Below are 55312 nucleotides of genomic sequence, written 5' to 3'. Positions count from 1 at the left end.
CGGGGTGCACGGCCTTCGCGCCGAGTGCCCGGACCTTGCCCGGGGTGTCGGCGCCCTCCAGCGTCGTCAGGTCGATCATCGAGATGGCGAGATCGATGGCGTACGCCTTCGCCGTGCTCTTGATCGAACGCGTGCCGAGCGCTGAGGCGCGTGCCTCCAGGCCGACCGTGTCGACGCCGGGCAGCCCGTGGAGGAAGCGGCGCAGGGTGCGGTCCGACGCTGTGGCGTCGCTCAGCGCGTGCGCGTGTGCGGATGCAGTTGCGGGTGCAGTGGGCATGGTCACGAGGGGAGCATATCTACGCGCGTAGCGGCTGTACAGGGGGCGGGTGGTATCGGGGGCTATGGCGGTGGTGGCGGGTCCTGCGAACCCGGCGGGCGCGGTCGGCGGACGTGCGGCCCCATGAGCAGGGCGGGGCGCGACGGCGGATGTCTTCCGCCCACCCCGCCCGATCGCCCGGCGACTGGGGTGTCCGTCGCCAAGTGGTGGTGCGTCCGCCTGCCGGGCAAGGCCCCCACAGGGGGCCCGGCGCGGAACTCAGGCAGAATCGACGCATGACCGACCCCCAGCACCCCGTGGCGGAGCCCGAGTACCCCGAGTACAAGGACCGGACCTTCCGGTCGTCCGGCGGTATCGCCGGAGGCGTCCTGCTGCTCGCCCTCGGCGGCTGGCTCGGCATCGACGCGATGATCCGGGGGGAGGGCCGCACTCCGTGGCTCGCGCTCGCCGGGCTGCTCCTGGCGGTGCCGCTCGTCGTCGCCTTCACCGTGCGCCCCGCCGTGTACGCCAACGACGACCGGCTCCGCATCCGGAACCCCTTCCGGACCATCACGCTGCCGTGGGCGTCCGTCTCGGGGCTGCGCTCCGGGTACTCGAACGAGGTCTTCACCCAGTCCGGCGCCAAGTACCAGCTCTGGGCCATCCCGGTCTCCCTGCGCGGCCGCAAGAAGGCCGCCAGGAGGAAGTCGCAGGGGACGGCCGCCGGTGATCCGAGCGTCGCGAACGCGCGGCGCCCCGGTGAGGCGGAGTCCCTCCGCGCGCCCGGCGACCAGATCATGGACGACCTGCGCGAACTCTCCGAACTGCGGGCAGGCGCGAAGTCCGCGCAGGGCGAGCCCGTGGTGCGCTGGGGCTACGAGATCCTCGCACCGGCCGTGGCCGGGGCGGTGCTGCTCGCGGTGGTCCTCGCCGTCGCCTAGAAGCGTTCGCGGGCCGGCGGGCTCACGGGCTCACGCGTTTCCGGGCTGACGCGATCACGCGTTCCCGCGCTTACGGCGGGCCCATCCAAGCCAGCAGCATGTGGCCCCCGAACGCCGCCGATGTCACGGCCGCGGCCACCATCACCGTCACGGCGGCATGGGTCCGCGCGCGGGCCAGCGCCGCCGCGAGCGGCAGCAGCAGGGGAAAGCCGGGGAGCAGGAAGCGGGCCCGCGGGAAGTAGACCCCCTTGCTGCCGAGCACGATCAGCAGCAGAAGCCCCGTGAAGATCAGCAGCGGCAGCGGCTGGCGGTCGCAGACCGACAGGACGAACAGCGCCACCGAACCCAGCAGCGTCGCCGTCACCATGATCAGGAACAGCTGCGGACGCTGGACCGACAGCAGGTCCGTCATGGTCCGCACCGTCGCGACCCCGCCGTCCCACTCGTTGCGCCACAGCTTCTGTACGGCGAAGTAGCCGTCCCAGCGGCCGAGTCGCAGCCCCACCCAGCCGACGTACGAAAGCCAGCCGAGCGGGGCAAGCAGGGCGCCCGTCAGGATGCGTACAGAGAGTACGGAGAGACCGCCCCGGCGGAACAGCGTGAGCAGCGCCGTGAGGGAGACCGCCGCCGCGAGTGCGACCCCCGTGGGGCGGGTCAGGCCGGCGAGCGAGGCCAGCGCGCCCGCCCAGATCCAGCGGCCGGTGAGCACGGCGTACAGCGCCCACGCGGTGAGCGCCGTGAAGAGCGACTCCGTGTAGCCCATCCACTGCACGAGCGCGACGGGCAGCGAGCCCCAGAGGGCGGCGAGCAGTACGCCCGCCCTGCGCCCGTACAGGTGGTCGCCCACCGCGAAGATCCCCCACGCCGCGAGGAACGAGCAGGCGACGGCGACCGCGAGACCCACGGCCCCGCGCGGCTCCGGGACGATCACGCTGCCCGCCCTGATGAGCAGGGGATGCAGGGGGAAGAAGGCGAGGTTGTTCGCGTCGATCTGGGTGCCCAGGGTGTGCGCGTAGCCCTTGTCGGCGATCTTCAGGTACCAGTCGCAGTCCCATGACTCCGCCAGGAGGTGCCAGACGTCCCGGCGCTCCCTGCGCGCCCAGAGGGCGAGGACCAGGGCGCCGAAGAGGCGTACGGCGCCGTACGCGAGGAGCGCGGGCGACGCGTGCCGCAGGGCGCGGGCGGCGCGTGCGGGGCGGCCCCGGGAGCGGCCCGGGGTGATGCGGGGGCGGAGGGTCGGGGGGACGATCCGGGGTGGGGCGGCGGACGTCGAGGCGGTCGAGGTCTCTGGGGTCGGTCCGTACGGCACTGCGGCAGCTCCCGGAACGTGATCGTGCGCTGCCGGTCACCCTTCCTGGGGGACCGGCAGCGCACCGGATCGCTGCGGCAGCTGCGCCGACCGAACCACTCGGACGGGTGGCGACCCTGCGGCCACCCGCCTCGGATACCCGCTAGATGCCCGCGGCCGCGGACAGGTCGCGCTTGATCGCCGCGAGGAGATCCGTGGCCTCCGCGCGGGCGGTGGGCAGGCCGGACTTCGCCGACACCGGGACCACCACCTCCAGGTAGCACTTCAGCTTCGGCTCCGTGCCGCTCGGGCGCACGATGACGCGGGCCCCGTCGAGCGTGTAGCGCAGGCCGTCCGTGGGCGGCAGCTTGTCCGTGCCCCGCGTCAGGTCCTCGGCCTTCGTCACGGGCAGGCCCGCGAGCGCCGTCGGCGGCTGCTCGCGCAGGCGGCGCATCGCGTCCGCGATCAGGGAGAGGTCCTCCACGCGGACCGACAGCTGGTCGGTGGCGTGCAGGCCGTGCTCGACGGCCAGGTCGTCCAGGAGGTCGAGCAGCGTGCGGCCCTGCTCCTTGAGCTCGGAGGCCAGCTCCGTGAGCAGGAGCGCCGCCGTGATGCCGTCCTTGTCGCGTACGCCGTCGGGGTCCACGCAGTAGCCGAGGGCCTCTTCGTAGCCGTAGCGCAGGCCCTCCACGCGGGCGATCCACTTGAAGCCGGTGAGGGTCTCCTCGTACGCGAGGCCCGCCTTCTCCGCGATCCGGCCCAGGAGGGAGGAGGACACGATCGACTCGGCGAACGTGCCGCGTGCGCCTCGGCGTACGAGGTGGGCTGCGAGGAGGGCGCCCACTTCGTCACCCCGGAGCATGCGCCAGTCGGTGCCGTCCTTGACCGCCGCCGCGCAGCGGTCCGCGTCCGGGTCGTTGGCGATGATCAGGTCCGGGTCCACCTCGCGGGCCTTCGCGAAGGAGAGGTCCATCGCGCCCGGCTCCTCCGGGTTGGGGAACGCGACGGTCGGGAAGTCCGGGTCCGGCTCCGCCTGTTCCGCTACGAGTACGGGGGCGGGGAATCCCGCCCGCTCGAACGCCGCGAGGAGGGTGTCCTTGCCGACGCCGTGCATGGCCGTGTAGACGGTGCGGGCCGTGCGGGGCGAGCCGGGGGCCAGGACGGCGTCCGTACGCGCCAGATAGGCGTTCAGGACGTCGTCCGTGAGGGTTTCCCAGCCGGTCTCGGGGCGGGGGACGTCGTGGAGGGTGGCGACCGCGTCGATCTGCGCCGCGATCTCCGCGTCCGCGGGCGGGACGATCTGGGAGCCGTCGCCGAGGTAGACCTTGTAGCCGTTGTCGCGCGGAGGGTTGTGGCTCGCGGTCACCTCCACGCCCGCGACGGCGCCGAGGTGCCTTATGGCGAAGGCGAGTACGGGGGTGGGGAGCGGGCGGGGCAGCACCGCCGCCTTGAGCCCCGCGCCCGTCATGACCGCCGCGGTGTCGCGCGCGAAGTCCTCCGACTTGTAGCGGGCGTCGTAGCCGATCACTACGGGGCCGTCGGTTTGGTTCTTGGACTTGAGGTACGCGGCGAGGCCCGCGGCCGCGCGGATGACTACGGAGCGGTTCATGCGCATGGGGCCCGCGCCGAGCTCGCCGCGGAGACCGGCGGTGCCGAACTGGAGGGTGCCGCTGAACCGGGCGGCCAGCTCTTCGGTGTCCCCGCTCTCGATGAGCTTGGCGAGCTCCTCGCGGGTGTCGGGGTCCGGGTCCTCGGCCAGCCAGGCCTGGGCCCGCGCGATGAGTTCAGAGTCGTCCAGCACGTGACGTCAGCCTCTCGTATGCGGAGTTCTAATGCGGGGGTTCTCCGGGTACTCCTACCCGGGGTGCGGCCCTGCGGGCGCATTCGCCCGGTGCGGCCCGTCGGGGTGTTCCTGTCCCGCCGCTTCGCGACGGATCTTTCCCGCCCACCCACCCGATCACCCCGCAGCGGGTACACCTACCCGGTCCGGCCTGGTGGGGGCTTCCTGCTCTACCCACCCGATCACCCCGCAGTGGGTACACCTACCCGGTCCGGCCTGGTGGGGGCTTCCTGCCCCACCCGCCCACCCACCCGATTACGCCCGAAGCTCCGGGGCAATCGGGTGGGCGGGCGGGAAAGCTTGTGCGGCAACCGACTCCGACGCTCAGACGCAATCGGACGGGCGGGTGGTCACCAACGCTGCGGGGCAATCGGGCGGGTGGGCGGGAAAGCCTGTGCGGCAGCGATCGCCGCAGGCTGCCAAGCCGCCGTGCAGCGGCACCCCGCCCGGCAACTGGCCGCCGCCTGGCAGAGGCACCCCGCCCAGCAAAGGCGCCCCCGCCCGGACAAGGCGCCCCCGCCAGGAAAAATCAGATGCGGCCCAGGACCTGACCCAGCAGCTCACCCATGCGGGTAGCACTGTCGCGGCCCGCCTGGAGGACCTCCTCGTGGTTCAGCGGCTCGCCCGTCATGCCCGCGGCGAGGTTCGTGACCAGGGAGATGCCGAGCACCTCCGCGCCGGCCTCGCGCGCGGCGATCGCCTCAAGGACCGTCGACATGCCCACCAGGTCCGCACCGATCGTGCGGGCCATGCGGATCTCCGCCGGAGTCTCGTAGTGCGGGCCGGGGAACTGCGCGTAGACGCCCTCTTCGAGGGAGGGGTCGATCTCCTTGCAGAGGGTGCGCAGACGCGGGGAGTAGAGATCCGTGAGGTCCACGAAGTTCGCGCCGACGATCGGCGAGGTGGCCGTCAGGTTGAGGTGATCGCTGATCAGGACCGGCTGACCGGGGCGCATGCCCTCGCGCAGGCCGCCGCAGCCGTTCGTCAGCACGATCGTCTTGCAGCCCGCGGCCACCGCGGTACGCACGCCGTGCGCGACGGCGGCGACGCCACGGCCCTCGTAGTAGTGGGTGCGGCCCAGGAAGACGAGGGCGCGCTTGTCACCGACCTGGAAGGAGCGGATACGGCCGCCGTGCCCCTCCACAGCCGGCGGCGGGAAGCCGGGCAGCTCGGTGACGGGGAACTCGGCGTCGGGCACGCCGAGCGCGTCGACGGCCGGCGCCCAGCCGGAGCCCATCACAAGGGCTACGTCGTGGGTCTCGGCGCCCGTCAGCTCACGCAGGCGCGCGGCGGCGGCGTCGGCGGCGGCGTAGGGGTCGCCCTGGATGTCGTCCGGAATAACTGAAGCGTTCACGCGGACGAGAGTAGCCGCTCACGCCCTACGCGCGTAGATGACGATGCTCACGGGATTCGGATCGTTGTCTTGTCGTTTCCGACGAGAGCCCGACGAGAGCCCGACGAGAGGTCCGACGAGAGCCCGACGAGAGGTCCGAAGTCGGACAGGAGTCGGGCGGAAGTCCCCCGGGGAGTCCCGCCGCCCGCCTAGCAAGGCCGCTTCCGCAGCTCCATCACGTAATCGTGGGGCGCTCCCGCGGTCTCCGCCGCGTCGGCAAGCTCCCCCAGATAGCGGGCGGACGGCAGGCCGCCCTCGTAACCATTGAGTACGTACACCCAGGCGGGTTCCTCGCCGTCGAGGGTGTGCACGCGCACGCGCATGCGCCGGTAGACGTCGAGCCCCACGCCCTCCCACCGGTCCATGGAGTCCTCGTCCATGGGGGCGACGTCGTAAAGCGTGACGAAGACCTGCGAGCGCGGCGCCTCGACGATCGTGGCGAGCGCGCCCTCCCACCCCATGTGCTCTCCGCCGAAGGTCAGCCGCCAGCCGTTCAGCCAGCCGGTCTGGCGCAGCGGCGAGTGCGGGGCGCGGCGTGACATGAGCCGCGGATCCAGATTGCCGGCGTACGCGGCGTAGAGCGACATGTGGTCGAGGGTACGGCAGGCGACGCGTGCGTCCCTCCGGTAACGGAAGTGCCCTTCTTGTAGGGAGAACGGCCCGGATGGAGCCCCCGGGGCGAAGCACCTTGAAGCGTGCGGGACAATGGAGTACGTGACTCGGATCGTGATCATTGGCGGCGGACCCGGCGGATACGAGGCGGCACTCGTTGCCGCCCAGCTCGGCGCGGAGGTGACCGTCGTCGACTGCGACGGTCTGGGCGGGGCGTCGGTGCTCACCGACTGCGTCCCGTCGAAGACTCTGATCGCCACGGCCGAGGTGATGACCAGCTTCGACTCTTCGTATGAAGAGCTCGGCATCATCGTCGCGGACGACACCCCGCACATCGACACGCCGGCGCGCGTCGTCGGCGTCGACCTCGGCAAGGTCAACCGGCGAGTGAAGCGCCTCGCGCTCGCGCAGTCCCACGACATCACCGCCTCCGTCACGCGTGCCGGCGCGCGCGTGCTGCGCGGCCGTGGCCGCCTGGAGGGCCAGCAGGACACCGACGGCTCGCGCAAGGTCGTCGTGCGCGCGGCCGACGGGAGCGAGGAGACCCTCGTCGCCGACGCCGTCCTCATCGCCACCGGCGGGCACCCGCGCGAGGTCCCGGACGCGCTGCCCGACGGCGAGCGGATCCTCAACTGGACCCAGGTGTACGACCTGGACGAGCTCCCCGAAGAGCTCATCGTGGTCGGCTCCGGTGTCACCGGTGCCGAGTTCGCCGGCGCCTATCAGGCGCTCGGGTCGAACGTCACGCTCGTGTCGAGCCGCGACCGCGTGCTGCCCGGCGAGGACCCGGACGCCGCCGCCGTCCTCGAGGACGTCTTCCGGCGCCGAGGCATGAACGTCATGTCGCGCTCCCGCGCCGCCTCCGCCAAGCGCGTGGGCGACCGCGTGGAGGTGACGCTCAACGACGGCCGCGTCATCTCCGGTACGCACTGTCTGATGGCCGTGGGTGCCATCCCGAACAGCAGCGGCATGGGCCTGGAGGAGGCCGGGGTCAAGCTCAAGGACTCCGGGCACATCTGGACCGACAAGGTGTCGCGCACGTCCGCGCCGGGCGTGTACGCCGCCGGTGACGTGACCGGGATCTTCGCGCTGGCCTCCGTCGCCGCCATGCAGGGGCGCATCGCGATGTACCACTTCCTGGGCGACGCGGTGACGCCGCTCAACCTGAAGACCGTCTCGTCGAACGTCTTCACCGACCCCGAGATCGCGACCGTCGGCTACAGCCAGTCCGACGTCGACAGCGGCAAGATCGACGCCCGCGTCGTCAAGCTGCCGCTCCTGCGCAATCCGCGCGCCAAGATGCAGGGCATCCGCGACGGCTTCGTCAAGATCTTCTGCCGTCCCGGTACGGGCATCGTGGTGGGCGGTGTGGTCGTCGCACCGCGTGCTTCGGAACTGATCCACCCCATCTCGATCGCGGTCGACAACAATCTGACGGTCGAGCAGATCGCGAATGCGTTCACCGTGTATCCATCCCTTTCGGGCTCGATCGCCGAGGTCGCGCGTCAACTTCACACGCGGAAGTCGGCGGGCGAAGCCTGATCGCGGACCGATCGTCGGTTGAACGCCGACTGATCGGGTTCGTGCTGGGTATCAACTCCGTGCAGGTCACGGGCTGTTGTCGCCCATTCGCCCGGCATAGGCGGGGTGAGTAGGCGCGTATACCACTTCCCGCCCAGCCGTGCGAACAACTTCTGTAATTCGGCGCAAACTGCTGAAAGCAGACGGTCGTTGGGGTTACTGTCAGTTTCGTGTTCGCTGCAGAACGTCGCCAATTGATCCTCGAAATGGTGCGGGCCAACGGAGCTGTATCGCTCCGGGAGCTCGCCCGCGTCGTCCAGACCTCCGAAGTGACCGTACGGCGGGACGTGCGCGCGCTGGAGGCAGAAGGACTCCTCGACCGCCGACATGGCGGTGCGGTATTGCCGGGCGGATTCACGCGGGAGTCCGGCTTTCCGCAGAAATCACATCTCGCGACCGCCGAGAAGACGGCCATCGCCGATCTCGCGGCGGGACTCGTCGAAGAAGGCGAAGCCATCGTCGTCGGGGCGGGTACGACCACGCAGGAGCTGGCCCGACGGCTCGCGCGGGTACCCGGTCTGACCGTCGTCACCAACTCCCTCTTGGTGGCACAGGCCTTGGCCCATGCCAACCGCGTCGAGGTCGTCATGACCGGCGGCACCCTGCGCGGGTCCAACTACGCCCTCGTGGGCAGCGGGGCCGAACAGTCCCTGCAGGGCCTGCGGGTCTCACGCGCCTTCCTGTCGGGCAGTGGTCTGACCGCCGAACGCGGGCTCTCCACGTCCAACATGCTCTCGGCGAGCGTGGACCGTGCGCTCGTCCAGGCGGCTGCCGAGGTCGTGGTCCTCGCCGACCACACCAAGCTCGGCACCGACACGATGTTCCAGACGGTGCCGACGGACGTCATCACCCGCCTGGTCACGGACGAACCGCCCACGCACGACGACCGCGCGGCCACCGAGTTGCAGGCCCTGGCCGATCAGGGCGTGCAGATCGCGGTCGCGGGCGGGAGCGCGGGCTCCAACTCCGGATCATCAGGGGTGGATTCCGTCCCGGCGCGGCAGCCGCGCCGGGACGTGCCCCTGCCGGGGCAGCGCCGTAACCACGGCGGTCATGGGGCGGGTCCCGGGCAGTTGCGCAGTGCGGTGCTCGGGGAGCAGCAGCCCGGGGAGCGTGCCGCGAGGGTGGCGGATCTACGCCGCCGCTGAACCGGCCGCCGGTGTCGGCCTGTCGGGTGCCGATCCTTCGGGCTTCAGGCCGCGCAGGGTCAGCATCAGGAGGCGGTCGGCCAACTCGGGCTCTTCGGGGGTCTCTTCGGCGGCCAGCGCGATCGCGTTGGTCAGCTGCATCAGATCGCCGATCGAGACACCGGGGCGTACGGCACCGGCCTCCTGCGCCCGCACGAGCAGGGCCGTGCCCGCCTCGCGCATGGGCCTGCTGCATCGGGAGAGTGCCGAACTGTCGTCGTGCGACGCCGACATGAGGGCGCGGGAGAGCCCGCGGTACTCACCCGCATGAGTGATGATGGCGCGGAGCCAGGTCACCAGGGCCGAGCAGGGCTGCGGATCCTCGAGCAGCGCGCGGGAGCGGTCCAGGAGATCGCTCACCGCCTCCTCGAAGACGGCGCTCATCAGGGCGTGGCGGTTGGGGAAGTGGCGGTAGAGGGTGCCGATGCCTACGTTCGCGTGGCGGGCGATGTCCTCCAGCGAGGCATCCGTGCCGTGCTCTGCGAAGGCCGCGCGGGCCTCTGCGAGGAGCCGGTCGTAGTTGCGGCGCGCGTCCGCTCTTTTCAAGCGGGGGCGCTCTTGTGGGCTCTCTGCCATGGCGTGCCTCCCTGACCTGAACGTACGCGTGCCTCAAGTCTGCCCGAAGCGTGCGCACCGTCGATCACCGGCTTCGCCGAGTTCGCCCTCAAACGCCGGACGGGCTGGGTTCCCAGCCCGTCCGGCGTTCGGCTAATCCTTGATCTCGCAGATGACCGCACCGGAGGTCAGGCTCGCGCCCACCTCCGCCGTGAGGCCCTTGATGGTGCCCGAGCGGTGTGCGTTCAGGGGCTGTTCCATCTTCATGGCCTCCAGGACGACGACCAGGTCGCCCTCCTTGACCTCCTGGCCCTCCTCGACAGCGATCTTGACGATCGTGCCCTGCATGGGGGACGCCAGGGTGTCACCGGAAGCCGCCGGGCCCGACTTCTTCGCCGCGCGCCGCTTGGGGCGGGCGCCGCCGGCGGCGGCGGTGCGGGCGATGGTCATGCCCAGCGAAGAGGGGAGCGAGACCTCAAGGCGCTTGCCGCCCACCTCGACGACCACCGTCTCGCGGCCCGGCTCCTCGTCGGTCTCGGCGTCGACCGCCGCGGCGAAGGCAGGGATCTCGTTGACGAACTCGGTCTCGATCCACCGCGTGTGGACCGTGAACGGGTCGGCGGAGCCGGTCAGTTCGGGGGCGAACGCCGGGTCCTTGACGACCGCGCGGTGGAACGGGATGGCCGTGGCCATGCCCTCCACGTTGAACTCCTCAAGGGCGCGCGAGGCCCGCTGCAGGGCCTGCTGGCGCGTCGCGCCGGTCACGATCAGCTTGGCGAGGAGCGAGTCCCACGCCGGGCCGATCACCGAGCCGGACTCCACGCCCGCGTCCAGGCGCACGCCCGGACCCGACGGCGGGGCGAAGGTGGTCACGGTGCCCGGCGCGGGCAGGAAGCCGCGGCCCGGGTCCTCGCCGTTGATGCGGAACTCGAAGGAGTGGCCCCGCATCTCGGGGTCGCCGTAACCCAGTTCCTCGCCGTCGGCGATGCGGAACATCTCACGGACCAGGTCGATGCCGGTGATCTCTTCGGTGACCGGGTGCTCCACCTGCAGACGGGTGTTGACCTCCAGGAAGGAGATCGTGCCGTCGACGCCGACGAGGAACTCGACGGTGCCCGCGCCCTCGTAACCCGCTTCCTTCAGGATCGCCTTCGACGCCGCGTACAGCTCGGCGTTCTGGGCCTCGCTCAGGAACGGCGCGGGCGCCTCCTCCACCAGCTTCTGGTGGCGGCGCTGCAGCGAGCAGTCACGGGTCGACACGACGACCACGTTGCCGTGCTTGTCGGCCAGGCACTGCGTCTCCACGTGCCGCGGCTTGTCGAGGTAGCGCTCCACGAAGCACTCGCCACGGCCGAAGGCCGCGACGGCCTCGCGCACCGCGGAGTCGTACAGCTCGGGCACCTCTTCGAGGTTCCGGGCCACCTTCAGACCGCGCCCGCCGCCACCGAAGGCGGCCTTGATCGCGATCGGCAGGCCGTGCTCCTCCGCGAAGGCCACGACCTCGTCGGAACCGCTCACGGGGTCCGGCGTACCGGCCACCAGCGGGGCACCCGCGCGCTGCGCGATGTGCCGGGCGGCGACCTTGTCGCCGAGGTCACGGATTGCTTGCGGCGGCGGGCCGATCCAGATCAGGCCCGCGTCCAGTACGGCCTGCGCGAAGTCGGCGTTCTCCGAAAGGAAGCCGTAGCCGGGGTGGACCGCGTCCGCCCCCGCGTCCTTGGCCGCAGCCAGCACCTTGGAAATGTCCAGGTAGCTGGTGGCCGGAGTGTCACCGCCCAGCGCGAACGCCTCATCTGCCGCGCGGACATGCAGAGCGTCCCGGTCAGGATCTGCGTAGACGGCTACGCTCGCGATCCCTGCATCCCGGCATGCCCGAGCAACGCGGACAGCGATTTCGCCACGGTTGGCGATGAGCACCTTGCGCACGATGGCTCCCTCCTTGAAACAAGCCGAGTTTAGGGACTGCCGACACGACCTTTCGACCCGTCCCCAATGGTGAGCTTGCCCACACGGAGCGTGATCCGGGGCCTGCCCGTCCGCGAAATCCCTTGTCGCACCACGGTACGCAGGGTCCCTTGCGGGCAGACTAACGCGCCCATGTGGTCAAGGTCTCTGTGAGAGCGTGCTGCGGCAGAGGGGCATTCTTTGTGGAGTCCCTACGAATGGCCCAATGATTCTTTGCCTTCGCCTGAGCCCTTGTCCCTCGGTTTACCCGTTAGTAGCGTTCGCGATGTCTGGGACGTACTAGCGGTAACAGCGGAAGAGGGTGGGCGCCGTGGCGCGTAGACCGGTGGCCTGGGTGGGCGCGATCGTGCTCTTGGTCGAAGCGGTGGGCATCGCGTTGCTCAACTGGTTCCTCGGGCTCGTCGTGAACAAGCAGGACATGTCGCTCGCCGGGCTCGACCCGCGCGCGATGTCCGTGTCGACGTGGATCGCGGGCGGCCTCTTCGGCTTCTACCTCGCGCTGTGCGGCGTCGTCATGGCGCGCTCGGCGATACGCGACCGCGCGCCGGGCGGCTTCGGCCGGCTGCTCCTGATCAGCGCCGCCGTGGTGCACGGGCTGCTCGGCGCGTTCTCGGTCGGCCTGGTGGGCTGGCCCGCCTTCGTCTTCATGATGGTCGTGCTCGGCCTGATCGTGCTGACGCTGGTGGCGTACGACAAGAAGCCCGAGGAGGCCTCCGACGGGCCGCGCGTCAGCAACGGGGCAGCGGGCGGCGGCACGCCGGAGAACGGCGCCCCACAGCCCGCCTGAGCCCTCCTGGGGCGTGTTGTGCGTATGCGGCCTGTGGTGCTGATGCGGCCTGTTGTGTGGGTCTACTCCGCCCACAACTCCGTGATGCCGACGCCCAATTCGGCCAGCAGGCGGCGGAGCAGCGGCAACGAGAGGCCGATGACGTTGCCGTGGTCGCCCTCGATCGAGTCGACGAAGGGCGCCGAGAGGCCGTCGAGCGTGAACGCGCCCGCCACGTGGAGCGGTTCGCCGCTCGCCACGTACGCGGCGATCTCCTCGTCCGAGGGATCACCGAAACGGACGACGGTCGAGGCGAGCGCCGACACATGGCGGCCCGCCACGGTGTCGTACACACAGTGGCCGGTCTGCAGGACACCCGCGCGCCCGCGCATGGACTTCCAGCGGGCGGTGGCCTCCTCGGCGTCGGCGGGCTTGCCGAGCGCCTCTCCGTCCAGTTCGAGGACCGAGTCGCAGCCGACGACCAGGGCGCCCTTCGCGTCCGGGCGCGCGGAGACGACCGACGCCTTGGCCTCGGCCAGGGCGAGGGCGAGCTCGGCGGGGGTCGGTGCGGAGACCGCGTCCTCGTCGACCCCGCTGACGATCACCTCGGGGGCGAGACCGGCCTGGCGCAGGAGGCCGAGCCTGGCGGGGGACTTGGAGGCGAGGACGAGACGGCGGGGCTGTCGGGGCTGATCACTCATGCGGTCAGGTTAGCGAGCCGCGGTGGTGTCTCAGCGGATGCCCCAGTGGGTGCCTGAGCGGTTGCCTCAGTGAGTGCCTCAGTGGATGCCGAGGACGAACATCGCCACGACCATCGCCAGGGCAAGCACGAGTCCCGCACGGCGCATCTTCGCCTGCATGTCCCGCATGTCCTTGGGCGGGTTGTCCTCCGGATCCGACCACAGCATGAGACCGATACTGCGCGCGGTGACGACGGGGCGCCTGAGTACGCGTACTCAGGCGCCCCGGCCCGTCTCACTCATTTCCCGGGTCGCCCCACCCGGCTCATCCGGGCCAGTAGGTGCGGCCCCACGACGTCGGCCCCGGTGCGGGCAGCCGGTCGCGGGCCACGCGCGCGGGATCGGCCCAGGCGTCGAGCACCGCGGGCGCGCCGGACGGCTGGTTCGCGACCGCCGCGGCGCGCGCCTGGACCACCGCGAGCGCGGCGGCCAGCTCCTCCGGGGTGGGATTGCCCCGTACGACCTTGATCATGAACGGTCTCCTCGCTCTCCTCGCTGGGGCACGGTCTAGAGGGGGATGTTGCCGTGCTTCTTCGGGGGAAGGGATTCCCGCTTCGTACGCAGCTGACGCAGGCCCCGCACCAGATGGGAGCGGGTCTCCGACGGCATGATCACGGCGTCGATATAGCCGCGCTCGGCGGCGGAGTACGGGTTGAGCAGCCGGTCCTCGTACTCCTGGATCAGGCGGGCGCGGGTCGCCTCCACGTCGCCCGATGCCTCGGCCGCGGCGATGGTCTTGCGGTGCAGGATGTTCACCGCACCCTGCGCGCCCATCACCGCGATCTGCGCGGTCGGCCAGGCCAGGTTGAGGTCGGCGCCCAGGTGCTTGGAGCCCATGACGTCGTACGCGCCGCCGAACGCCTTGCGGGTGATGACGGTGATCAGCGGGACCGTCGCCTCCGCGTAGGCGTAGATCAGCTTCGCGCCGCGGCGGATGATGCCCGTGTGCTCCTGCTCGACGCCCGGCAGGAAGCCCGGCACGTCGACGAAGGTGATGACAGGGACGTTGAACGCGTCGCAGGTGCGGACGAAGCGGGCGCCCTTCTCGGAGGCGTCGATGTTCAGGCAACCGGCGAACTGCGTCGGCTGGTTGGCGACGATGCCCACCGGGCGGCCCTCGATCCGGCCGAAGCCGGTGAGGATGTTCGGCGCGAACAGCGGCTGCGTCTCGAAGAACTCGGCGTCGTCCAGGACGTGTTCGATCACGCCGTGCATGTCGTACGGCTGGTTGGCGCTGTCCGGGACCAGCGTGTCCAGCTCGCGGTCCTCGTCCGTCAGCTCGAGGTCCGCCTCCTCGGGGAAGGCGGGCGGCTCGCTGAGGTTGTTCGAAGGCAGGTAGGAGAGAAGGGACTTGACGTACTCGATCGCGTCCTTCTCGTCGCCCGCCATGTGGTGCGCGACGCCCGATGTGCTGTTGTGGGTGCGGGCACCGCCGAGCTCCTCGAAGCCGACGTCCTCGCCGGTGACCGTCTTGATGACGTCGGGTCCGGTGATGAACATGTGCGAGGTCTGGTCGACCATGACCGTGAAGTCGGTGATCGCCGGGGAGTAGACGGCGCCGCCCGCGCAGGGGCCGACGACGAGGCTGATCTGCGGGATCACGCCGGACGCGTGGGTGTTCCTGCGGAAGATCTCCCCGTACATCCCGAGGGCCATGACGCCCTCCTGGATGCGGGCGCCGCCGGAGTCGTTGATGCCGATGACCGGACAGCCGGTCTTCAGGGCGAAGTCCATGACCTTGACGATCTTCTGGCCGTAGACCTCGCCCAGGGCGCCGCCGAAGACGGTGAAGTCCTGGGAGAAGACGGCCACGGGGCGGCCGTCGACGGTGCCGTAACCGGTCACGACGCCGTCGCCGTAAGGGCGGTTGGCCTCCAGGCCGAAGTCCGTCGAGCGGTGCTGGGCGAACTCGTCGAACTCGACGAAGGAGTGCTCGTCCAGGAGCAGTTCGATGCGCTCACGCGCCGTCAACTTGCCCTTGGCGTGCTGCTTCTCGACCGCGCGGGCCGAACCGGCGTGCTTGGCCTCCTCGATGCGGCGCTGCAGATCAGCGAGTTTTCCCGCAGTCGTATGGATGTCGATACCTGCCTCGGGGGTGGCGGTGGTATCGCTTGCGGCGCTTGGCACGGGCACGTTGGGCTCTTCCGGCTCGGACATAGGGATGCGGCTCCCTGCCTGCTCAAAGGGGCGACTGGCGGCTTGCGGATGCGGCTTGCGGCTGTGGCTTGAGGCTGTGGCTCGGCTGCTGGTGATCGCTTGCTACTGACTCGTAGGGTATCGGCGCGCATACGGTTCGGCAGTGCGGCGTTTACCACACCTAAGGTGGCTTGCATGACGCCGCGAGATGCTTCAGACGACCCGTCGGACACTCCTTCCGACACTCCTCCCGGTACGCCTGGTGGGGGGCGGTGGTCCGACCTCGACCGGCCGCCGCTGAACGCCGCGTCGCTGCGGCGCGCGCTGGTGCGGGGGGATGGGCTGTGGACCTCCCTGGACGTGGTGCCCGCGACGGGGTCGACCAACACGGATCTGGCCGCGCGAGCGGACGAGCTCCCCGAGGGTGCGGTTCTCGTCGCCGAGGAGCAGAGCTCCGGGCGCGGGCGCCTGGACCGCCGCTGGTCGGCGCCCGCTCGCTCGGGGCTCTTCTTCTCCGTACTCCTGAAGCCGGGACCCGCGGTGCCGGTCGAGCGGTGGGGGTGGCTGCCGCTGCTGACCGGGGTCGCCGTGGCCACGGGTATTTCGCGGGCGGCCGGGGTGGACACGGCACTCAAGTGGCCGAACGACTTGCTGGTGACGGTGGGGGGAGAGGAGCGCAAGGCTGGAGGGATCTTGGCGGAGCGGGCGGGTTCCGCGGGTTCTGCGGACGGCGGGGGCGGGGGCGGGGGCGTGGTGGTCGGCATCGGAATCAACGTGACGCTGCGCGCGGACGAGCTGCCGGTGCCGGGGGCGGGGTCGCTGGCGCTGGCCGGGGCGGTGAGCACTGACCGGGACACGGTGCTGCGGGCCGTGCTGCGTTCCCTGGAGCAGTGGTACGGGGAGTGGCGCGCGGCAGAGGGCGACCCGGCGGCGTCCCGCCTCCAGGAGACATACGCGGCGGGCTGCGCGACGCTCGGCCGCCAGGTCAGGGCGGAGCTGCCGGGTGATCGATCGATCACGGGGGAGGCGGTGGCGGTGGACGGGGACGGGCGGCTTGTGCTGGCTACGGCGGAGGGGGTGCAGGAGCCTGTGGGGGCGGGGGATGTCGTGCATTTGCGGGGCGTGTAAGGGGCGGCTGCGGTTCGTCTGTGGGTGCGGTGCCGCGCCGGTATGTCCGTCCTCGCTATCGTCCGGTGGCCGCGGGGCTGCTTCGGTTCCGGAGCGACAGGAGCCGTGCTCCGGGCGGACATACCGCCACGTCCCCTCGCGTCTCGCTGCCGACTGCGGGGGCGTGACGGTTGCTGCCTCTCGTTTGTTCGCCTACTCGCCCGTCGCGGGGCAATCGGGTGGGTGGGTGGGGGAGTTTGTTCGTTCAGGTGAGGATGCGGGGCAAACGGGCGGGTGGGTGGGGAAGATGTGTTCGTGCCCGCGGGTGCGGGGAGCCACTGTCCAAGGCGCCCCCGCCAGGAAAGGCGTGAGCTGCGGCACACCTGCCGTAAAGTTGGCGCCGGTCGATACCTGACCGCGGCAGATCGGAAGGGCAGCAGGCGTGACCGTCGACGACACGGGCTCCGGCACGGGTGCATCCCCCGACGGCGAGCCCGGACGTACCGCTGGGTCCGTCACCCATACGTTCGACTCGATGGACTCGGGGGACGAGAAGCCGGGGGATTCCGAGAAGGACCCCCTTGCGCTGCGCCTCGAAGGGCTGATCCTCGGCGCGGACCGCCGCTACACCCCGTTCCAGGCGGCCCGCAGCGCCGGCGTATCCATGGAGCTGGCCTCCCGCTTCTGGCGGGCCATGGGCTTTCCCGACATCGGCCAGGCCAAGGCCCTGACCGAGGCGGACGTGCTCGCGCTGCGCCGCCTCGCGGGTCTCGTCGAGGCGGGGCTGCTCAGCGAGGCGATGGCCGTGCAGGTGGCGCGGTCCACCGGGCAGACCACCGCCCGGCTCGCCGAATGGCAGATCGACTCCTTCTTGGAAGGGCTGACGGAGCCGCCCGAGCCGGGCATGACGCGGACCGAAGTCACGTATCCGTTGATAGAGCTGCTTCTGCCCGAGCTGGAGGAGTTTCTCGTTTATGTGTGGCGGAGGCAGCTCGCCGCCGCCACTGGGCGCGTCGTACAGGCCGCGGACGACGAGGAGATGGTCGACCGGCGGCTCGCCGTCGGATTCGCCGACCTCGTCGGGTTTACGCGGCTCACCCGGCGGATGGAGGAAGAGGAGCTCGGTGAGCTCGTCGAGGCCTTTGAGACCACTGCCGCGGACCTGGTCGCCGCGCACGGCGGGCGGCTCATCAAGACGCTGGGCGACGAGGTTCTGTACGCCGCCGATGACGCGGGCGTGGCCGCGGAGATCGCGCTGCGGCTGATCGAGACCATGGCCAACGACGAGACGATGCCCGAGCTGCGCGTCGGCATCGCCTTCGGCACGGTCACGACGCGGATGGGCGACGTCTTCGGTACGACGGTGAACCTCGCGAGCCGCCTCACGTCGATAGCGCCCCGGGACGCCGTCCTGGTGGACGGCGCGCTCGCCGAGGAGCTGACGCGGACCGGGGACGCGCCCGCCTCCGAGACCGAGGCGGCGGAGGCTGCAGAGGCCGCGGAGAAGGAGGGCTCTGAGCCGCCCTCCTACCGCTTTGCCCTGCAGCCGATGTGGCAGCGGCCCGTGCGAGGCCTCGGTGTCGTCGAGCCCTGGCTGCTGGCCCGGCGTAGCTGAGTTCCCCCCGAACCGCCGTTTCGCGGCGGAATTTACCTGCCCGCCCACCCGATTGCCCCGTAGCGGTGGCATGATCCGCAGGGTGGTCCGGTAACGGGCGTTAACCAGACGTGGAGGAAGTCATGGGTGGCGAGCAGCGGTTCGGGGAATTCGTCGGTGTCAGGCGGCACGCCCATGTCGCCGAGCTCGTCCTCGACCGGCCCAAGGCCATGAACGCCGTGTCCACGGACATGGCGCGCTCCATCGGCTCCGCCTGCGCCGCCCTCGCTCAGGACCGTGATGCCCGCGTCGTGGTCCTCACCTCCACCCATGAGCGGGCGTTCTGCGTCGGCGCCGACCTGAAGGAGCGCAACTCCTTCTCCGACGCCGAGTTGGTGCGGCAGCGGCCCACCGCGCGGGCCGCGTACACCGGCGTACTCGAACTGCCCATGCCGACCGTCGCGGCCCTGCACGGCTTCGCGCTCGGCGGCGGGTTCGAGCTCGCGCTCGCCTGCGATCTCATCGTCGCCGACCCGACGGCCGTCGTTGGGCTCCCCGAGGTGTCGGTCGGCGTGATCCCGGGCGGCGGCGGTACGCAGCTGCTTCCGCGCCGCGTGGGTGCGGCGCGGGCCGCCGAGCGGATCTTCACCGCGCGGCGCGTGGAGGCGGCCGAGGCGCGGGAGTTGGGGCTCGTCGACCAGCTCGTGGGCGAGGGGGAGGACCGGGACGAAGCGCTGGCGCTCGCGGCGCGGATCGCCGCCAACTCGCCCGTCGGCCTTCGCGCCGCCAAGCGGGCCCTGCGGCTCGGGCACGGGCTCGACCTGCGGGCCGGGCTCGAGGTCGAGGACGCCGCGTGGCGCTCGGTGGCTTTCTCCGGTGACCGGGCGGAGGGCGTCGCGGCGTTCAACGAGAAGCGCAAGCCTCAGTGGCCCGGAGAGTGAGCGGGGCGGACCTGTGTCCAGAGAGTCCACACTCTGCGTAATGTTCCGATCGCCCAAAATGCCGTAAATCTCCTAGCCTAGGGAGATGGGAGAGGATCTCCGGCTGCGGGCCGTGGTCGTGCTGGCGCAGGGGATGGCCGCCGCGCACACTCCGCGTGAGTCCTGGCGGGCCGCTGCCCGTGGCGCGTGCCGTGCGCTGGCGGGGAGTTTCGCGGCGCTGTCCGTCTGGGAGCGCGACCTCGGGCGGCTGAGGGTGCTCGTGAACGTGGGCGAACGGGCCGAGGGGGAGGAAGAGTTCCCGGAGCGCGAGGCGTATCCGGTGAACGAGTTCCCGGAGATCACCGAGTTCCTGCATGAACGCTGGGCGGGCGGCGGCGAGCCGCACGCCTGGGTCGAGACGGCCAAGGGGCCCGCGGAGGCCACGGCTCCGGGCTACTGCCACCAGCGTGTCGCCGCCCTGCGCAGGCGCGGCCGCGGCTGCTGCGTGGTCGCGCCGATCGTGCTGCACGGGCGGGCGTGGGGCGAGCTGTATGTGGCCCGCCCGGTGGGTGCGCCGGTCTTCGGCCGCGAGGACGCGGACTTCGCGACGGTGCTCGCCTCGGTCGTCGCGGCGGGCATCGCGCAGACCGAAAGGCTGGAGGAGGCCCGCCGCCTCGCCTTCACCGACTCGCTGACGGGCCTCGCCAACCGGCGCGCGGTCGATCTGCGCCTTGAGGAGGCGGTGGAGCGGCACCGTGCGGAGGGGACGGTGGTGAGCCTGGTCGTGTGCGACGTGAACGGTCTCAAGTGGGTCAATGACACCCAGGGCCACGCGGTCGGCGACCGGCTGCTCGAACGTTTCGGCTCGGTGCTCTCGCTGTGCGGGGCGATGCTGCCGGGAACCCTGTCCGCGCGGCTCGGCGGGGACGAGTTCTGCCTGCTCTCCGTGGGCCCCACGGCCGACGAGGTGGTGCGGGTCGCGGACGAACTCTGCGTACGGGCAGCCGAGTTGGAACTGGGGGACGGCGTCGCGTGCGGGGTCGCCTCCACCGAGGACCCGATCGGCGAGGTCCGCTCGGCCCGCCGTCTGTTCCGCCTCGCGGACGCGGCCCAGTACCGCGCGAAGGCGGCACGCGCGCCGAAGCCGGTCGTCGCGGGGCGCGAGGGCGCGGACGACCCGGTGGTGCGGCTCGCGGACTCGGAGGGGTCGCGTCCGGCGGGGGAGAGGCGCCGCTTCCGCGGGCGTGAGCCGGAGCCGCGGGCCCCCAGGGGAGGCGGGCGGGGGGCTCGGTGATGAACCTGCGGGCCGGTGGGGGCTGGTCGCACGGTTCCCCGCGCCCCTAAAGGGGCGTGGTCTCGTCAAGTGGTCCCGTCAAAGGGGGCGCGGTGCCGTCGCCCCCGGTAAGAGGCTCAGTACGTATCCACCCGTGACACCTGGCGATTCAGTCCGTACGCTGCTGAATATGGATATGCATACCGTGGTCCTGGGGACGTCCGGGACAACCGCAGCGGACGTCACCGCCGTCGCGCGCGGCAACGCCCGCATCGAGCTTTCGGCCGAAGCCGTGACCGCACTCGCCGCCTCACGCGAGATCGTCGAAGCCCTCGCGGCCAAGCCCGAGCCCGTCTACGGCGTGTCGACCGGCTTCGGCGCCCTCGCCACCCGGCACATCGGCCCGGACCTCCGCGCCCAGCTGCAGCGCAACATCGTCCGCTCGCACGCGGCGGGGATGGGCCCGCGCGTGGAGCGCGAGGTGGTGCGCGCGCTGATGTTCCTGCGCCTGAAGACGGTCTGCTCAGGCCGTACCGGCGTACGCCCCGAGGTCGCGCAGACCATGGCCGACGTGCTCAACGCGGGGATCACGCCCGTCGTCCACGAGTACGGCTCGCTCGGCTGCTCCGGCGACCTCGCACCGCTCAGCCACTGCGCGCTGACGCTCATGGGCGAGGGCGACGCCGAGGGCCCTGACGGCGAGCTGAAGCCCGCGGGCGAGCTGCTCGCCGCGCACGGCATCACGCCGGTCGAGCTGCGCGAGAAGGAAGGCCTCGCCCTCCTGAACGGCACCGACGGCATGCTCGGCATGCTGGTGATGGCACTCGCCGACCTCGACGCCCTCTACAAGTCCGCCGACATCACCGCGGCCCTCACCCTCGAGGCGCTCCTCGGCACCGCCAAGGTCCTCGCCCCCGAGCTGCACGCCATCCGGCCGCACCCGGGTCAGGGCGCGTCCGCCGCCAACATGCTCGCGGTCCTCGCCGGTTCGGGCCTGACAGGGCACCACCAGGACGACGCGCCGCGTGTGCAGGACGCGTACTCGGTGCGGTGTGCGCCGCAGGTGGCGGGCGCGGGGCGCGACACGATGGCGCACGCGCGTCTTGTCGCCGAGCGCGAGCTCGCCGCCGCGGTCGACAACCCGGTGGTCCTGCCCGACGGCCGCGTCGAGTCGAACGGCAACTTCCACGGGGCGCCGGTCGCGTACGTCCTGGACTTCCTCGCGATCGCCGCGGCTGACCTCGGCTCCATCACGGAGCGCCGCACGGACCGGCTGCTCGACAAGAACCGCTCGCACGGCCTTCCGCCCTTCCTCGCGGACGACGCGGGCGTGGACTCGGGCCTGATGATCGCCCAGTACACGCAGGCGGCGCTCGTCAGTGAGATGAAGCGGCTCGCGGTCCCGGCATCGGCCGACTCGATCCCGTCATCCGCGATGCAGGAGGACCACGTGTCGATGGGCTGGTCCGCGGCCCGCAAGCTCCGTACAGCCGTCGACAACCTGACCCGCATCGTCGCGATCGAGCTGTACGCGGCGACGCGCGCGGTCGAACTCCGCGAGGGCCTCACGCCCGCCCCGGCGACCCAGGCGGTCATCGAGGCGATCCGCAAGGCGGGCGTCGAGGGCCCGGGGCCCGACCGCTTCCTCGCGCCGGACCTGGCGGCGGCGGACGCGTTCGTGCGGTCCGGCGCGCTGCTCGACGCGGTCGAGCCGGTGACGGGTCCGCTGGCCTAGCGGAGGCATGTCGTACGTCGATGGGGGCGCCGTCACCAGGTGACGGCGCCCCCATGCGTGGTGACCGTCCGTCAGTCGCGGTCGACGTGCTCACGGGTGATGTCGCCCTTGACCGCGTCGATCTCGAAGTCGGTCTTGTTCCAGTCGTCGGTGACGACGTCGACGGACCAGACGAGCGTGTTCTTGTCGTTGTCGTCCAGACCGATGGACGTGACCGTGCCCTTCTTCTTGTCCGTCGCGACCTTGGCCGCCTGCTCCGGCGACTGCTTGACGCGGGAGAGCCAGTCGGCCGTCTCCTTCTTGTCGTCGGCGTCCTGGTCGTTGTCGGGGGCGGAGCTGATCACCTTGCCCGAGACCGCGTCGATGCGGACGTTGTGCACGGTGCCATCCTTCTCGGCGACCTCGGCGACCCATTCCGGGCCGGTGGAGCTGCCGCTCGGGCTCGGGCTGGGGCTCGGGCTTCCGCTCGCGTCGTCGTCGCTGTCGTCGCCGTCGGTGTCGTCGTTGTCGTCAAGGCCCTTCAGGTCGAGGTCGGTCAGCTTGCCGCCCGAGACCTTGCCCACCGCCGTGGCGGCGGCCTTGTCGTAGGTGACCTTGGTGTCGGCGAGCAGCGCCTTGCGCTCCTGCTGGTCCTGCGTGAGGGACGCGCTGCCCGTGGGGCTCTGTGACGGCGCCTCCTTCGGGACGGTCTTCGCCGCCTCCGAGGTCGCTGCGGCGGACGCCTTGCCGCTGTCCTCCCCGCAGCCTGTGACCAGTGCTGCCGATGCCACGACGGCGCACAGGGTGCCGACGAGACGGAGGTGGCGGGCGCGGAGGGTTCCGGTGTTCTTGTGCCGGGGCTCGAATCTCATATCCGCATGCCTAGCCCCCGCCCCGTATCCGGCCATGTTGCCGCGCGGCCAGGGTCACCCGAGTGCCCGGCGCGCGAGCCCTTCCACCAGGATGTCCACCGCGAACTCGAAGAGCGCCCTCAGTAGGCCGGTCCTCGCTGCTCCCTGCGTACCGAATACGCCACGAACCCCGCCCCGAGGCCCAGGAACGCGGTCCCGCCGATCAGGTACGGAGTCGTGTCGACGCCCGCGCCCGTGTCCGCGAGGCGGGCGTCCGTGGGGGCGGCGGTGTCGTCCGACGGCAGCGTCGCGCGGCGCTGTTCGGTGTGGACGACCCGGGTGGAGTCAGGTGCCTCCGGGGATCTGAACGTCGCCGTCGCATTGGCGGAGGGGACGAACCACAGGGCGCCGAGGAGGGCCCCCGCGGCAGTGGCGGTCAACAGCGATCGACGTGCGGACACGGAATCGGATCCCCCTTGTGGCGCTGGCGAATTGGCCGTGTGGGGCGATGGTAATGAAAGGCGCGGGTCGCGGGAAAGTCGCGGGGGTCATGGGTCGTACGCTCCGACTCATGAGCACATCTGAGACATCACGTTTTGTACGACTCCGCGTCGAATTGGTGGTGGAGGTCGACGACTCCGGCGAGCTCGCGGCCTCCGCGCTGCGCCGGATCGCGGAGGACGAGCACATGCCCGCCGAGGAGCGGCTGCATGCCGAGACGGCCGTCAAGGAGGACGACGCGGAAGCACTCGCCTATCTGGTGGACCCGTTCGACCTGGTCAGCCAGCTCCCCGGGGTGGAGCTCTCGCAGGCCTCCTGGAGCAGCGAGCAGATCGACTACGACCCCGATTCGCCTGACTGGGACCCGGACGAGGATGATGAGGCAGACGAGGACGACGGGGGCGACGGGGACGGGGTCGGCGACGGTGGCCGGGGGTAGCAGGCGGTAGACGGAAAGTAGTACGTCTAGCGGACGGAAAAAACGGAACCCGTAGCCCCGGACGGCAACCGCCGCCCGGGGTTCCGTCGTCTCAGAGGTGCACGGCTGTCACCGGCGCACCGCATGACGTGGTGTTTCCCACATCTTCCGCGGTAGTGGAACGGGACGAACCGGGCAGGACGTTATGCGGGATTACGGGGACTCTCGGCGTTCTTTGGCGTGTTGGGGATTTCGGCAACGATGGAGAAGCGTGTGATGACGGACAGTAGGCGGCGGCGCGGGCGGCGCAAGGGTCTTGCGGCCGTGTCCGCTCTGGTCGGCGGCGTCCTGGTGCTCTCGGCCTGTAGCAGCGACGACGGCGACAAGAGTGCCGGCGGAGGCAAGGAGTCGCAGAACCAGGTCGACGAAGCAGCCGCCAAGAAGACGTCCGACGCCGATATCAAGATCGCGCCGAAGGACGGCTCCGACAACGCGAGCATCAACAGCGCGGCCGCGGTCAAGGTGAGCGACGGCTCCCTGACGGACGTCACGATGACGACCGAGGAGGGGACCGCGGTCGCCGGTCAGATAGCTGCCGACAAGAAGAGCTGGAAGCCCAGCGGTCAGCTGGAGCGGGCGACCACCTACAAGATCAGTGCCACCGCCAAGGACTCCGAGGGCCGCAAGGCGCACGAGAACTCGAAGTTCACGACGGTCTCGCCGACCAACAGCTTCATCGGGAACTTCACGCCCGAGGACGGCTCCACGGTCGGCGTGGGCATGCCGGTGTCGATCAACTTCGACAAGGCGATCAGCAACAAGAAGGACGTTCAGTCCCACATCAAGGTGTCGTCGAGCAGTGGCCAGGAAGTCGTCGGCCACTGGTTCGGCGACAACCGCCTGGACTTCCGCCCCGAGGACTACTGGCAGGGCAACTCCACGGTCACCATGAAGCTGTCTCTCGACGGCGTCGAGGGTGCGGACGGCGTCACCGGCGTCCAGGAGAAGACGGTCCAGTTCAAGATCGGGCGCAACCAGGTCTCCGTCGTCGACGCCAAGACGAAGACCATGAAGGTCATGCGGGACAACAAGGTCGTCAAGACCATCCCGATCTCCGCGGGATCCCCGGAGAACAAGACGTACAACGGCAAGATGGTGATCTCCGAGAAGTTCAAGGAGACCCGGATGAACGGCGCGACGGTCGGCTTCACGGACGACGACGGCAAGGGCGAGTACGACATCAAGGACGTGCCGCACGCCATGCGTCTGTCGAACTCGGGCACGTTCATCCACGGCAACTACTGGGGCGCGAAGTCCATCTTCGGCGGCGCCAACACCAGCCACGGCTGTGTCGGCCTCGAAGACGCCAAGGGCGCGAACGACAAGAGCACCCCGGGTGCCTGGTTCTACGACAACTCCATGGTCGGTGACGTCGTGGACGTCAGGAACACCGGCGACAAGACGGTCCAGCCGGACAACGGCTTCAACGGCTGGGTCATGGACTGGGCACAGTGGAAGGCCGGTTCCGCGGTCTGAGACCGAGGTACCCCCCCCCACGCACACGCACACGCACGGCAGTGGCCCGCACCCCTCAACGGGGGTGCGGGCCACTGCCGTTCGGGCTTCTCATCCTTCTCTTATGCCGCCTTTATCCGTTCATCACGGTGCGTACTTAGCTTCACGCACATGTTCTTCACCTACCTGAGGCGCGAGCTGCGCCGCCGCAGAAAAGCGGCACTTGTCGTGGCCTCCGGACTCGCCCTCGGCATCGCGCTGGTCATCGTCGTCAGCTCCGTGTCGTCCGGCATGAAGCAGGCGCAGGGCAAGGTCCTCGAGTCGCTCTACGGACTCGGCACCGACATGACCGTCACCAAGGCGGCCACCCCGCCCAAGGAGGGGAGCGGCCAGACCGGACGCCCGCGCTTCAAGTTCGACGCCAAGGACGCCGACGGCAAGGACGGCAAGGAGCAGAGCAGCGACCGTGTCATGGTGCAGGGCTTCCAGACGCTCTCCTCGTCCACCGTCGCCAAGGTCGACGGCCAGAGCGGCGTCGCCGATGCCGTCGGCGGGCTGAGCCTGCAGGTCATGAAGGTCAACGGCCAGTTCGAGCGGGGCGAGTTCGAGAAGGCGCCGGGCACGGACGGCGGCAAGGCACAGCCGCCCGGCGGTGGCGGCAGCGACCAGCAGGAAGGGCAGGTGCGCGGTGGCGGCGCCGATTTCGACGTCGACTCCTACAGCGTCTACGGCACCGATGTCGCCAAGCTCGACCTGGGCCCGCTGACCTCCTCCAAGATCAGCAAGGGGCGTACGTTCACGGGGTCGGAGTCCGACGCCAAGGTGGCCGTCGCCGACGCCTCGTACGCCAAGGAGAAGAAGCTCTCCGTGGGCGACACCGTCACGATCTCCGGCACCAAGATCAAGGTCGTCGGCATCGCGACGCCCGACAGCGGGGACGCCGCGGCCAATCTCTACCTCCCGCTCAAGCGCGCGCAGACCCTCGCCGACTCGAAGAACAAGATCACGACGGTGTACGTCAAGGCCGCGGACTCGCAGCAGATCGCCGCGGTCAAGAGCGCCATCCAGAAGAACGTCTCCGGTACGACCGTGACCACGTCCGCCGACCTCGCCGACACCGTATCGGGCTCGCTCTCCACCGCCTCCGACCTCGCATCCAGCGTCGGAAAGTGGCTGTCGATCGCCGTGCTCGTCGCGGCCTTCCTGGTCGCCGGTCTGCTGACCTCGTCGGCGGTCAGCCGCCGCGTGAGGGAGTTCGGCACGCTGAAGGCGCTCGGCTGGAAGAGCGGCCGTGTCACCCGGCAGGTCGTCGGCGAGGCGGTCGTCAACGGCCTGGTGGGCGGAGTGCTCGGCATCGCCGTCGGCCTCGGCGGCGCGTACGTGGTGACGGCGATCAGCCCCACCCTGACGGCGCAACTCGGGTCGGCCGGCGGCCAGTCGGGCGGCGGCATGGGCGGCGGCCCCGGTGGCGCGGGAGGCGGCCCCGGCGCATCGCTGAGCGATTCGGCCTCCAAGGCACTGGACATCTCGCTGACCGCACCGGTCAGCGCCACCACCATCGCGCTCGCCGTCGGCCTGGCCGTGGCCGGCGGTCTCATCGCGGGCGCCTTCGGCGGCTGGCGTGCCTCGCGGCTGCGGCCCGCGGACGCCCTGCGCCGCGTCGAGTAGGCGGCTCCGGACCCTCAACGAGTCGCCAACCCCCTTACGTATCGCAGGAGTCACACCATGTATCAGCTCAGAGGCGTCACCAAGCAGTACCGCAGGGGCAAGGAGACCGTCGACGCCCTCGCCGGGGTCGACCTGGCCATCGGTGACGGTGACCGGCTCGTCATCCAGGGCCCGACGGGCGGCGGCAAGTCCACGCTCCTGCAGATGCTCGGCGGGCTCGACCGGCCGACCTCAGGCAGCGTCGAGCTCGACGGCGTCGACCTGGCCGCGCTGCCCGAGGCGCGTCTCACCAAGGTCCGCGCCGAGTCGATCGGCTTCGTCTTCCAGTCCTTCAACCTGATCCCCACGCTCAGCGCCCAGGAGAACGTCGAGACGGCGCTCGTCCCCCTCGGCCTCGGCGCCGGGGACCGCCGCGAACGCGCCGCCGACGCCCTGGAGTCCGTGGACCTCGGCGAACGCCGCAGCCACCTGCCCGCCGAGCTCTCGGGCGGCCAGCAGCAGCGCGTCGCCATCGCCCGCGCCCTGGTCAAACGGCCGAAGGTGCTGCTCGCCGACGAGCCGACCGGCAACCTCGACGAGTCCATGCGCGACGAGATCATGGAGCTGCTCGAAGGGCTCTGGAAAGAGCACGGCCTGACGTTCGTGATGGTCACGCACGACAGCGCCATCGCCCGGAAGGCCCCGCGCCTCGCGACGATCAGACGCGGCCAGATCAAGGTCACGGAGCGGGCCACCCAGTGACCGGCTCGTCGGCCAACTCGTCGCTCCTGACGCACTATTGAACTTCTGACGCGCTATTGAGCAGATGTTCGACCCTGGGCAATACTTCCTCGTCCAGGGGCGGAAGCCCCTTGACCTCCAGGGGGAGACTTGCGCAGAAAAGTGAAGAGAGCCTACGGGGCCACGATCGCCACAGCGGCGGCCGTGGCCCTCGCCGCGGGCATGACCAGCCCGGCGTCGGCGGCGAAGCAGTCACCGGACGCACTGGCGGAAGCCACGCGGTCGGCGGACGCGCAGCCGGCGGGCCTCACAAGCGCCGAACGGACCACGCACCGCATCACCCTCATCACCGGCGACCGCGTCACCGCCGACTCCAAGGGCCGCGTCACCGGCTTCGAGCGGGCAAAGGGGCGTGAGCGGATACCCGTACTGACCAAGCGCGTCGGCGGTCACACGCTCGTGATCCCGGCCGACGCGCAGCGCCTGATAGCCACCGGCAAGCTCGACCAGCGGCTGTTCGACGTCACCGAGTTGAGCAAGAAGGACAACCGCAGGGCCCAGAAGAAGGGCCTCAAGCTGATCGTCGGCTACAAGGGAACGGCCGCCGGGGCCAGGTCCGATGTGCGCGCCGCGGGTGACACCACGGTCCGCAGGACCCTGAAGTCCCTGAACGCCGAAGCCATCACGACCCCGAAGCAGGACGCCACCGACCTGTGGTCCGCGCTCGTCGCCGACAAGGGCGGCGCCACCGCCACCGGCGTCAGCCGCGTCTGGCTGGACGGCGTCCGCAAGGCGAGCCTCGACAAGAGCGTGCCGCAGATCGGCGCCGACAAGGCGTGGGCCGCCGGGTTCGACGGCAAGGGCGTCAAGGTCGCCGTCCTGGACACCGGCGTCGACGCCACGCACGCCGACCTGAAGGACCAGGTCGTCGGCGCGAAGAACTTCACGCCGGCGGCGGACGCCACGGACCACTACGGCCATGGCACCCACGTCGCCTCCATCGCGGCAGGCACCGGCGCGAAGTCGGGCGGCAAGCTCAAGGGCGTGGCGCCCGGCGCCAAGCTCCTGAACGGCAAGGTCCTCGACGACACCGGCTCCGGTGACGACTCCGGGATCATCGCCGGCATGGAGTGGGCGGCCGACCAGGGCGCCGACATCGTGAACCTGAGCCTCGGCGGCGGTGACACTCCCGGCGTCGACCCGCTCGAGGCCGAGGTCAACAAGCTCTCCGCGGAGAAGGGCATCCTCTTCGCGATCGCGGCGGGCAATGACGGCATGCCCGGCAGCGTCGGCTCCCCGGGCAGCGCGGACGCGGCCCTCACCGTCGGCGCGGTCGACGACAACGACAAGCTCGCCGAATTCTCCAGCCAGGGCCCGCGCGTCGGCGACGGCGCCATCAAGCCCGATGTGACGGCGCCCGGGGTCGACATCACGGCAGCCGCCGCCCCCGGCAGCGTCATCGACCAGGAGGTCGGCCAGAAGCCCGAGGGCTATCTGACGATCTCCGGTACGTCGATGGCGACCCCGCACGTGGCGGGCGCCGCCGCCCTGCTCAAGCAGCAGCACCCCGAATGGAAGTACGCCGAGCTCAAGGGCGCGCTGACCGCGTCCACGAAGGACGGCAAGTACACGCCGTTCCAGCAGGGTTCGGGCCGTATCGCCGTCGACAAGGCCATCAAGCAGTCGGTGATCGCCGAGCCGGTGTCGCTCTCCTTCGACGCCCAGCAGTGGCCGCACACCGACGACAAGCCGGCCACGAAGAAGGTGACGTACAAGAACCTCGGCAAGGAGGACGTCACCCTCGACCTGGCAGTGACGGGCACGAACCCCAAGGGCGCCCCGGCTCCCGCGGGCTTCTTCAAGCTCGGCGCGAAGACGGTGAAGGTCCCCGCGGGCGGCACCGCCGCGGTCGACCTGACCATCGACACCAAGCTCGGCGGAACGGTCGACGGCGCGTACTCCGCGTACGTCGTGGCGACCGGCGGCGGACAGTCCGTGCGCACGGCGGCCGCGGTCGAGCGCGAGGTCGAGTCGTACGAGCTGACGCTGAAGCACATCGGGCGCGACGGACAGGCCCCGAAGTACTACGACAGCGACCTGGAGGGTGTCTCCGGGCTCGCCGCCCAGAAGTCCTTCAACCCGTACGACGCGTCCGGCACGGTCAAGGTCCGTGTCCCCAAGGGCGGTTACCTGCTGAACACCAGCATGGTCGCCGACCCGGCCGACTTCACCAAGGGCGCCGACTGGATCGCCCAGCCGAAGCTGGACATCACCAAGGACACGACGGTGACGCTGGACGCCCGCAAGGGCAAGCCGGTCGACATCACGGTCCCGTCGGCGGACGCCAAGTCGTTCTTCGCGTCGCCCGACTACACGGTCGACGTGCCGGGCGGCAGCTACTCCTTCGGCTGGTGGCTCGACTCGTACACCGACTTCCGGACCTCGCACCTGGGCCCGCAGGTCACCGACGGCTCGCTGCACCAGCAGTGGGACGGGCACTGGACCAAGGGTGACGACGCCGAGTACGACACCGTGCTCGGCGGCAAGGTCAAGCAGGTCGCGACCGGCTACACCAAGCACTTCAATGCGTCCGAACTGGCCACGGTGAAGGTGGGCATGGGCGCGTCGGCCAAGGGCAAGAAGGGCGCGATCAGCGCCCTGGGCTACCTGCCCGGCAGCTCGGGCGGCTCCGCGATCAGCGTTCCGCAGCCGCTGCCCGGCACCCGGACGGTGTATCTGTCCACGGCCGACGACGTGAAGTGGAGCATGGACTTCGAGCAGCACGCCGGGGTCGACCCGGACGGCTGGCCGATCGTCGACGCGGGCTACTCGCTGGGCGCGGGGCAGAAGTTCGTGGGCGGCAAGAGCTACGAGAAGACGTTCAACACGGCCGTCTTCGGCCCGCGCATCGGCGGTGAATACGGCGTCTCACGCCGGGGCAACGAGATCAGCGGCTCCCTGCCGCTGTTCGCCGACGGCAAGACGCACGCGGGCTCCTCGCTCTACTCCTCGGTGAAGACGACCCTCCACAAGGGCGCCACCAAGATCGGCGAGAACGAGGACCCGCTGGCCGGCGGCGCCACGTTCAAGGTCCCGGCGGCCGAGGCCGAGTACAAGCTGTCGACGTCCGTGAAGCGCAGCGTCAAGGTGGCCGCGGCCTCCACGCGCATCGACGCGAGCTGGACGTTCCGCTCCAAGAAGGCCGACAACGCGAAGCTGCCGGTCTCCACGGCGCGGTTCGCCCCGGCGGTCGACCTGAGCAGCACGGCGAAGGCCGGCGAGACCCAGTCCGTGCCGGTGACGGTGCAGGGCGCGGCCGCGGGCGCGAACCTCAAGTCCCTTGCGGTGTACGTGTCGTACGACTACGGCCAGACCTGGAAGAAGGCCACCGTCAGCGGCGGCAAGATCAAGGTCAAGAACCCGGCCGCGGGCAAGGGGATCTCCTTCCACGCGAAGATCGCGGACAAGAAGGGGAACAAGTCGACGCTGTCGATCTACAACGCGTACTACGGCAAGTGAGTTAGCCGCACCACGCGCTGTCTAGGCAGGAACCGCGGCGCCGAAGGGGCTGTCGATCACGTATCGCCAGTACCCGTCGGCGCCGCGGCGTGCCACGTCCGTGGCCGTGGACCGCGCGACGCCCTCGATCTCCCAGTCGACGACGAGCAGCGCGATCTCCCCGGAGACGTGCACGTGGCGGGGGCGTACGGAGATGGGGAGCCCGATCGCGAGGAACGGGCCGTTCTCCTTCGCGATGGCCGCGAGCCCGTGCACCGCGTCCCCCGACTCCGGCACGAACGCGGCACGTTCCTCGTACAGCTCGTGCACCGCCTCCGGATCGCCGCTGTTGAACCGCTCGGCGAAGGCCGCGGGGACGTCTTCGGCGCGGGTGGGCAGAGGCAGGTGCGACATGTAACCCTCCTGGTGAGGCTCGGTTGCGGGCCACAGTAGGAGGCGTCTTCGTGACTCACCGAACGGTAAGCCAGGGGCTGGACCAGGGGCTCCCGGACGACCCCAGAGCCCGCGTCAGCGCCCCCACCCCCGCCTGTCCCGTGGAGATCACGCTTGCCGCCCTGCGCGGCCGGTGGACCACCCTGATCGTCCGCGAACTGCTGCGATCCGGTTCCTACGCGTACAGCGAACTGGCCTCCACGCTGCCGGAGTTGTCGGACAAGGTGCTCACAGAGCGGCTCGCTCAACTGGCCGCCGCGGGCGTCGTCCTGCGCACCAGGACACCCGGCTGGCCCTCCACGGTCACCTACGAACTCACCCCCCACGGAAAAGAACTCGGCCCGGTCCTACAGGCGTTGTGGGACTGGGGAGCACGCGTGCCGGCACCACCCACCGCAGAGGAAGCCGACGTCACATGACCGCCCACACCGTCGAGTACATCCGTTACCGCATCCCCTCCGAGCGCTCCGCGGAGTTCCTCTCCGCGTACACCCGCGCCGCCGTCCCGCTCGCGGCGGCCCCGCAGTGCATCGACTACGAACTCACGCGCTGCGAGGAGGACTTCGAGCACTTCGTCCTCCGCATCACCTGGACGTCGACCAAGGACCACATGGAGGGCTTCCGGGGCTCGGAGCTCTTCCGCGAATTCTTCGCGGAGATCCGTCCGTATGTCGAGAACATCGAGGAGATGCGCCACTACACACCCACCGCCGTGCGCGGCACGGGCGCCTCCACGCCGACCCTGTACACCTGGGCGGGCGGCGAGGAGAACTTCGAGCGCCTGACCGAGATCTTCTACGAGAAGGTCCTCAAGGACGAGCTGCTCGCCCCGCTCTTCGAGGGCCTGCCCGCCGAGCACGCCCTGCACGTCGCCCAGTGGCTCGGCGAGGTCTTCGGCGGCCCGGCCAAGTACTCCCAGGAGCACGGCGGCCACTCCGAGATGGTCGGCAAGCACCTCGGCAAGGGCATCACCGAGCCGCAGCGCCGCCGCTGGGTCAACCTGATGCAGGACGCGGCGGACGACGCGGGCCTTCCGACGGACGCCGAGTTCCGGTCCGCCTTCCTCGCCTACGTCGAGTGGGGCACCCGCCTCGCGGTCTACTTCTCGGGCCCGGACGCGAGCCGGCCCACCGCCCAGCCGGTGCCGCTGTGGAACTGGGGCGCGGCGCCTCCGTACCAGCCGTGACGTCCGTACCAGCCGTGACGCGCGGGGGCGGTGGGGGCCTGGCGGCGGGGACCTACTTCTGGGTGCCCGCCGTCCCGGCACGGGTCGCGTCCGCTCCCCAGCTGGCGAGCAGCCGCAGGGCCTCGGCCGACGCCGAGTCCGGCTCCGCGTGGTAGGTGATCAGTGACTGATCGTGATCGTCTGGCAGCCGCAGCGTCTCGTACGACAGGGTCATGTCGCCCACCAGCGAGTGGTGCATGCGCTTGACGCCGTGGCCCTTCTCGCGCACGTCGTGCGTGGCCCACAGGGTCCGGAACTCCTCGCTCTTCACGGAGAGCTCGCCGACCAGCGCCGAGAGCGCCGGGTCGTTCGGATAGCAGCCCGCGTCCATCCGCAGGAAGCTCACGATGTCCGACGCCTTCTGCTCCCAGTCCCGGAACAGCGTGCGTGACTCGGGGTGCAGGAAACAGATCCGCGCCCAGTTCCGCTCCTCGGGCGGCAGCGCGCCCCAGTCGCCGAAGAGCGCGGCGGCCATGCGGTTCCAGCCGAGGATGTCCGAGCGGCGTCCTGCCACATAGGCGGGGACGCCGTCCATCGCGTCCATGAGCTGGAGCAGCGCGGGCCGCACGCGCTGGGGGCGGGCCGCGCGCTTCTTCTTGTGCTGCTTGGGCTTGGCCAGATGGGTCAGGTGGGCGTGCTCGGCGTCCGTGAGGCGCAGGGCGCGCGCGATGGCGTCCAGGACCTCGCCCGAGACGTTGCGGCCGTTGCCCTGCTCAAGGCGTGTGTAGTACGCGACGGAGACCCCCGCGAGCTGCGCCAGCTCCTCGCGGCGAAGCCCTGGCACCCGCCGGTGGCGCCCGAAGTTCGGCAGGCCGACGTCCTCCGGCTGCAGCCGGGCCCTGCGGGTGCGCAGGAACTCACTGAGCTCGGCGCGGCCGTCCAGGGGCTCGGGGGCGGGGGCGTGCGGGGGCTGCCCGGCGTCGGCGTTCATGTATTCCAGTATCCGGGGTCGCAGGCATACGAGCCTGTCCCCACCAGTAGTAGGACCACTGGACGTAGGCAGAGCTGTGACCTGGGTAGATGCCCGCCAGCCTGGCACGGTTGACGACATGACCGCACAGACGAACACCACCACCACCACCACGACCGTTTCCGCTTACGCCGCTCCGTCCGCCAAGGCCCCCTTGGAGCGGACCACCGTCCCGCGTCGCCCGGTGGGCGAGTCCGACGTACTGATCGACATCAAGTACGCCGGTATCTGTCACTCGGACATCCACCAGGCGCGCGACGGCTGGGGTGAGGGCATCTTCCCGATGGTTCCGGGCCACGAGATCGCCGGTGTCGTCACCGAGGTCGGCTCCGCCGTCACCAAGTTCGCCGTCGGCGACCGCGTCGGCGTCGGCTGCATGGTCGACTCCTGCCGCGAGTGCGAGAACTGCAAGGCGGGCCTCGAGCAGTACTGCCTCAAGGGCAACGTCCCCACGTACAACGGCCTCGGCAAGGACGGCGAGCCCACCTACGGCGGCTACTCCACGCACGTCGTCGTCGACGAGGCGTTCACCGTCCGCATCCCCGACGGCCTCTCCCTGGACGTCGCCGCGCCGCTGCTGTGCGCGGGCATCACCACGTACTCCCCGCTCCATCGCTGGCAGGCGGGCCCCGGCAAGAAGGTCGCCGTGGTGGGCCTCGGCGGTCTCGGCCACATGGCCGTCAAGATCGCGCACGCCATGGGCGCCGAGGTCACCGTCCTCTCGCAGTCCCTGCGCAAGAAGGACGACGGCCTGCGCCTCGGCGCCGACCACTACTACGCGACCAGCGACGAAGCCACCTTCGAGCAGCTCGCGGGCACCTTCGACGTGATCCTCTCCACGGTCTCCGCACCGCTGCCCCTGGACAAGTACCTGGGCCTGCTGCGCTCCGAGGGCGCCTTCGTGAACGTCGGCGCCCCCGAGGAGCCGGTCTCCCTCAACCTCTTCTCCGTGATCGGCGGCGGCAAGACCCTCGCGGGCTCCATGATCGGCGGCATCCAGGAGACCCAGGAAATGCTGGACTTCTGCGCCGAGCACGGCCTGGGCTCGGAGATCGAGCTGATCGACGCCGACCAGATCAACGAGGCGTACGAGCGCGTCCTCACCAGCGACGTGCGCTACCGCTTCGTGATCGACACGGCCACGATCTGAGGCTGTCCGGCCCCTGACTCCTGGGGCCGCGTGGCCGGAACTCGACTCGGCCCGCGGCCCTAGGCCGCATTGCGCAGCAGGTGGGGGGCCGTGTGACCGATGCCGGGTGCGTGGGTCGTGCCTAGTGTGGTGGGCGTCAACACGGGCACTTCAGACGCATAGGAAGAGGTCGCACGATGACCATCCAGCTCAACCACACCATCGTCGCCGCGAAGGACAACAAGGCGTCCGCGCAGTTCCTTGCCGACATCCTGGGCCTCGAAGTAGGGCCCCAGTACGGTCCGTTCTTCCCCGTCGAGATCCCCAACGGCGTCACGCTGGACTACCTGGAGAGCGACGGCGGCCCGATCACCCCCCAGCACTACGCCTTCCTGGTCTCCGCGGATGAGTTCGACGCCATCTTCGGGCGCATCAAGGACGCGGGGCTCACCTACTGGGCCGACCCGCACCACAAGATCGTCAACGAGATCAACACCAACGACGGTGGCCGGGGCGTCTATTGGGACGACCCGAACGGCCACGTCCTGGAGATCATCACCAAGCCGTACGGCAGCGGGAGCTAGGCACCCTCCGCACCCTCCTCAGCGAGGAAGCCGAGCACGAGCGGCGTCGCGATGTCCGCGAACTCCTCGAAGTACGCATGCCGCGCACCGGGGACGAGCCGCATCCGCGCCCCGGGGATGCGTTCCGTGAGCAGGGGCGCGTTGGCCGTCGGGTTGAACACGTCGTCGGTGCCGTGCACGACGAGCGTCGGCGCCGTGATCCGCGGCAGCGCGTCCCAGGAGTCGTGCCGGGCGCTGGCCCGCAGATGCCGGCGCCGCGCGTGCGGGGGCATGGCCGGATCGCCGAGGGTGTGGAAGACCGCGCCCTCCCCTTGCCGGGCGATCCAGCCCGGGGTGTACATCAGCTCCTTCAGGGCGCGGTTCGCCGCCGCGGCATCGGGCTGACTGAGGGCGGCGCGCACCTCGGGGCCGCGCTCGATGCCGTGCGGCGGCCCCGGCGACGTACACCCGAGGACGAGCCGGTCGACCCGCCCGGGGTGATCGGCGGCGATCCACTGGGCCACACGCCCGCCCATCGACGTGCCGTACACATGGGCGCGCTCGATCCCCGCGTGGTCGAGCACGGCGACGACGTCGCGGGCGAAGCCGGGAGTGCTGTAGCTGTCGGTCTCGGGGTGGCCGCTCTCGCCGGTGCCGCGCCAGTCGAGCACGACCGTCCGGTACGCGGCGGCGAAGTCGTCCCGCACCGGGTCCCACCAGCGGTGGCTGTTGGACTGCCCGCTGAGCAGGACGAGGGGGCGGCCGGAGCCATGGACTTCGTAGTGCAGGGCCGTACCGTCGGCGGCTTCAGCGAGGGGCATGGGGTGAACGGTAACCACCCGCCGACCTCGCTAGGGTGCCGGGATGATCGGGACACCCATCGAGGTACCAGAGGGCTTTGCGCTGAGCACGGTCCAGCGGGAGGGTGAGCGGGGCCGCGCCTGGCTCGCGACGCTTCCGGAGCTTGCCGACGAGCTGTTCGAGCGCTGGGACTGCGAGCCGACGGACGCGGTCACGCACGGGCAGGTCGGCATCGTCGTCCCCGTCAGACGGCGGTACGACTCGGCGCCCGCCGTCCTGAAGATCTCCTTCCCGCACCCCGGCAACGTGTACGAGCCGGACGCCTTCGCGGTGTGGTCGGGCCGGGGCGCGGTCCGCCTCTACGAGCGGGACGACGCGAGGTTCGCGATGCTGCTCGAGCGGGCGGGGACAGGGCCCGGGGCGGACTCCCTCGCCGACGTGGAGGACACCGACGAGGCGGTGACCGTGGCCGGGCGCCTGGCGCGCCGCCTCGCCGTACCCGCGCCCGCCGGACTGCCACGGATGAGTTCGCTCGTCGCCGAGTGGGAGTGTGAACTGAGGGACGAGGACCGGGAGTTGGGTTCGCCGCTGCCCGCACGTGCGGTGGCCGCCGCGATCGGGACCGTACGCGAACTCGGCATGGACCAGCCGGACACCCTGATCCACGGCGACCTGCACTTCACCAACGTACTGAGGTCACAGCGCGAGCCCTGGCTCGCCATCGACCCCAAGGGCTATGTCGGAGACCCGGCGTACGACTCGATCACCCTGCTCCGCACCCGCTTCGAGTCCCTGCTCACCGCCCCCGATCCGCGGGCCGCGGCCCTGCGCCGCCTGGCCGTCTTCGCCGACGCGGCGGAGGTCGACCGCGACCGGGCCAGGAGGTGGGCGCAGGCGCGGGCGGTGACGGCCGCGCACTGGGGGCTGCGGCATGGGGATCCGGCGTGGGTGGTCAAGGCGACGGAGGCGCTGGCGGATGCGCTGACGTGAGGTGGCTGCCGGGGCGTTCGCCGGGAGCTTTGGCCGGGAGCGTTGGCCGGGCGTTCGCCGGGGGCAGAACGCTGATCACTGCCCGGGGGCCCGGGTGGCTCATACCCTGAGAGGGTGAGCAGCCAAGAGCGGTACCACGAGCCGGAGCAGGCCCCGAAGGCGGAGCGGCAGGCCCGCGTCATCCCGTTGCGCCCCCGCTCGGCGCGCACGGCGCCGCCCGGACCCGCCCCCATGCGCACAACTCCCGTGGCCCCGACGTCACCCACGGCGAAAGAGCCCCTGTGGCGGGACGTGGTCGGTGACGTGCTGCGCCGCGAGCGCCTCGCTCAGGAACGTACGCTCAAGGATGTGGCCGAGGCGGCCCGCATCTCGATGCCGTACCTCTCCGAGCTGGAGCGCGGCCGCAAGGAGGCTTCGTCCGAAGTCCTCGCGGCCGGCGCCCGCGCGCTCGGCCTGAGCCTGGCGGACCTGCTCTCCCTGGCCCAGATCGAGTTGACCCGCCACGCACCGCAGTCGACGCGACCGCGCCAGGGAGACATTCGCCTGGCGGCGTGAGCGCTGCTACGCCGGCTACGCCGCGGCGAGCATCCGCCGGCTGAGCACCTCGTCGGCGATGCCGTACGCCACCGCGTCCTCGGCGGTGAACACCTTGTCGCGGTCCATGTCCGCGCGCAGCGTGGCGATGTCGTGCCCCGAGTGCCGGGACAGCACGTCCTCCACCTGCGAGCGGATCCGCACCATCTCCTTGGCCTGGAGGGTGAGATCGGAGACCGTCCCCTGCTGCCCGCCGCTCGCGGGCTGCCCGAGCAGTACGCGCGAGTGCTCCAGGACGAACCGCCGCCCGGGGTCGCCTCCGGCGAGGAGCACGGCGGCGGTGGATGCGGCCTGCCCGACGCAGACGGTCGAGATGGGCGCACTGATGAAGCTCATGGTGTCGTAGATGGCCATGAGTGAAGTGAAGGACCCGCCAGGCGAGTTGATGTAGATAGAGACCTCGCGCTCAGAGTTCGAGGACTCAAGATGAAGCAACTGCGCGATGACGACATTGGCCACGCCGTCATCGATCTCCGTCCCGAGGAAGATGATCCGCTCGGAGAGCAGCCGGCTGTAGATGTCGTACGCGCGCTCGCCCTGCGGAGTGCGCTCGACGACGGTAGGAATCGTGTACTGGCTCATGTCGGTCAGACCCCCAGTCCCATACGCGGCTTGGACGCGGCAGGCCGCACATCGGCGAGCGAATCGAGCACCCGGTCGACCATCCCGTACTCCTTGGCCTGCTCGGCGGTGAACCACCGGTCGCGGTCGCCGTCACGCGAGATGACCTCCTCGGTCTGCCCGGTGTGCTCGGCGGTGATCCGCTCGACGGCCTTCTTCGTGAACTCCAGGTTCTCGGCCTGGATCGCGATGTCGGCGGTGGTCCCGCCGATGCCCGCGGAGGGCTGGTGCATCATGATCCGCGCGTTGGGCAGGGCATACCGCTTCCCCGCGGTCCCGACCGTCAGCAGGAACTGCCCCATGCTGGCGGCGAACCCCATGGCGAGGGTCGACACATCATTGGGGATCAGCCGCATGGTGTCGTAGATGGCGAGCCCGGCGGTGACGGAGCCGCCGGGACTGTTGATGTAGAGACTGATGTCGGTCCGCGGGTCCTCGGCGGAGAGCAGCAGCATCTGCGCGCACACGCGATTCGCGGAAACTTCGTCGACCTGAGTCCCCAGGAAGACGATCCGCTGGGTCAGCAACTGCGCGGCCAGATGATCGTCGAACCGAGTCGAGGGCGTCTCGCCCTCGGAGCCCCGAGGGGCATTGACGATGGACGGCATCGTTCGTCCTCCAGACGATAGGGAGCGGCAGCGGCACGGCTCACTTGCCGCCGACCCCTGCCCTGTCCCACCACCTTCGGACCACCGCCCTTGCCGCGTAAGTGTTCTTGGCCTGCGGCAGATTCGCTGACGGCAGAGCGGCCGGCCGTCAGTCCCGGCGGATGTGCCGGACCCCGGTCCAGGCACGGCGCAGACGGCCGGTCGGCGAGGAGCGCGAAGTGCCGGACGTCATGCCCGCGTTCGCGCAGCCGCCCGACGGTCTCCTCGAAGTAGGCAGGCTCCACGACGGTCATCGGCACGACAACCGTCCCCTCGTGTTTCGTGAGGGCCAGGTCGAGCACCTCGTACACACCCTGCCGTCAGGCCGGAAGATCCTGGAAGTCCCCGCGCAGACGGGGCGGCATCATGCGGTGCAGCCCGAACCCGACGTGCTCCGGATCGCAGACGACACCGCCGACGAGCCGCCGCCGGATGACGGTCCCGCGTCCCATGAGCTGAGGCAGCCAGGATCCCTTGCCCGCGCCTGTGTATCCGGACAGCGGCCGACGGCCCCTCGCTGCTGGCTTCGTCGACTCACTCCGCCTTCGCGCTGCGGATGCTCCCGGACCGCTCTGGGCGCTAGTTGCGGGCGCTCCGACTCTTGAACGCCCCGCGCGACAGCACGAGTTCAACCTCAGGTGCCCCGCATGAACGGATTCAACCATTCCGTAAACATTATGAAGATTCAGGGGAGGGAACGAGATCTACGTCACAGCGCCCCGGCGAAGCGCGTGATGTTGTTCGGTTACGCAGTCGGACGTGATGTTCAACCCGGAGTGACCGCATGGGTAATGCGTCCGATCTAGCGCAAAAAAGGGGAGGGTGCAAAATATGCGCATCAATATGTACAAATCTCGGACTGCGGCTATAGCCGCCGTTTGTGCCGCATCAATGCTCGGGGGGGCCCAGGTCGCGTCAGCGGACACCACGCCCGTATCGCCTGATGGCCAGTCGGGCGAGGCCGGGGTGCTCAATTGGGGCAGTAGCCTTTCGGGGGTGCGGGCCGGATTCCAGTCCTCTCGCTGGGCCGACGAATCGTACTCACAAATTCTGTTCACCAATTGCGACGCGAACAATGGTGCCACGAAGTACTACAGCACCGATGTCGACCTTCGCCAGGACCGCCCTCTGGCTGACGACATTTCCTGGGGCGATAAGCACTACACCGCCTGCTTCGACGGCAACGCAACCAGCAACGGCCAGTGGAGCGGTCTTTCCCATGGGACCTACTTCTTCCAGATCAAGAAGATCGGCGGACATCAGAACATTGACCGCATACTCGGAGTGAAGAAGACGTACGTGGACACCTCGAAGGCCGATAGCTGACCAAGGGCTCGCGTAAACCGCATTCCAGGCCGTCCCAATCGGGGCGGCCTGGTTTATCTATCGGAGCAACCCGTGAAAATTCTCACCCGACTGCGCACCAGTGGCGCAATCTGGATGTCGCCGGTATGCCTCGGCATCATCCTCGTGTACTTTTTCCAGTCCCTCCACCTTGACCCGGGTTATACGGGGATGTACACGGAGCCGAAATGGGGGCCGTCCGTCGTCAGTCGGGTATTGATTGCGTACTATGCCTTTTCCTACGCCATCGCATCAGGGCTGGGGGCTTGGGAAGCGGGAAGGCTGAAGCGAGACGGCGTGTGGTCCTTGTCGGCCGCCCGCTCGCGTTATCGCATAGCAGCCGAAGCACTGCTTCCCGGCGTTGCCGCAGGCTGGCTCATGCTCCTCATCCCCTTGGGCATGGCGTTCGCAGAGATCGGCACATGGCCCACCATTGATTCCCTCCCGCTCCTGGGAATGGGAATGATCTTGGTCTGTGTTCACTCCATCATCGGTTTCGCAGTCGGCTCGCGCTTGAACCGCATCATCTCCGCACCCCTGATAGCTGCCGTCACGTACTTCCTCATCGGCGGATCAGCATCGCGCGGAGAAACCTTGTGGACCCGCCACTTGTCCGGCCAATTCACCGCCGGACTGAGCTTCGGAGAAATTGCCCCGCTTGAAAGCCTTCTTCCGCACATCCTCTTCTCCGGATCCATTGCTGCTGCGTGCTGCGTAGCGTGGATCTCCGCGTGGGGTCAGCTGATGCGTATCGCGATACGCATCACTGCCGCCGCAGCCTGCGTCGGCATTATGGCGAGTTGTGTTGCTGCCGTGGACAGTTGGGGCGCTGTCAGCCCGCTGGCGTCCGGGCACGCCGCCACGGAATGTCGGGGAACACATCCACGGGTCTGTGCCCCCGCGGCGGCGCACCTGGACATGAAGAAGACGCAGAGGGAGATCGCGGGGGCTATTACTGCACTGCGTGAGGCCGGCGTCGATGTTCCTACACCAAGCACCGTCAACGATTCCGTGGTCCTCGGTCGCGTACAGCGCACCTCGACGGACCGCGTGTGGTGGATGCCCGTGTCGAAGCAAGCCGCGCGGGGTGAGGAAACGCTGCGCCTAGCCGCTGTGGCCCACGCCGTGCAGTTCCCGTGCAACCGAACAGACGCGGTGAATTCTCGTTCCGCCATGCTCTGGGCTGCCACCGTTGCTGGCGCCGACCGGCCTTATCTGACGTGGCAGAAGTCGGAGGTGCAGCAGTATGCGAACGGTGACGAGGTACTAGAAGTTGTGCAGCGCCGCGTGTCGACCGCGCGGAAGCTCTCGCACGCCGAACAGAGCGCGTGGTATGCGAAGGAAATCAAGAAGGCCTGCACAAATGCAGGAAAGGACGGCACGTGATGCTGTGGTGGTTCAAAGCGCGCCGCATTGCCCCAGTCCTCCTGCCCAGCATGGTCCTGTTCGCATTGCTGGTTCTAGTTATGAACGATGGCTCAGTAGAACTGCCAGCTCTGTTGACCGGCGGAAACAATTCGGTGGTCCTTACGCTTCTGCCGCCTCTGCTCATCACTTCAGGCCTTCTTTTGTGCCTGACATCCCGCCTGTTGGAAGGCGAAGTAGCGGGATGGAGGCCTGTGGCTCGCTATGACGCTCTCCTCATTACTGCGGTCATAATTCTGTCTGTTGCGATCGGAGCGGCAGTAGGGTGGCTGTCGGGAAGTGAGACAGCGTGGGGTGTTGGCCGCAACACTGCTTACCTCACTGGCCTCATGCTTCTTGCTTACGCGGTCGTTCCACCGGCTGCGGTGATGCTTCCCATTGGCTGCATCTTTACCGTTGTCTTTCTTGGCTATGACCGGTACCACCGTCCGTATCCGTGGACCATCTTGCCGGAACCGGCAACTCACGTAAGTGCCGCGCTAGCATCCGCAGCCGTATTTACCATTGGTCTCGCTGCTTTTGTGGCCACGCGCCGAAACGCCACCGTTAGAGGTACGTAATGTATATCCACCTGGATTCCTGCACTTTCGCCTACCGGCGGAACAAGCCTCCAGTCCTCCATCAGCTCACGTACAGCATTCCTCGGGGCATTTCCATCCTCCTTGGCCCGAATGGGGCAGGTAAATCGACCCTTCTCAAACTCGCCGCCGGGGTGAACAGCCCAACATCCGGCAGTGTCAGGATGGGCGATCTGAATGCGCGGCAGCGCAAATATCGCCAGCGTGTGGCGTGGATGCCACAGAGCATTACCGCCATGACATCTCTGACAGCTCGCGAGCAAGTTGCCTACACAGGTTGGCTCAAGGGGATGAACCGATCTGACGCGTGGGCTGCTTCCCTCCCCGCGTTGGCGCGTGTGGAACTGACGTCCAGGGCCAACATAAAGACGAAGGACCTTTCTGGCGGTCAACTTCGACGAGTCGGCGTTGCTTCCGCTCTTGTCCACAACGCCGCGGTACTGCTGCTCGACGAGCCCACAGCTGGGATGGATCCAGCACAGCGACGCGTCTTCCGAGATCTCATAGCCCGCCTCGCGCACGAGGACGAGGTGCAGGTCTTGATGTCCACGCACGACATCGCCGATCTGGCCGAGGAATCCGATCACGTAACCGTGTTGACCGAAGGCACGGTTTCCTTTGCCGGACCTACAGACGACTTCATCGCGCATGCGCCCGCCGGGACGCCGACAGGCAGGATGGTCGAGGAGGCATACGCGGCCTTGGCCGCTGGCCAAGGCCGCGAGTACTGACGTTGAAGGGCCCGACGAACTCGCAGGGGACGCCTGGGAAGACCGCGTCCCCTGAAACGCGTCAGCGAGGGGATCGTCAGACCGTGGCCTGCCAGCAGGTCCGGAGTCGCCGGGATGGCAGCCCGGTGACTCACCAAAGCCGAGTGACGCGCCGCGACCTCCGCGCCGCGTGAACGCGCGAGGTCCCGGGTGACGGTGTCATTCCGCCGTGGGAGCGGGAGCGATCCCCGTCGGGCAGGCCCGGCCCCAGTTCGTCTCCGACGGGCTGTCCAGCCGCAGGCCCGTGCCGCCGATTCCGCAGTAGCCGTCCGGGTTCTTGTCCAAGTACTGCTGGTGGTAGCCCTCGGCCGGCCAGAACGGGCGGGTGGCTGCCGGGAGGATCGTTGTCGTGATCTCGCCGTGGGTCGCCGATGTGAGGACCTGCTGGTACGCGTCGCGGGACGCCACCGCGCCCGCTTCCTGGTCGGAGGAGTGCGTGTAGATCGCCGAGCGGTACTGCGTGCCCACGTCGTTGCCCTGGCGGAAGCCCTGCGTGGGGTTGTGGGACTCCCAGAAGAGCTTCAGGAGAGCCGCGTACGAGACGCGGGCCGGGTCGAAGACCACGCGGACCGCCTCCGTGTGGCCCGTCAGGCCCGAGCAGACTTCCTCGTAGGAGGGGTTCTCCGTGTAGCCCCCTTGGTAGCCGACGTACGTCGTCCAGACGCCCTCCGTCTGCCAGAACTTGCGCTCCGCTCCCCAGAAGCAGCCGAGCCCGAAGTCCGCGATCTCCAGTCCTTCGGGGTACGGGCCCAGGAGCGGGTTGCCGAGGACCGTGTGGCGGGACGGGACCTCGAATTCGGGGGTCGCGCGGCCCTTCAGGGCCTGCTCGGGGGTGGGGAGCTCGGGCGTGCGGCCGAAGAGCATCGGGCTGTCCTCCAGAAACGGGGCGGGGCGGTGCGGACCTGCGTGGGGGCGGCTACTGGGTCAACGTGTGCGAGGGGAGCCGCATTCCTCGGGCCGTCCGCCTCAGTGCGACAGCGTCGCGGGACTGCCGCCGTTCGCCTCGTACCCAGCCACCGCCAGCGCGCGGTACACCGCGTAGTCCGCGGCCGGGTCGGAGGAGACCGTCCAGGGCAGGGCGCCGACGTGGCCGTCCACGTGGATCAGCTGGTTCATCGCCTCCGCCCAGCGCTCGCTGCGGACCAGGAAGAGGATCAGGAGGTGCCGGACGTGCGCCAGCATCGGGTCGTCCGGGCGGGCCGAGTGCACTGCGTAGAGCGCGCCCTCCACCGCCTTCGTGACGACCTCGCTCTCGTAGAAGCCGCGGACCAGGTTGACCTCGGGCAGGTGCTCGTACACCGCGAAGAGCGGGAGCGCGGAGAGGAGCGAACCCTTGGGGGCGCGGGCCGCCGCGGCCTCCGCGAAGTGGTGCGCGAGGTCGCGCGAGCCGTGCCACTTCTCGCACCAGTAGTGCAGGGCCGCCAGATGCGCGCCCATGTGTGCGGGCGCGCGGTCCAGGATCTTGAGCCACAGCTGCTCGAACTCCTCGCGCGGGTACGCGAGACCGCGGGCGATGGAGAGCTCGATGATGTACGGAACCGGGTCCCCGGGGGAGAGGAGCGCCGCCTGCGCGCAGGCCTCCTTCGCCTCCTCCAGGATGATCCGGAATTCGTCCGTCCCGGACTGTGACGACCGCCAGGCCTGCTGGACCAGGAACTCCGCGTGCACTGCCGCGCCGCCCGCGTCCTTGGGCGCCTCGGCCCGCCACACCCGCAGCCACTGCCCGCCGGGCTGGTCGCTGACCCCGCCCGGCCGCTGCTGCAGCTCCAGGGAAGCGGCGCCCGCGAACGCCTGCACGCGCTGCCAGCGCACCTCGCCGTGCACCTCCGTGCCCGCGAGCAGCTGCGAGGCCGCCTTCCAGCTCTGCGATTCCTGGACCACGTCGAGGACGTCGAGGAGGTCGCGGTCCGGGCCCGGCATGCGGATGTCCAGCTCCTCCTGACGCGCGAAGCCGTAGTCCGCCGGGTCCGCGGCGTCCGGTGAACCGGGGGCGACCTGGCGGATTCCGCCGCGCCTGCGCAGCAGGAACGGGCCCAGAACCGCCCCGATCATGATCGCCGCCATCAGCACCCAGAGAATCTCCATGCCTCAAGCGAACCAGACGGGTCTGACACTTGGCGAACCAGTCTCGAACTCGTCGGCCCTCCCTCCGTCCAGGACTAGGCTCTGGCCACATGAGTGACACGTTCAGCAGCCAGAGTTTCGAGACCGTCGCGATCCACGCGGGCAACACCGCGGACCCGCTCACCGGCGCGGTCGTCCCGCCGATCTATCAGGTGTCGACGTACAAGCAGGACGGCGTCGGCGGGCTGCGCGGCGGCTATGAGTACAGCCGCAGCGCCAACCCCACCCGCACCGCCCTGGAGGAGAACCTGGCCGCGCTGGAGGGCGGCAGGCGCGGCCTCGCCTTCGCGTCAGGTCTCGCAGCCGAGGACTGCCTGCTGCGTACGCTGCTCGCTCCCGGCGACCACGTGGTCATCCCCAACGACGCGTACGGCGGCACGTTCCGGCTCTTCGCGAAGGTCGTCTCGCGGTGGGGCGTCGAGTGGTCGGTCGCCGACACATCGGACCCGGCGGCGGTGCGGGCCGCGGTGACCGACCGTACGAAGGCGATCTGGGTGGAGACCCCCTCCAACCCGCTGCTCGGCATCACGGACATCGCCGCCGTCGCGCAGGTCGCCAAGGAGACGGGGGCCCGCCTCGTCGTCGACAACACCTTCGCGAGCCCCTACCTGCAGCAGCCCCTCGCGCTCGGCGCGGACGTCGTCGTGCACTCCCTGACGAAGTACATGGGCGGGCACTCGGACGTCGTGGGCGGCGCGCTGGTCGTCAACGACGCCGAGCTCGGCGAGGAGTTGGCGTACCACCAGAACGCGATGGGCGCGGTGGCCGGGCCCTTCGACGCGTGGCTTGTCCTGCGCGGCATCAAGACGCTGGCCGTCCGGATGGACCGGCACAGCGAGAACGCGACGAAGGTCGCCGAGATGCTGACGCGGCACGCGCGCGTGACGCGTGTTCTCTACCCCGGGCTTCCGGAGCACCCCGGTCACGAGACCGCCGCCAAGCAGATGAAGTCGTTCGGCGGGATGGTGTCCTTCCAGGTCGCCGGGGGCGAGGAGGCCGCGGTCGCCGTCTGCGACCGCGCGAAGCTGTTCACCCTGGGTGAGTCGCTCGGCGGCGTGGAGTCCCTGATCGAGCACCCGGGGCGGATGACGCACGCCTCCGTGGTGGGCTCGGCCCTGGAGGTCCCCGCGGACCTGGTGCGGCTCTCGGTGGGCATCGAGAACGCGGACGACCTGCTGGCCGATCTGCAGCAGGCGCTGGGCTAGGAAAGCCCGCGCCCGGTCACCAGCGTGTCAGCGGTGGAGTCGTCTCCGAAGGCGGCTCCACCCACGGCTGCTCGACCGACGCCCAGACCACGAAGGCGACCGCCGCCACGAGCAGCAGGAGCCACAGCAGCCGGCGCAGCGCCCTTCTGCGGCGCAGCATGCGGGCGCCGCGGCGGACCGCTTCCTCGTAGACCTCGGGCGGGACCGAGGGGGGCGCGCCGTCGTCCAGGAGGAGGCGGACCGCGTTCTCCTTGCGGTCGAACTGGCTCATGACGGGGCCGCCTCACCCAGGGGGCGCGTCGGCGCGGGGCCGCGCGGCGGGTGCAGGACCGTCTCCATCGCGCGGGCGCAGATCGCCCCCACGCGGTCGGTGGGCAGGCCGAGCAGCGCCGCTGTCTGCTCCTCGGCGACGCCCTCGTACAGCCGCAGCACGAGAATCAGCCGCTCCTGGGGCGTGAGCCCGGCCAGGACGCCGCCGTGGCCCCGGTGCCGCCGCCAGGCCCCGCGCGCGAAGCGGATGGCCAGCTGCTGGCGGGTGCGGTCGTACGGGTCCTCGCCGCGCATCCGGTCCCACGTCGCGTACGAATGCGCCAGGGACGCGGTCAGCAGGGCACGCGCGCGTGGGTTGGCGTCCGGCGGCTCGGTGGTGAGCAGTGTGGCGGCATGCAGCAGCCGCCCTGCCGCGCCCGCGACGAACGCCTCGAACTCCCGGGCACGGCGGACGTTCACAGACGTCTGCCGTTCGCGCACACCGCGCCTCCAGCCTGGAGGGGACGGGCCCCCGGTCTCATATGAGGCCAGGCACACGGCCGAGGTCAAGAGGCGGGCGCCCTCGGAGCCGCCGGTCTCAAGAAGCGGGCTCGTCCGGAGTCACCTGCGAGGTCTGGCGGGCGGACAGCGCTGAATTGAAGCGCGTGAGGAGCGTGCAGAAGCTTTCGCGCTCCTCCGGGGACCAGTCGTCGGTCAGCTCGGCCATGAGGTCACGCCGCGATGACCGCACCTCGTTGAGGCGCGCCTCGCCGCGCGGCGACAGCTGGAGCACCACGGCACGGCCGTCCTCGGGGTGCGAGGTGCGCTTGACCAGCCCGGTGTCGACCAGCGGGGCGACCTGCCGGGTGACCGTCGACGAGTCGATGCCCATGCTCGCGGCGAGCGCCTTCACGCCCATCGGCCCCTCCTTGTCGAGGCGGTTGAGCAGCAGGTATGCGGCGCGGTCCATGGAATTGCGGACCTGTCCTACGCCGCCGAGGCGCGTCTGCTCCGCACGGCGGGCGAACACGGCCACCTGGTGCTGCAGCGTGTCGAGGAGGCCGGGATCGCTGGCGGTCGTCATGTCCGGAGTTGTGGGCATGGCCGGGGGCTCACTTCATGCGAGGGCGATGGGTTGGGGGACAGGGTACGCGGCCGGGACGCGGGGCGTACCAGCGCTGCGCAAACCAGTCTCGGCACGTGGTCACCACAGGAGGACCCCGCTGTGAACTGGGAGACTGGCGGTCATGAGCTACCGCACGCCTCACTCCTTGCCGACGGTCACCCTCGACGACGTGCGCGGCGCCCAGAAGATGCTCTCGGGCGTGTCCAGGGTGACGGCGATGGAAGGCAGCAGGCACCTGTCGCAGCTCGTGGGGGCGCCGGTCCACTTCAAGTGCGAGAACCTCCAGCGGACGGGCTCCTTCAAGCTGCGCGGTGCGTACGTACGGATCGCGGGCCTGCTGCCCGAGGAGCGCGCGGCCGGTGTGGTCGCCGCGAGCGCGGGCAACCACGCGCAGGGCGTGGCCCTGGCGTCCTCGCTGCTCGGTGTGCGGTCCACGGTCTTCATGCCGGTGGGTGCCCCGCTGCCCAAGGTCGCGGCGACCCGCGAGTACGGCGCGGAGGTGCGGCTGCACGGCCAGGTGGTCGACGAGACGCTGGCCGCCGCGCAGGAGTACGCCCACGAGACGGGCGCGGTCTTCATCCACCCCTTCGACCACCCCGACATCATCGCGGGGCAGGGCACGGTGGGCCTGGAGATCCTGGAGCAGTGCCCCGAGCTGCGGACCCTGGTCCTCGGCGTCGGCGGCGGCGGGCTCGCCGCGGGCATCGCGGTGGCGGTCAAGTCGCTGCGCCCGGACGTCAAGGTGATTGGCGTGCAGGCGGCGGGCTCCGCGGCCTACCCGCCCTCGCTCGCGGCCGGGCACCCGGTGTCGATAGAGAACCCGGCGACGATGGCCGACGGCATCAAGGTCGGGCGCCCCGGCGACGTGCCGTTCCGCATCATCGACGAGCTGCTCGACGACGTCGTCACCGTCTCCGAGGACGAGCTCTCCAGCGCGCTGCTGCTCTGCCTGGAGCGGGCCAAGATGGTCGTCGAGCCCGCGGGCGCGAGCCCCGTCGCGGCGCTCCTGAGTCGGCCGCAGGACTTCGAGGGTCCGGTGGTCGCGCTCCTGTCCGGCGGCAATGTGGACCCGCTCCTGATGCAGCGGATCCTGCGCCACGGCATGGCGGCGGCGGGCCGCTATCTGTCGCTGCGCCTGCGCCTCACGGACCGGCCCGGGGCGCTGGCCACGCTTCTCGGGGTGTTGTCAGTGGTGGACGCTAACGTCCTCGACGTGGGCCATGTGCGGACCGATCCGCGACTCGGACTCACGGAGGTGGAGGTGGAGTTGCACCTGGAGACCAAGGGGCCCGCGCACTGCGCCGAGGTCGGCGTGGCTCTGCGCGAGGCGGGCTACACCGTCATCGGCTGACGGCTGACGGCTGCGGAGAAATTCCCCCACACACCACGCCGTTCCCCGCTATTTTGCTTTGTCCACAGGCTTCGCCGATCCCGTTGAAGAGACGCGATGTATCGCGTTATGGTGTGTGTCTCACGTCACTGGTCGCCGGGCGCGTGATACCCGGCAAATCTAATCTTTTCCGTAGGAAGTCACCCAAACAACTGGGAGAACCCACATGCCAGGCGCCATCTACGCCGAAGGCCTCGTGAAGACCTTCGGTGACGTAAAGGCTCTGGACGGCGTCGATCTGGATGTCCCGGAGGGCACCGTGCTCGGGCTCCTCGGGCCGAACGGCGCGGGCAAGACCACGGCGGTGCGCTGTCTGACGACGCTTCTGACGCCGGACAGCGGCCGCGCGGTCGTCGCGGGCATCGACGTGCTGAAGCATCCGAACGAAGTGCGGCGCTCGATCGGTCTCTCGGGCCAGTTCGCCGCGGTCGACGAGTATCTGACGGGCCGCGAGAACCTCCAAATGGTCGGCCAGCTCTACCAGATGAAGGCCAAGGAGGCGAAGGCCAGGGCGGGCGAGCTGCTCGACCGGTTCAATCTCGCCGACGCCGCGGACCGCCCCTCCAAGACGTATTCGGGAGGCATGCGCCGCCGCCTCGACCTCGCGGCCGCGCTCGTCGTGTCACCCCCGGTGATGTTCATGGACGAGCCGACCACGGGCCTCGACCCGCGCAACCGCCAGCAGCTCTGGGAGGTCATCCAGGAGCTGGTGTCGGGCGGCACGACCTTGCTGCTCACCACCCAGTACCTCGAAGAGGCCGACCACCTGGCGCACGACATCTGCGTCATCGACCACGGCCGGGTCATCGCGCGCGGCACCTCCGACCAGCTCAAGGCGCAGACCGGCGGCGAGCGCGTCGAGGTCGTGGTGCACGAGCGCGAGCACATCGCCCCGGCGACAGAGGTCCTGCGCGGCCTCGGCAAGGGAGAGGTCGCCGTCGAGAACCACACCCGCAAGCTCACGGTTCCGGTCTCCGGCGGCGCCAAGCTGCTCGCCGAGATCATCCGAGAGCTGGACAACCGCGGCGTCGAGATCGACGACATCGGGCTGCGCCGCCCGACCCTGGACGACGTGTTCATCTCACTGACGGGCCATGTGGCCGAGGTGACGAACGGCGAGAACACCGAGAACGCCGAGAACGCCGAGAACACCGAGAACGGCGGGCGCAGCGCCAACGACGCGACAGACGCGAACGACGCGAACGGCAAAGACACGACGGAGGACGCCAAGTGAGCGCGACAACCGAAGCGGTCCGGACCGTGGCCCCCAGGCCGCGAGGCGGCGTCGTCCAGTCGTTCAACGACTCGCTCGTCGTCGCCAAGCGCAATCTCATCCGCATGACGCGCATCCCGGAGATGATCATCTTCGGTCTGATCCAGCCGATCATGTTCGTGGTGCTGTTCGCCTATGTCTTCGGCGGCTCGATGAACATCGGGGGCTCCACGGACCCCGGTGTCTACCGCGAGTTCCTGATGGCCGGCATCTTCGCCCAGACCGTCACCTTCGCCACCGCGGGTGCCGGCGCGGGCATCGCCGACGACATGCACAAGGGCCTCATCGACCGGTTCCGGTCGCTGCCCATGGCGCGCGGCGCCGTCCTCACCGGCCGGACCATCGCCGACCTCGTGCAGACCGCGCTCACCCTGGTCGTGCTCGCGATCGTCGCGCTCCTGGTCGGCTGGCGGGTCCACGAGGGCATCGGCAAGGCGATCGGCGCCTTCGGCCTGCTTCTCCTGCTCGGCTATGCCTTCACGTGGATCGGGGCGCTCATCGGCCTCTCGGTCCGCACCCCGGAGGCGGCCACGTCGGGCGGCCTGATCTGGCTCTTCCCGGTCACGTTCATCTCGAACGCCTTCGTCCCCACGGACAACATGGCCACGTGGATCCAGACCATCGCCGACTGGAACCCCTTCAGTGCCACCGTCCAGGCCTGCCGTGAGCTGTTCGGCAACCCGGGAGTGGTCGACTCGTCGGCCTGGCCCATGCAGCATCCGGTCTGGGCCTCGGTGATCTACTCGATCCTGATCGTCGTGCTCTTCCGGACCCTCGCGGTCCGCAAGTACCGCTCGGCCACGGCCTGAGCCCAGGCGCGCAAGCCCCGCAAGCCCCGCGCGGCCCGCAAAGCCCGCAAGGCTCCAGACACGCGAAAGGCCCCCGGCACGCTCGGTGCAGGGGGCCTTCCGTTTCGCCGATGCGGGCCTCAGGCCTGATAGGGCTGCGCCTGGAGGATCTTCACGGAGGCGAGCTTGCCGTTCGGCAGTTCGTACTGCGCGTCCTCGCCGATCTTCTTGCCGTTCACGCCGCTGCCGAGCGGGGACTGCGGCGAGTACGTCTCGATGTCGGCGCTCGCGTACTCGCGCGAGGCGAGCAGGAACGTCACGGTGTCGTCCTCGTCGCCGTCAAAGGCGATCGTCACGACCATGCCGGGCGCGACCACGCCGTCCGCGGCCGGCGCCTCGCCGACCTTCGCATGCTCCAGGAGCTGGGTCAGCTGGCGGACGCGGAGCTCCTGCTTGCCCTGCTCCTCCTTGGCCGCGTGGTACCCGCCGTTCTCGCGCAGGTCGCCCTCCTCACGTGCCGCCGCGATCTTCGTAGCGATCTCGGTGCGCGCGGGACCAGACAGGTACTCCAGCTCGGCCTTGAGCTGGTTGTACGCCTCCTGGGTCAGCCAGGTGACGTTCTCGCTGGTCTGGGTCACAGGTGCTCCTCGTAGGTACTGGGAATACAAAGCATCGCCCTACCCAGAAGGATGTTCCCTCACGGGTGGGCGAAACCACGAGCCTAACAATTCAGGCGCGTGAGGGGGAGGACATAAGCCATCAGAAATACGTCAACGCAGGTGAGAGCCGGTACACCGGGGACGTCGGCCGGTCAGCGTGACGCAAGGGACGAGTCGACGGACAACCAGAGTCGGCCGGGCCTCGGTCCGGGCCTCAGTCCGAGTGGCAGCCGAGCAGCTCGGCGCTCGTCCCGAGCGCCTTCGTGCGCAGCGTGACGACCTTGTCGATCCTGCCCTCGTTCTGGTCGAAGCGGAAGTCCGCGCGGCCCACCTCTTCGCCGTCCTCGGCCTGCGAGCGCAGGGTGCAGTAGCCCTTCGCGTCCGCGTCCTTGCGCACCTCCAGGTGCACCTGGACCGCGCTGTCCGATACGACTTCGAACTTGATCACTTCGCCGCTGACCTTCGTGCCGGAGACGTAGTCGTATCCGAACCAGCCGATCATGAGGAGGAAGAGCACACCGAGGACTCCACCGGTGATCTTCAGCTTGCGGTCCGCGCGTTCGTCGGCCGAGCGCGAGTGGCCGTACCGGCCATCGGGTGCCGGTGCGGTGGAGCCGCTGATGTCGCCGCCGCTCACGGCCACCATGATCGTCCTCCAGGAAAGGGGATGCCGGAATTTTCCGCCCCCCGGTTCCGTCACTATAGAAGCCGTCCATTGCGCCGAATTGACCAGGGCGCCAGATGACTGAGGAACGAGTCTTGACTGAGCAGCTGCGACTGATGGCCGTGCACGCCCACCCCGACGACGAATCGTCGAAGGGTGCGGCCACCATGGCCAAGTACGTGTCCGAGGGGGTGGACGTGCATGTCGTGACCTGCACGGGCGGGGAGCGCGGCGACATCCTCAACCCCAAGCTCCAGGGTGACAAGTACATCCAGGAGAACATCCACGAGGTGCGCAGGAAGGAGATGGACGAGGCTCGCGAGATCCTCGGCGTCAAGCAGGACTGGCTCGGCTTCGTCGATTCGGGTCTGCCCGAGGGCGACCCGCTGCCGCCGCTGCCCGAGGGCTGCTTCGCCCTCGAGGACGTCGACAAGGCGGCCGGGGAGCTGGTCCGGCAGATCCGCTCCTTCCGTCCGCAGGTCATCACGACCTACGACGAGAACGGCGGCTATCCGCACCCCGACCACATCATGACCCACAAGATCTCGATGGTGGCCTTCGAAGGGGCGGCGGACCCCGAGAAGTACCCGGAGAGCGAGTTCGGCCCGATCTACCAGCCGCAGAAGCTCTACTACAACCAGGGCTTCAACCGGCCGCGCACCGAGGCGCTGCACCAGGCGATGCTCGACAAGGGCATGGAGTCGCCCTACGGGGACTGGCTCAAGCGGTGGGACGAGTTCAACCGGGTCGAGCGGACGCTGACCACGCATGTTCCCTGCGCCGACTTCTACGAGGTCCGCGACAGGGCGCTGATCGCGCACGCCACGCAGATCGACCCCGAGGGCGGCTGGTTCCGGGTGCCGATGGAGCTCCAGAAGGAGGTCTGGCCCACGGAGGAGTACGAGCTCGCGAAGTCGCTCGTCGATACATCCCTCCCCGAGGACGACCTCTTTGCGGGCATCCGCGACAATGCCTAGCGTGAACGCACATCTGGCAATGACGCATCTCGTCCCTCTCGCCAAAGAGGTCGACGATGACAAGGTGACCCCGGGTGTTCTCGGCTTCATCGTCTTCGCGGTGATGGCTCTCGCCGTCTGGGGGCTGATGAAGTCGATGAACAAGCACATGCGGAAGGTCGACTTCAAGGAGCCCGCCGAGTCCTCCACCGGATCCGGCGAGAGCGAGCCCTCCGGGGCCGAGGCCCGGCGGGGCTAGCCCGCCCTCGTCACCGTCACTCCCATCACCTCTCGGGAGTGACGGTTCGGCACCATGCCCAGGCGCCAGGCCTGCCAGCCGGTCTCCAGGTCGGCGCCGCGCTCCAGGAGGAGGCCGTACGCCTCCATGTAGTCGGCCAGCTTGCCGTCGCGCGTCGGATGGCCCGCGCGGGCCAGCTGGCTGAGCTCCTCCTGGGCGACGGCGGTGCCGATCTCCCAGCCGCCGGGCGATCCGTACGGCAGCATGGTGCAGCGCAGGAAGCGGGCCCAGTCCTCGCCGCGGTGGTCGCCGTACGAGGCGAAGAGCGCGGCTGCCTCGTCGCACAGGCCGAGCGCCTGCTGGGCGCGCGTGTTCCCCGCGTCCACGACCGCGAGCTCCAGGCAGGTCCAGGCCTCGCCGTGCGCGACGCCGATGCGCTGGAAGTCGGCGCGGGCGTCCACCAGGAGCTGGCGGGCGAAGCCGGAGTTGCGCAGCGAGCCCGTCTGGGCGGCGCGCTGGTCGCGGGTCACCCGCGCCGAGTGGTGCCGCGCGCAGGCCAGGCCGTACACGTCCCGCATCCGCGAGAACATCGTCCGCGAGCGCTCGAGCTCGCGCACCGCCTGGTCGAGGCTGCCCGCCTCCTCCAGGGCCTGGCCCAGGTAGTAGGCGCTCCACGCCTCGCCGCGCGCGTCCTCGTTGTCGCGGTGCCGGGACACCGCCTGCCGCAGCCCGTCGACCGCGGCCGACGCGTCGCCGTCCACCAGGCGGGCCCGCGCGAGCTGCGTCAGGGCCCAGGCCTCGCCGCGGCCGTCGCGTGTGCGCCCGTACAGGTCAAGGGCGCCCCGCAGCTGCTCCTCCGCGCGCGGTACGTCGCCCATGCGCAGGCAGAGCTGGCCGAGCTGGAAGTGCGCCCAGGCCTCGCCGTGCAGGGAGTCGTTCTCGCGGTGCAGGGCGAGGGAGGACTCCAGGAGGCCGAGGGCCTGGTTGAGGTTGGCGCGGTCCCGCTCGACCGCCGCCAGGGCGTGCATCGTCCAGGCCCGGTCGCCCGCGAGCTCCTCGGGGGCCTGCAGATCGAGCGCCTCGCGCAGCCGCGCCGCCGCCTCCGTCAGATTGCCCTGGTGGTGCAGGGTGATCCCCAGGGAGCACAGGGCGAGGGCGGCGCCCGCGTCCTGATGAGCCTCCATGTACAGGTCGACCACCGACGCCAGGGTCGTGCGCGCCTGGTCGAGCTCGCCGAGCTGACGGGACGCGATGCCCGTGCGCCACCGCACGCTCCGTGTGAGAAGACCCTGGTCGACGGCCTGCGTCAGCTCGCTGATCTCGCCCAGGCGGTAGAGGTCGCCGCGCAGCAGGCAGTAGTCGCACAGCGCGCCAAGGAGGTTGAGCACCGCCTCCTGGTCGACGCCCTCCGCGTGCCGCAGCGTGGCCGTGATGAAGCTCGTCTCGTCGTCGAGCCAGCGCAGGGCGGCTTCGAGCGAGGAGAAGCCGTGC

55 protein-coding genes and 1 pseudogene (2 of these 56 only partly in view) are annotated in these 55312 nt (G+C 69.8%); 29 read left to right on the top strand and 27 right to left on the bottom strand.

Annotated elements, in window-relative coordinates:
- A protein-coding gene (gene deoC, locus ABD378_RS23965; RefSeq protein ID WP_344523615.1) for a deoxyribose-phosphate aldolase crosses the window boundary here: on the bottom strand, positions 1-277 show its 5' end (the start). 692 nt of this gene lie to the left of the window's left edge; 277 of the gene's 969 nt are visible here — the first part of the coding sequence; the start codon lies at positions 275-277; the stop codon falls past the left edge of the window.
- 275 nt (positions 278-552) lie between these two features.
- Between deoC and ABD378_RS23960 the strand changes: the two genes are divergently transcribed.
- Positions 553-1197: a PH domain-containing protein gene (locus tag ABD378_RS23960; RefSeq protein ID WP_344523529.1), complete on the top strand. Its 645-nt coding sequence runs from the start codon at positions 553-555 to the stop codon at positions 1195-1197.
- Positions 1198-1267: 70 nt separating this feature from the next.
- Here ABD378_RS23960 and ABD378_RS23955 read toward each other — a convergent pair whose 3' ends face one another.
- From ABD378_RS23955 to ABD378_RS23940, 4 genes are all read right to left on the bottom strand, one after another.
- On the bottom strand, positions 1268-2506 hold the full coding sequence (locus tag ABD378_RS23955; RefSeq protein ID WP_386544121.1) for a hypothetical protein: 1239 nt from the start codon (positions 2504-2506) through the stop codon (positions 1268-1270).
- A gap of 142 nt (positions 2507-2648) precedes the next feature.
- The gene (locus ABD378_RS23950) at positions 2649-4283 is read right to left on the bottom strand and encodes a phospho-sugar mutase (RefSeq protein WP_344523611.1); all 1635 of its coding nucleotides are present in this window, start codon (positions 4281-4283) and stop codon (positions 2649-2651) included.
- A gap of 571 nt (positions 4284-4854) precedes the next feature.
- Positions 4855-5679, bottom strand: a complete 825-nt coding sequence (locus ABD378_RS23945) for a purine-nucleoside phosphorylase (protein ID WP_344523527.1) — start codon at positions 5677-5679, stop codon at positions 4855-4857.
- Positions 5680-5867: 188 nt separating this feature from the next.
- Positions 5868-6305 carry a gamma-glutamylcyclotransferase family protein gene (locus tag ABD378_RS23940; RefSeq protein ID WP_344523525.1) on the bottom strand — a complete coding sequence of 146 codons (438 nt, stop codon included), beginning with the start codon at positions 6303-6305 and terminating at the stop codon, positions 5868-5870.
- Positions 6306-6423: 118 nt separating this feature from the next.
- On the opposite strand from ABD378_RS23940, the gene ABD378_RS23935 reads away from it, so the two are divergent.
- Positions 6424-7872, top strand: coding sequence for an NAD(P)H-quinone dehydrogenase (locus tag ABD378_RS23935; protein ID WP_160506852.1), 1449 nt, complete (start codon positions 6424-6426; stop codon positions 7870-7872).
- A 209-nt stretch (positions 7873-8081) separates the two neighbouring features.
- A complete protein-coding gene (locus ABD378_RS23930) occupies positions 8082-9059 on the top strand; it encodes a DeoR/GlpR family DNA-binding transcription regulator (protein WP_344523523.1) in 978 nt (325 codons plus the stop codon).
- Here the strand turns inward: ABD378_RS23930 and ABD378_RS23925 are convergent.
- Both ABD378_RS23925 and ABD378_RS23920 read right to left on the bottom strand, forming a co-directional pair.
- Positions 9045-9674, bottom strand: a complete 630-nt coding sequence (locus tag ABD378_RS23925) for a TetR/AcrR family transcriptional regulator (RefSeq protein ID WP_344523521.1) — start codon at positions 9672-9674, stop codon at positions 9045-9047. The genes ABD378_RS23930 and ABD378_RS23925 overlap by 15 nt on opposite strands.
- Positions 9675-9806: 132 nt before the next feature.
- Positions 9807-11579, bottom strand: coding sequence for an acetyl/propionyl/methylcrotonyl-CoA carboxylase subunit alpha (locus ABD378_RS23920; protein ID WP_344523519.1), 1773 nt, complete (start codon positions 11577-11579; stop codon positions 9807-9809).
- 349 nt (positions 11580-11928) lie between these two features.
- Here ABD378_RS23920 and ABD378_RS23915 point away from each other — a divergent pair, with 349 nt between their 5' ends.
- Entirely contained in the window at positions 11929-12405 is a 477-nt protein-coding gene (locus ABD378_RS23915; RefSeq protein WP_344523517.1) for a hypothetical protein, read from the top strand.
- 62 nt (positions 12406-12467) lie between these two features.
- Here ABD378_RS23915 and ABD378_RS23910 read toward each other — a convergent pair whose 3' ends face one another.
- The 4 genes from ABD378_RS23910 to ABD378_RS23895 all read right to left on the bottom strand — a co-directional run bounded on the left by ABD378_RS23910 (position 12468) and on the right by ABD378_RS23895 (position 15281).
- Positions 12468-13085 carry a nucleoside triphosphate pyrophosphatase gene (locus ABD378_RS23910; RefSeq protein ID WP_344523515.1) on the bottom strand — a complete coding sequence of 206 codons (618 nt, stop codon included), beginning with the start codon at positions 13083-13085 and terminating at the stop codon, positions 12468-12470.
- Between the two features lie 78 nt (positions 13086-13163).
- Positions 13164-13292: a morphogenic membrane protein MmpB gene (mmpB, locus tag ABD378_RS23905; protein WP_283779090.1), complete on the bottom strand. Its 129-nt coding sequence runs from the start codon at positions 13290-13292 to the stop codon at positions 13164-13166.
- Between the two features lie 97 nt (positions 13293-13389).
- Positions 13390-13596 (bottom strand): acyl-CoA carboxylase subunit epsilon, encoded by a 207-nt coding sequence (locus tag ABD378_RS23900; RefSeq protein ID WP_344523511.1) that lies wholly within the window; start codon positions 13594-13596, stop codon positions 13390-13392.
- Positions 13597-13631: 35 nt separating this feature from the next.
- On the bottom strand, positions 13632-15281 hold the full coding sequence (locus tag ABD378_RS23895; RefSeq protein WP_344523509.1) for an acyl-CoA carboxylase subunit beta: 1650 nt from the start codon (positions 15279-15281) through the stop codon (positions 13632-13634).
- A 174-nt stretch (positions 15282-15455) separates the two neighbouring features.
- Between ABD378_RS23895 and ABD378_RS23890 the strand changes: the two genes are divergently transcribed.
- From ABD378_RS23890 to hutH, 5 genes are all read left to right on the top strand, one after another.
- Positions 15456-16388 (top strand): biotin--[acetyl-CoA-carboxylase] ligase, encoded by a 933-nt coding sequence (locus ABD378_RS23890; protein WP_344523507.1) that lies wholly within the window; start codon positions 15456-15458, stop codon positions 16386-16388.
- Between the two features lie 421 nt (positions 16389-16809).
- Entirely contained in the window at positions 16810-17982 is a 1173-nt protein-coding gene (locus ABD378_RS23885; RefSeq protein ID WP_344523505.1) for an adenylate/guanylate cyclase domain-containing protein, read from the top strand.
- A 122-nt stretch (positions 17983-18104) separates the two neighbouring features.
- Positions 18105-18902: an enoyl-CoA hydratase/isomerase family protein gene (locus tag ABD378_RS23880; protein ID WP_344523503.1), complete on the top strand. Its 798-nt coding sequence runs from the start codon at positions 18105-18107 to the stop codon at positions 18900-18902.
- Between the two features lie 85 nt (positions 18903-18987).
- Positions 18988-20175 carry a GGDEF domain-containing protein gene (locus ABD378_RS23875; protein ID WP_344523501.1) on the top strand — a complete coding sequence of 396 codons (1188 nt, stop codon included), beginning with the start codon at positions 18988-18990 and terminating at the stop codon, positions 20173-20175.
- 175 nt (positions 20176-20350) lie between these two features.
- On the top strand, positions 20351-21889 hold the full coding sequence (hutH, locus tag ABD378_RS23870) for a histidine ammonia-lyase (protein WP_344523609.1): 1539 nt from the start codon (positions 20351-20353) through the stop codon (positions 21887-21889).
- A gap of 71 nt (positions 21890-21960) precedes the next feature.
- Here the strand turns inward: hutH and ABD378_RS23865 are convergent, their stop codons facing one another.
- Together ABD378_RS23865 and ABD378_RS23860 are read right to left on the bottom strand one after the other, a co-directional pair.
- Complete coding sequence (locus ABD378_RS23865; RefSeq protein WP_344523499.1) at positions 21961-22740, bottom strand: PepSY domain-containing protein; 780 nt, start codon at positions 22738-22740, stop codon at positions 21961-21963.
- A gap of 119 nt (positions 22741-22859) precedes the next feature.
- Positions 22860-23162, bottom strand: a complete 303-nt coding sequence (locus ABD378_RS23860; RefSeq protein WP_386546722.1) for a hypothetical protein — start codon at positions 23160-23162, stop codon at positions 22860-22862.
- A 128-nt stretch (positions 23163-23290) separates the two neighbouring features.
- On the opposite strand from ABD378_RS23860, the gene ABD378_RS23855 reads away from it, so the two are divergent.
- From ABD378_RS23855 to ABD378_RS23835, 5 genes are all read left to right on the top strand, one after another.
- Positions 23291-23659 (top strand): hypothetical protein, encoded by a 369-nt coding sequence (locus ABD378_RS23855; RefSeq protein ID WP_344523495.1) that lies wholly within the window; start codon positions 23291-23293, stop codon positions 23657-23659.
- A gap of 255 nt (positions 23660-23914) precedes the next feature.
- On the top strand, positions 23915-25174 hold the full coding sequence (locus ABD378_RS23850; RefSeq protein WP_344523493.1) for a L,D-transpeptidase: 1260 nt from the start codon (positions 23915-23917) through the stop codon (positions 25172-25174).
- A 150-nt stretch (positions 25175-25324) separates the two neighbouring features.
- A complete protein-coding gene (locus ABD378_RS23845) occupies positions 25325-26821 on the top strand; it encodes an ABC transporter permease (protein WP_344523491.1) in 1497 nt (498 codons plus the stop codon).
- A 57-nt stretch (positions 26822-26878) separates the two neighbouring features.
- On the top strand, positions 26879-27562 hold the full coding sequence (locus tag ABD378_RS23840; RefSeq protein ID WP_344523489.1) for an ABC transporter ATP-binding protein: 684 nt from the start codon (positions 26879-26881) through the stop codon (positions 27560-27562).
- A 141-nt stretch (positions 27563-27703) separates the two neighbouring features.
- Positions 27704-31060, top strand: a complete 3357-nt coding sequence (locus ABD378_RS23835) for a S8 family peptidase (RefSeq protein WP_344523487.1) — start codon at positions 27704-27706, stop codon at positions 31058-31060.
- Between the two features lie 21 nt (positions 31061-31081).
- Here ABD378_RS23835 and ABD378_RS23830 read toward each other — a convergent pair whose 3' ends face one another.
- Entirely contained in the window at positions 31082-31453 is a 372-nt protein-coding gene (locus ABD378_RS23830) for a YybH family protein (protein WP_344523485.1), read from the bottom strand.
- A 50-nt stretch (positions 31454-31503) separates the two neighbouring features.
- Between ABD378_RS23830 and ABD378_RS23825 the strand changes: the two genes are divergently transcribed.
- Together ABD378_RS23825 and ABD378_RS23820 are read left to right on the top strand one after the other, a co-directional pair.
- On the top strand, positions 31504-31911 hold the full coding sequence (locus tag ABD378_RS23825; protein WP_344523483.1) for a winged helix-turn-helix transcriptional regulator: 408 nt from the start codon (positions 31504-31506) through the stop codon (positions 31909-31911).
- Complete coding sequence (locus ABD378_RS23820; RefSeq protein WP_344523481.1) at positions 31908-32678, top strand: group II truncated hemoglobin; 771 nt, start codon at positions 31908-31910, stop codon at positions 32676-32678. The genes ABD378_RS23825 and ABD378_RS23820 overlap by 4 nt, the downstream gene beginning before the upstream one ends.
- Before the next feature lie 52 nt (positions 32679-32730).
- On the opposite strand, the gene ABD378_RS23815 is transcribed toward ABD378_RS23820, so the two are convergent.
- On the bottom strand, positions 32731-33648 hold the full coding sequence (locus tag ABD378_RS23815; protein ID WP_344523479.1) for a helix-turn-helix transcriptional regulator: 918 nt from the start codon (positions 33646-33648) through the stop codon (positions 32731-32733).
- Between the two features lie 118 nt (positions 33649-33766).
- On the opposite strand from ABD378_RS23815, the gene ABD378_RS23810 reads away from it, so the two are divergent.
- Together ABD378_RS23810 and ABD378_RS23805 are read left to right on the top strand one after the other, a co-directional pair.
- Positions 33767-34837, top strand: a complete 1071-nt coding sequence (locus ABD378_RS23810) for an NAD(P)-dependent alcohol dehydrogenase (RefSeq protein WP_344523477.1) — start codon at positions 33767-33769, stop codon at positions 34835-34837.
- Positions 34838-35013: 176 nt separating this feature from the next.
- Positions 35014-35400: a VOC family protein gene (locus tag ABD378_RS23805; RefSeq protein WP_344523475.1), complete on the top strand. Its 387-nt coding sequence runs from the start codon at positions 35014-35016 to the stop codon at positions 35398-35400.
- On the opposite strand, the gene ABD378_RS23800 is transcribed toward ABD378_RS23805, so the two are convergent.
- A complete protein-coding gene (locus ABD378_RS23800; RefSeq protein ID WP_344523473.1) occupies positions 35397-36200 on the bottom strand; it encodes an alpha/beta fold hydrolase in 804 nt (267 codons plus the stop codon). The two genes, ABD378_RS23805 and ABD378_RS23800, sit on opposite strands and share 4 nt — an antisense overlap.
- 43 nt (positions 36201-36243) lie before the next feature.
- Between ABD378_RS23800 and ABD378_RS23795 the strand changes: the two genes are divergently transcribed.
- Both ABD378_RS23795 and ABD378_RS23790 read left to right on the top strand, forming a co-directional pair.
- Positions 36244-37170, top strand: a complete 927-nt coding sequence (locus ABD378_RS23795; protein ID WP_344523471.1) for an aminoglycoside phosphotransferase family protein — start codon at positions 36244-36246, stop codon at positions 37168-37170.
- A gap of 231 nt (positions 37171-37401) precedes the next feature.
- Entirely contained in the window at positions 37402-37725 is a 324-nt protein-coding gene (locus tag ABD378_RS23790) for a helix-turn-helix domain-containing protein (protein WP_344523607.1), read from the top strand.
- 15 nt (positions 37726-37740) lie between these two features.
- Here the strand turns inward: ABD378_RS23790 and ABD378_RS23785 are convergent, their stop codons facing one another.
- The 3 genes and pseudogenes from ABD378_RS23785 to ABD378_RS23775 form a co-directional block, all read right to left on the bottom strand.
- Positions 37741-38346, bottom strand: coding sequence for a ClpP family protease (locus tag ABD378_RS23785; protein WP_344523469.1), 606 nt, complete (start codon positions 38344-38346; stop codon positions 37741-37743).
- A 5-nt stretch (positions 38347-38351) separates the two neighbouring features.
- Entirely contained in the window at positions 38352-38993 is a 642-nt protein-coding gene (locus ABD378_RS23780; RefSeq protein ID WP_344523467.1) for an ATP-dependent Clp protease proteolytic subunit, read from the bottom strand.
- A gap of 196 nt (positions 38994-39189) precedes the next feature.
- Positions 39190-39484 (bottom strand): annotated as a pseudogene (locus ABD378_RS23775) (ATP-binding protein); the annotation flags it as partial.
- Between the two features lie 379 nt (positions 39485-39863).
- Between ABD378_RS23775 and ABD378_RS23770 the strand changes: the two are divergent.
- The 3 genes from ABD378_RS23770 to ABD378_RS23760 all read left to right on the top strand — a co-directional run bounded on the left by ABD378_RS23770 (position 39864) and on the right by ABD378_RS23760 (position 43110).
- Complete coding sequence (locus ABD378_RS23770; RefSeq protein ID WP_344523465.1) at positions 39864-40358, top strand: hypothetical protein; 495 nt, start codon at positions 39864-39866, stop codon at positions 40356-40358.
- 72 nt (positions 40359-40430) lie between these two features.
- A complete protein-coding gene (locus ABD378_RS23765) occupies positions 40431-41762 on the top strand; it encodes a hypothetical protein (protein ID WP_344523463.1) in 1332 nt (443 codons plus the stop codon).
- 598 nt (positions 41763-42360) lie between these two features.
- Complete coding sequence (locus ABD378_RS23760; RefSeq protein WP_344523461.1) at positions 42361-43110, top strand: ABC transporter ATP-binding protein; 750 nt, start codon at positions 42361-42363, stop codon at positions 43108-43110.
- 198 nt (positions 43111-43308) lie between these two features.
- On the opposite strand, the gene msrA is transcribed toward ABD378_RS23760, so the two are convergent.
- Together msrA and ABD378_RS23750 are read right to left on the bottom strand one after the other, a co-directional pair.
- A complete protein-coding gene (msrA, locus tag ABD378_RS23755) occupies positions 43309-44013 on the bottom strand; it encodes a peptide-methionine (S)-S-oxide reductase MsrA (protein ID WP_344523459.1) in 705 nt (234 codons plus the stop codon).
- A gap of 102 nt (positions 44014-44115) precedes the next feature.
- Complete coding sequence (locus ABD378_RS23750) at positions 44116-45234, bottom strand: hypothetical protein (protein WP_344523457.1); 1119 nt, start codon at positions 45232-45234, stop codon at positions 44116-44118.
- An 89-nt stretch (positions 45235-45323) separates the two neighbouring features.
- Here ABD378_RS23750 and ABD378_RS23745 point away from each other — a divergent pair, with 89 nt between their 5' ends.
- On the top strand, positions 45324-46478 hold the full coding sequence (locus tag ABD378_RS23745) for a cystathionine gamma-synthase (RefSeq protein ID WP_344523455.1): 1155 nt from the start codon (positions 45324-45326) through the stop codon (positions 46476-46478).
- A gap of 16 nt (positions 46479-46494) precedes the next feature.
- On the opposite strand, the gene ABD378_RS23740 is transcribed toward ABD378_RS23745, so the two are convergent.
- From ABD378_RS23740 to ABD378_RS23730, 3 genes are all read right to left on the bottom strand, one after another.
- On the bottom strand, positions 46495-46749 hold the full coding sequence (locus ABD378_RS23740; protein WP_344523453.1) for a hypothetical protein: 255 nt from the start codon (positions 46747-46749) through the stop codon (positions 46495-46497).
- The gene (locus ABD378_RS23735; RefSeq protein ID WP_344523451.1) at positions 46746-47228 is read right to left on the bottom strand and encodes a sigma factor-like helix-turn-helix DNA-binding protein; all 483 of its coding nucleotides are present in this window, start codon (positions 47226-47228) and stop codon (positions 46746-46748) included. Before ABD378_RS23735 ends, ABD378_RS23740 begins: the two co-directional genes overlap by 4 nt.
- A gap of 97 nt (positions 47229-47325) precedes the next feature.
- Entirely contained in the window at positions 47326-47829 is a 504-nt protein-coding gene (locus ABD378_RS23730) for a MarR family winged helix-turn-helix transcriptional regulator (protein WP_344523450.1), read from the bottom strand.
- 145 nt (positions 47830-47974) lie between these two features.
- Here ABD378_RS23730 and ilvA point away from each other — a divergent pair, with 145 nt between their 5' ends.
- The 3 genes from ilvA (at position 47975) to ABD378_RS23715 (ending at position 51325) form a co-directional block, all read left to right on the top strand.
- Entirely contained in the window at positions 47975-49204 is a 1230-nt protein-coding gene (gene ilvA / locus ABD378_RS23725) for a threonine ammonia-lyase (protein ID WP_344523448.1), read from the top strand.
- 205 nt (positions 49205-49409) lie between these two features.
- On the top strand, positions 49410-50477 hold the full coding sequence (locus ABD378_RS23720) for an ATP-binding cassette domain-containing protein (RefSeq protein WP_344523446.1): 1068 nt from the start codon (positions 49410-49412) through the stop codon (positions 50475-50477).
- Positions 50474-51325, top strand: coding sequence for an ABC transporter permease (locus ABD378_RS23715; protein ID WP_344523444.1), 852 nt, complete (start codon positions 50474-50476; stop codon positions 51323-51325). Before ABD378_RS23720 ends, ABD378_RS23715 begins: the two co-directional genes overlap by 4 nt.
- Positions 51326-51444: 119 nt before the next feature.
- Here ABD378_RS23715 and greA read toward each other — a convergent pair whose 3' ends face one another.
- Together greA and ABD378_RS23705 are read right to left on the bottom strand one after the other, a co-directional pair.
- Positions 51445-51942 carry a transcription elongation factor GreA gene (greA, locus tag ABD378_RS23710; RefSeq protein WP_344523442.1) on the bottom strand — a complete coding sequence of 166 codons (498 nt, stop codon included), beginning with the start codon at positions 51940-51942 and terminating at the stop codon, positions 51445-51447.
- A gap of 235 nt (positions 51943-52177) precedes the next feature.
- Entirely contained in the window at positions 52178-52609 is a 432-nt protein-coding gene (locus ABD378_RS23705; protein ID WP_344523440.1) for a DUF4307 domain-containing protein, read from the bottom strand.
- A 113-nt stretch (positions 52610-52722) separates the two neighbouring features.
- Between ABD378_RS23705 and mca the strand changes: the two genes are divergently transcribed.
- Both mca and ABD378_RS23695 read left to right on the top strand, forming a co-directional pair.
- Positions 52723-53604: a mycothiol conjugate amidase Mca gene (mca, locus tag ABD378_RS23700; RefSeq protein WP_344523438.1), complete on the top strand. Its 882-nt coding sequence runs from the start codon at positions 52723-52725 to the stop codon at positions 53602-53604.
- A complete protein-coding gene (locus tag ABD378_RS23695) occupies positions 53597-53842 on the top strand; it encodes a hypothetical protein (RefSeq protein WP_344523436.1) in 246 nt (81 codons plus the stop codon). The genes mca and ABD378_RS23695 overlap by 8 nt, the downstream gene beginning before the upstream one ends.
- Here ABD378_RS23695 and ABD378_RS23690 read toward each other — a convergent pair.
- Positions 53839-55312, bottom strand: the final stretch of a protein-coding gene (locus ABD378_RS23690) for a tetratricopeptide repeat protein (protein ID WP_344523434.1). 1736 nt of this gene lie beyond the right edge of the window; only the last 1474 of its 3210 coding nucleotides appear in the window; its start codon lies off the right edge, out of view — the gene reads right to left on this strand; its stop codon occupies positions 53839-53841. The genes ABD378_RS23695 and ABD378_RS23690 overlap by 4 nt on opposite strands.

Source organism: Streptomyces rectiviolaceus (genome assembly GCF_039533825.1).
Taxonomy (GTDB): domain Bacteria; phylum Actinomycetota; class Actinomycetes; order Streptomycetales; family Streptomycetaceae; genus Streptomyces; species Streptomyces rectiviolaceus.
The sequence above is the reverse complement of the archived record's forward strand: the minus strand, read 5'-3'. Positions and strand labels throughout refer to the sequence as shown.

Bases quoted from the DNA above. Each gene is read 5' to 3' on its own strand.
- ilvA (WP_344523448.1), top strand. From the start codon at position 47,975: ATGAGCTACCGCACGCCTCACTCCTTGCCGACGGTCACCCTCGACGAC.
- ABD378_RS23805 (WP_344523475.1), top strand. From the start codon at position 35,014: ATGACCATCCAGCTCAACCACACCATCGTCGCCGCGAAGGACAACAAG.
- ABD378_RS23845 (WP_344523491.1), top strand. From the start codon at position 25,325: ATGTTCTTCACCTACCTGAGGCGCGAGCTGCGCCGCCGCAGAAAAGCG.
- ABD378_RS23820 (WP_344523481.1), top strand. From the start codon at position 31,908: ATGACCGCCCACACCGTCGAGTACATCCGTTACCGCATCCCCTCCGAG.
- ABD378_RS23940 (WP_344523525.1), bottom strand. From the start codon at position 6,305: ATGTCGCTCTACGCCGCGTACGCCGGCAATCTGGATCCGCGGCTCATG.
- ABD378_RS23855 (WP_344523495.1), top strand. From the start codon at position 23,291: ATGAGCACATCTGAGACATCACGTTTTGTACGACTCCGCGTCGAATTG.
- ABD378_RS23695 (WP_344523436.1), top strand. From the start codon at position 53,597: ATGCCTAGCGTGAACGCACATCTGGCAATGACGCATCTCGTCCCTCTC.
- ABD378_RS23895 (WP_344523509.1), bottom strand. From the start codon at position 15,281: ATGTCCGAGCCGGAAGAGCCCAACGTGCCCGTGCCAAGCGCCGCAAGC.
- ABD378_RS23900 (WP_344523511.1), bottom strand. From the start codon at position 13,596: ATGATCAAGGTCGTACGGGGCAATCCCACCCCGGAGGAGCTGGCCGCC.
- mmpB (WP_283779090.1), bottom strand. From the start codon at position 13,292: ATGCTGTGGTCGGATCCGGAGGACAACCCGCCCAAGGACATGCGGGAC.
- ABD378_RS23960 (WP_344523529.1), top strand. From the start codon at position 553: ATGACCGACCCCCAGCACCCCGTGGCGGAGCCCGAGTACCCCGAGTAC.
- ABD378_RS23890 (WP_344523507.1), top strand. From the start codon at position 15,456: ATGACGCCGCGAGATGCTTCAGACGACCCGTCGGACACTCCTTCCGAC.
- ABD378_RS23730 (WP_344523450.1), bottom strand. From the start codon at position 47,829: ATGCCCACAACTCCGGACATGACGACCGCCAGCGATCCCGGCCTCCTC.
- ABD378_RS23815 (WP_344523479.1), bottom strand. From the start codon at position 33,648: ATGAACGCCGACGCCGGGCAGCCCCCGCACGCCCCCGCCCCCGAGCCC.
- ABD378_RS23795 (WP_344523471.1), top strand. From the start codon at position 36,244: ATGATCGGGACACCCATCGAGGTACCAGAGGGCTTTGCGCTGAGCACG.
- ABD378_RS23780 (WP_344523467.1), bottom strand. From the start codon at position 38,993: ATGCCGTCCATCGTCAATGCCCCTCGGGGCTCCGAGGGCGAGACGCCC.
- ABD378_RS23740 (WP_344523453.1), bottom strand. From the start codon at position 46,749: ATGAGCCAGTTCGACCGCAAGGAGAACGCGGTCCGCCTCCTCCTGGAC.
- msrA (WP_344523459.1), bottom strand. From the start codon at position 44,013: ATGCTCTTCGGCCGCACGCCCGAGCTCCCCACCCCCGAGCAGGCCCTG.
- ABD378_RS23840 (WP_344523489.1), top strand. From the start codon at position 26,879: ATGTATCAGCTCAGAGGCGTCACCAAGCAGTACCGCAGGGGCAAGGAG.
- ABD378_RS23910 (WP_344523515.1), bottom strand. From the start codon at position 13,085: ATGAGTGATCAGCCCCGACAGCCCCGCCGTCTCGTCCTCGCCTCCAAG.
- ABD378_RS23760 (WP_344523461.1), top strand. From the start codon at position 42,361: ATGTATATCCACCTGGATTCCTGCACTTTCGCCTACCGGCGGAACAAG.
- ABD378_RS23880 (WP_344523503.1), top strand. From the start codon at position 18,105: ATGGGTGGCGAGCAGCGGTTCGGGGAATTCGTCGGTGTCAGGCGGCAC.
- ABD378_RS23935 (WP_160506852.1), top strand. From the start codon at position 6,424: ATGGAGTACGTGACTCGGATCGTGATCATTGGCGGCGGACCCGGCGGA.
- ABD378_RS23800 (WP_344523473.1), bottom strand. From the start codon at position 36,200: ATGCCCCTCGCTGAAGCCGCCGACGGTACGGCCCTGCACTACGAAGTC.
- hutH (WP_344523609.1), top strand. From the start codon at position 20,351: ATGCATACCGTGGTCCTGGGGACGTCCGGGACAACCGCAGCGGACGTC.
- ABD378_RS23785 (WP_344523469.1), bottom strand. From the start codon at position 38,346: ATGAGCCAGTACACGATTCCTACCGTCGTCGAGCGCACTCCGCAGGGC.
- ABD378_RS23865 (WP_344523499.1), bottom strand. From the start codon at position 22,740: ATGAGATTCGAGCCCCGGCACAAGAACACCGGAACCCTCCGCGCCCGC.
- ABD378_RS23810 (WP_344523477.1), top strand. From the start codon at position 33,767: ATGACCGCACAGACGAACACCACCACCACCACCACGACCGTTTCCGCT.
- ABD378_RS23925 (WP_344523521.1), bottom strand. From the start codon at position 9,674: ATGGCAGAGAGCCCACAAGAGCGCCCCCGCTTGAAAAGAGCGGACGCG.
- ABD378_RS23745 (WP_344523455.1), top strand. From the start codon at position 45,324: ATGAGTGACACGTTCAGCAGCCAGAGTTTCGAGACCGTCGCGATCCAC.
- ABD378_RS23790 (WP_344523607.1), top strand. From the start codon at position 37,402: ATGCGCACAACTCCCGTGGCCCCGACGTCACCCACGGCGAAAGAGCCC.
- ABD378_RS23830 (WP_344523485.1), bottom strand. From the start codon at position 31,453: ATGTCGCACCTGCCTCTGCCCACCCGCGCCGAAGACGTCCCCGCGGCC.
- ABD378_RS23875 (WP_344523501.1), top strand. From the start codon at position 18,988: ATGGGAGAGGATCTCCGGCTGCGGGCCGTGGTCGTGCTGGCGCAGGGG.
- ABD378_RS23850 (WP_344523493.1), top strand. From the start codon at position 23,915: ATGACGGACAGTAGGCGGCGGCGCGGGCGGCGCAAGGGTCTTGCGGCC.
- ABD378_RS23705 (WP_344523440.1), bottom strand. From the start codon at position 52,609: ATGGTGGCCGTGAGCGGCGGCGACATCAGCGGCTCCACCGCACCGGCA.
- ABD378_RS23770 (WP_344523465.1), top strand. From the start codon at position 39,864: ATGCGCATCAATATGTACAAATCTCGGACTGCGGCTATAGCCGCCGTT.
- ABD378_RS23720 (WP_344523446.1), top strand. From the start codon at position 49,410: ATGCCAGGCGCCATCTACGCCGAAGGCCTCGTGAAGACCTTCGGTGAC.
- ABD378_RS23750 (WP_344523457.1), bottom strand. From the start codon at position 45,234: ATGGAGATTCTCTGGGTGCTGATGGCGGCGATCATGATCGGGGCGGTT.